Here is a 54,295-nt window from a genome sequence, read left to right as displayed (position 1 = left end):
CTCGGTACGCGGATCGACACACGCGGCCTTGCAGGTGATATCGTGCTGCGCGATCTGGCCGCCGCTGCCGGCCTGACTTTCGCCTTTCGCTACGGCGTCGCGGTCACCTTCTGCACGTCGGCCGAGCGCATACCCGCGCTCGACATGGCCCTCCTCGCCCACGTGCAGGAAGGCGCCGCGCAGCAGGAGATCGAGACCGCGAGCGTGCTCTTCACCGATGGCGGCAAGGAGCGCGTCGATGACGACGGCGTGATCCACCTGGCGGATGACGAAGAGCCGCGCCTCCTCCTCGTCGCCACGGTCCTTGCGCACTCGGTCATGCTCTCGCGCGACGAAATGCTCGTCTCCGAAGTGTTCGATTCGAGCGTGCCACTGGTCGCCGACCTCCAGATCAACGGCAAGGCGCGCCTTTCGATCCCGGCGGTCATGCGCATGGTCGGCCAGGTCCTCGCCGCGCGCCACCGCGTGATGGGCACCGCGCAGGCTGGCGAGCGCCCCGATCTCCTCTGGGACCACCCCGACCTCGACCGGCTCTACACCCGGCTCGAGGCCGAATACGAACTCGGCGAGCGCGCCGAAGTGCTCGAACGCAAGTTCGGCGCGCTGGGCGATTTCACCGACGTCCTCCTCGAGATCGCGCAGGACAAACGCGCGGTGCGTCTGGAAGTCGCGGTGATTGTGCTGATCGCGTTCGAAGTGCTACTTTCGGTCGGGAAGGCGGTGATGGGGTAGGGTGGCGTAAAGACGCGGGATGGGTCCAGCGGCAGCTATCCGCTGTTTGGCTTGAAAACCTGCCGTTCCGGATATGGCAACATTTCAGACATTGGCGTTGGCGCAATGGATACCTACGCTCAAACCGATAATAGGGCGGAGGTTCAACATGCCTGAGTTCATGGGCATCAAGATTACAAGGGCGCAAGAGTCTGCTCGCCATGCCTATCGCCGCGCGTTGGAGAAGGCCGTGCGGGCAGCAAGTAAAGGCAGTGGATGGCGATCGATTGAGGGATGCTTATTCCGCGAACAGGCCGGTTGGTTTGTAAGCGTCTGCCCCTCGGTGTTCATCAATGTGGAGGCCACGAAGGCCACAGTTTCGGCGAAGCCCATGGCTATCGACCCGATTTTTTGGGACATCGTCGGCCTGCCTGAAAACGCCAATACTCCGTTATCATTTCGCTTGAACGGAGCATGGACCTGCCAGCCGCCACCGTTCGACGAGGTTTCGATTGAGGAGAATACCGATGCGAACTTTGTCGCCGCCCGCTTGTTGGATACGGCGAACGAGCACCTTGCTGCTGTCGAGCGTTGGTCAGTCGAGGACTTTCTTCAACTGTGTCGCAACAGTGGCGCAACGGAAGATAGCTACCTGCCGTGCGTCGTTACGACGCTCCATGCGCTCAATCGGGACAGCGAAGCCTTGGACACCTGTAAGTCTGCCATAGCCAGAGGCGATAGCGGCGGCTTCCTTTCGCCGGACGGCTCGTTCAGCGAGATGGCGACGCGGTGGATAACAGCGTCATTGACGAAGGCCACGCGGCATTAATTATTTCCGCTTCCCACTGTTCTCTCGCCATAGCGAAGCTGAGGCGCCGGGATCGAAAACCGCCCTTGGTTCAGGTCCAGCCGAAGTGCCCACGTTCCACCACTTGCACTCATCCGGGCAAAGCGCGATGCTCATGCAATGAGCGGAGACCAACCGACTGATCCCGATCATCGGGAAATGCGGTCTTTTGCATGATTTGCGGATTGGCGAACAAGTCGTGGTTCCGCGAGATTCGCCGCCAGATCGACCAGGATTTTTGGGCCGCGACCGATGCCTGGGAGCTTGCTGCTGCCAAAGAAAACGCGCTGTGGTCAGCGGAAAGCGATGAGAATTGCGCGCTGATAGAACGTGCAGCTCTGATGGATCATGGCGATCCAGCTGCGTTTGACCTTCATTTGGAAGGCGCAAAAGCTGGATCGGTCTGGTGCCAACAGATGGTTGGATGGCATTACTCGACCGGGATTGGAGTCGCCGCCGACAAGTATCTGGCTCTGACGTATTACCACTCGGCGATTTGCGGTGGGTCGTGGATAGCCACGTTGCGCTATGCCCGGCTGCTTTTTGAAGTCGGCCGATACGACGAGTGCGAGCGTGTTCTCAAGGACGGGGTAAGCTGCGAGTTCGCGCCATCCTATTACTGGTTGGCCTGGTATCGCCACAAGCGCCACACCACCCGAGCCGTCAGGCAAGAAGTCCGCCCCTTGATCGAGCATGCAGCCAAAGAAGGTCATCCTGCTGCGAAAGAACTGCTGGCAAACTGGATGCGAGCCGGAAAGTTGAGGCTATGTGACATACCGCGTGGGTGGTGGATGGCGGCCAGAATTGCGATTGCCTACGCAAATCGTGAGGCAAAGCAGTAGACCGGTCATTCCCGCCTCAGCGCCCCTTGCGCTCTGACGCCCCGGACACGCATCACGAACCTGCCTGACCGGAAAGCCGGGCTCGAGATCACCCACACTCTCGCACGAGATAGGTCACCGTCTTCCCGCGCCCCGCAAGCACCGCGCTGCCCACTTCGGCAAAGCCCAGCGCCTTGTGAAATGCGTCGGACGCCGGATTGGGCGGCTCCGAATTGACCTCGCAGGCCACCACCGTGTGCCCGGCTTCCACCGCTGCCTCGAACAGCGCGGCATAGAACCGCCGCCCCCAGCCTTTCTGGCGCTGCGAGGGCGCCACGATCACCCGGTCGATATAGACGAAACGCGGATAGCGCGCGCGGAACCACAGGAAATTGGGGCTGTCGTACTCCGCGTCCTGATCCACCGCGAGGAGGAAGGCCTCCGCCCCGCCCGCCTCGCAGGTGCCGAGATAGAACGCCTGATCGATCAGCGCCTGCATACCCGCCAGATCGAGCGAGGACGTTTCCAGCACATGCGCCTGGTTGAGCGCCAGCATGGCCCCACAATCGACAGGCGCATCGACCGGCATCACTCCACCGTCACCGACTTCGCCAGATTGCGCGGCTGGTCCACGTCCGTGCCCTTGGCCACCGCCACGTGATAGGCCAGCAGCTGCACCGGCACGGCATAGACCAGCGGCGCGATCAGCGGGTGGACCTTGGGCATTTCGATGGTCGCAAGGCAGCCCTCGCCCGCTTCGGCAATGCCGGCCGCGTCCGAAATCAGCACGACCTTGCCGCCGCGCGCGCGCACTTCCTGCATGTTGCTCACGGTCTTTTCGAACAGCGGACCCGACGGTGCGAGTACGATCACCGGCACCGCCTCGTCGATCAGCGCGATGGGGCCGTGCTTCATCTCGCCGCTGGCATAGCCTTCGGCGTGGATATAACTGATTTCCTTGAGCTTCAGCGCCCCTTCCAGGGCCAGCGGATAGTCCGGCCCGCGCCCCAGATAGAGCACGTCGCGCGCCGGGGCGATGAGGTGCGCCATGGCCGCGATTTCGTCGTCATGCGCCAGCGCCGCGTTCAGGGCAGCGGGCGTTTCGGCGAGCTGGTTGACGATATCGGCCTCTTCCTCTCGGCTCAGCCGTCCGCGCTTCACTGCCAGATGCGCAGCCAGCGCGGCCAGCACGGCCAGCTGGCAGGTAAACGCCTTGGTCGAGGCGACGCCGATTTCCGGCCCGGCGTGGGTCGGCAGCAGCAAGTCAGCCTCGCGCGCCATCGAGCTGGTCGGCACGTTGACCACGACCGCGATGGTTTGGCCTGCCGCCTTGCAGTGGCGCAGCGCGGCGAGCGTGTCCGCCGTCTCGCCGCTCTGCGAGATGAAGAGCGCGAGGCCGCCGGGCTCGAGCACGGGATCGCGGTAGCGGAACTCGCTCGCCACATCGATATCGACCGGCAAGCGCGCGAACTGCTCGAACCAGTATTTGGCAACCATGCCCGCATAGAAGCTGGTGCCGCAGGCCACGATGGTCACACGGCTGATGCTGGTGAGGTCGAAGTCGATCTGCGGCAGCGCCACGGTCTGGTCGATCCGGCGCAGGTAGCTGCGCAAGGTCTGCGCCACCACGGTCGGCTGCTCGAAGATTTCCTTCTGCATGAAGTGGCGAAACTCGCCCTTCTCGATCGCCGCCGCCGTCGCGCCCGAGGCGACGATGGGGCGCTTCACGGGGTTGTTCTCGAAGTCGAAGATCTCGGCGCCCTCGCGGGTGATCACCACCCAGTCGCCTTCTTCAAGGTATGTGATGCGCTGCGTCAGCGGCGCAAGGGCCAGCGCGTCGGAGCCGAGGTAGGTCTCCCCATCGCCGTAGCCCACCACCAGCGGCGAGCCGAGGCGCGCGCCGATCAGCATGTCATCATGCTGGCGGAACGCGATGGCGAGAGCGAAGGCGCCGCGCAGCTGCGGCAGCACCGCCTGAACCGCGTCCTGCGGCGGGAAGCCCGCCTCGACGAGTTCGGACACAAGGTGCGCGACGACCTCGGTATCGGTCTCGCTTTCAAAAGTGCGGCCCCGGCCGATCAGCGCATCGCGCAGCGGCTTGAAGTTCTCGATGATTCCGTTGTGCACCAACGCCACTTCGCCGGTGGCGTGCGGGTGCGCGTTGGCAGTGTTGGGCGCGCCGTGCGTTGCCCAGCGGGTGTGAGCAATACCGATCAGCCCGGCGGCGGGGCTGCGCGCCAGTTCGAGCACGAGGTTGTTGAACTTGCCCTCAGCCCGGCGCCGCACCAGCTGCCCGTCCTCGACCAGACAGATGCCCGCGCTGTCGTAGCCGCGATATTCCATCCGCCTGAGGCCGTCCACCAGCCGATCCGCGACCTGTTCCTTGCCGACAATTCCGATGATTCCGCACATGGGGAGAGGGGCTTTCGTTCAGAGGGTATATGGGACGCGGATGCCCGGTATTTCGGCCGGGAAATCCTTGGTGTTGCGGGTTACTAGAATGCCGCCGTTGATCTGAGCCGTGGCGAGAATATAGGCGTCCATCAGCTTCATGCGGCCACGATAGCGGATGTCAGCGGCAGCCATGGCAATGCGCGCATCGATCTCTACGGTCTCGAAATGGCTGAGCGCCTCGCGCACCAGATCGCGCCGTTCGAGCGCTTCCCCAGCCAGCACTTCGGTCCACACGATCCGACTGATCCGCTGCCGCCGATAGCGGGAAAGCTCCGCCGTCGCCTGCGGCAGGCGCTTGAGCCAATCGATGACGATGTTTGTGTCGAAGAACGGGTCTGACACTAGATGTCTTCGTAAGGTCGGCGGTCTTCGCGGATGGCGCGCTGGTATTCCACGCCGTCGGGAATGTCGTCGCGATCCGCCCACAGGCCGGCATAGCGCTCGATCCAGTCGTTGCTGCGGTCACCCTGCACAAGGAACAGGCGCACCGCCTCGCGCACCAGCGATGCGCGCGACTTGCCCTGCTCGGCCGCGCGGGCATCGAGCTTGGCGATGTCTTCATCAGGCAAGTCGGCGAGGATACGTGTCATGATGATATCGTGATATCATATCATGATATCGTGTCAAGTGATTCGGCAGAGACTTGCCAAGCGCCTGACCGGCGATAGTCTCAAGGCGTAAACAAGTCCGCACCAGCGCTGCGGCAAAAGGGGATCCCGCTATGGCCACGACATCCGCGCTCAAGGTCTATCATCTGCCCGGCGCATGGGGTCTGCCTACCGTCAGCCCGTTCTGCCTCAAGCTCGATGCCTGGCTGCGCATGACAGGGATCGAACACGAAAGCCTGACCGCTGCCACGCCATTCGCCGGACCCAAGGGCAAGGCCCCGTGGATCGAGCTCGACGGGCTGAAACTGGGCGATTCGACCTTTATCGCGGCCCACCTTGCCGAGCGCTACGGCGTCGACCCAGATGCCCACCTCACCCCGGCCCAGCGCGGCACGGGTGTGGCGATCCAGCGCCTGATCGACGAGAACCTCTACTGGACGATGGTCCATGATCGCTGGATGAATGAAGGCAACTGGAAGCAATTCCGCGATGTCGTGCTCGGCGGGCTTGCGGTGCCGCTGCGCCGCGTGCTCGGCCCGATTGCCCGGCGCGGCGTGAAAAAGCAGCTGGAAGGCCACGGCATGGGCATCCACAGCGCCGAGGAAATCGCCGCAATCGGCCGCCGCGACGTGAATGCGCTCTCCGCGATCCTCGGCGATCAGCCGTGGTTCTTCGGCGCCGAGCCCAGCTCGACCGACGCGGTGGTCTACGCCCAGCTCGTCAACATCTGGCGCGCGCCGTTCACCAGCGAAGTCAAACGGGCGATCGGCCAGACGCCCAACCTCGTCGCCTTCATCGACCGGTTTGCCGCGCGCTACTACTAGCGGTTCTCGCGCCACCATTTGAAGGTGAACACCGCCGCGCTCGGCCCGTCGCGGCCCAGCTCTGCCAGCTTGCCGAGCGCTTCAGCCACGCTCGGGATATGGCCCTCGGGCACTTCCCAAAGCGCCAGCGCGGGCTCCATCGGCTCGAACCATTCCGCCCGCCGCGCCAGCACCGCACGGTGGTCAGCCTGGCGATAGGCGAAGGCCTCGAGCGAGGGCACATCACGCCAGACCGAGAGGTTGACGATGAAATCGGCGTCGCCCGCCACTGCCTCGATTGCGGTGGCATCGTTGGCATCACCATCGCCCACCAGGCGCCAGATGAACCCGTCTGCCACGTCGGCCTGCGCATTCACGTGATCGAGTGCGTCCATGAAGGCCTGGTTGGCAGGGTCCGCCTTGGGGCGGCGGAAGCGGGCGACGTTGAGCTGGGCAATCGGCATCTTCAAAGCTCCTGCCGGAAATAGACCACCCGTTCGGTCTCGGCGAAACCGGCGGCAAGGTGAAAGGCATGGCTCTCAAGGTCGTCGTGCCATGTGTCCGATGCGAATTCGCGGCACCCCCGCACGCGGCCCCAGTCCGCCACTGCTGCCACGAGCCGCCGCGCCAGCCCCTGCCGCCGCAAGGCCTCGTCCACGAAAATGCCTTCTAGGAACAGCACGGGCGAGGTCTCGCACCCGTTCACATATTCATGCCGGATCGAAGCCTCGGCAAAGCCGACCACCGCCCCGCCGTCCAGTGCAACCAGATTGAGGAACCGCTCGGGCTCGGCCAGCTGCTCTTCCGCCTCGGCGCGGTGCTCGCTTGCCGGGGTCTCTTCCCACAGCGCATGCCGCAACGCTGCCCAGCCATCGAGGTGGTCGGGTCCGGCCGCGGCAATCGTGATCATTTCCGCTCCGCCTTCTTGCGCTTCATTGCGTCGTGGAAGCGGTCGGCCCAGCCGGGCTTGACCAGCTGTTCAGCGCGCACGAGGCGCAGTTCGCCATCGGCCACATCGCGGCTCACCGCGCTGCCCGCCGCCACGATCGCATCGGCGCCGATCTTCACCGGAGCGATCAACGCCGAGTTCGAGCCGATAAAGGCGCGCTCGCCGATCACGGTGCGATACTTGAAGTAGCCGTCATAGTTGCAGGTGATCGTGCCCGCGCCGATGTTCGCGCCAGCGCCTACATCGGCATCGCCCAGATAAGTCAGGTGATTGGCCTTGGCGCCCGCATGGAGCACCGCGTTCTTCACTTCGACGAAATTGCCGACGCGCGCCTTCTCCTCCAGCACCGCGCCCGGCCGCAGCCGCGCGAAGGGTCCGACCGAGACGCCGCTTTCCAGCCACGCGCCCTCGATATGGCAGAAGGCGTGGATCACCACGTTATCCGCCACCGTCACGCCGGGGCCGAAAATCACGTTCTGCTCCACCGTGACGTCACGCCCAAGCTTGGTGTCCCACGCGAACCACACCGTTTCGGGCGCGACCAGGCTTGCACCATCGGCCATCGCCTGAAGCCGCCGCTTCTTCTGCCAACGGCCTTCCGCCTCGGCGAGTTCGGCGCGGCTGTTGATGCCGGCGACTTCGTCGGGATCGCCTGTCACCACCACCGCACAGACGCGGCCATCGCCATTGGCCACATTGACGATATCGGTGAGGTAGTACTCGCCCTGCGCGTTGTCGTTCCCGACGCGCGCGAGGAGGTTGAACAACTCGCCCCCGCGCACCGCCATGAGGCCGGAGTTGCAAAGGCGGCAGGCGCGTTCCGCCTCGCTCGCATCCTTGTGCTCGACCATTTTTGTCACGACGCCCGCTTCCGCGATCACCCGGCCATATTGTAGCGCGTTCTCAGGCTCGAAAGCCAGCACGACCACCGCCGGATTGTCCGCGCCGTGCAGCCGCTCCAGCATCGCGCGCATCGTCGTGGAGGTCACGAATGGCACGTCTCCGTAGAGGATCAGCACATCGCCCGCGAAGCCCGCCAACGCGCCTTCCGCCTGCTGCACTGCGTGCCCGGTGCCGAGCTGTGGATCCTGAACGGCAAGCTCAGCGCTATCGCCCAGCGCGGCGGCGAGCTGTTCGCGCCCCGCGCCGACCACGACGACCTTGCGCGCAGGCTCCAGCGCATCGGCGCTGGCCAATAGGTGCATCAGCATGGGCCGCCCGGCGATCGGGTGCAGCACCTTGTGCAGGTCGCTTTTCATGCGGGTGCCCTTGCCGGCGGCAAGGACGACAAGCGCGAGGGGGGAAGAAGCTTCGGTCATGTGCGCTCCTTGCCAGCATTTGCTTGCAGTTTCTAGAACGCGCCGCCACGGATCGCGGCATGACGGATTTTCCCTTCCAGATCGTCGGTTTCGACCTCGATGGCACGCTGCTCGACACTGCCTACGACATCGGCCACGCGCTCAATCATGCGCTCGCCCATGTCGGCCGCCCGCTGGTGCCGCTGGACGAGGCGCGGCGCTACATCGGCGGCGGCAGCGCGCAACTCCTGCACAATGCGCTTGAGGCGAGCGGCGGAAAGGACGGCATCGATTTCGCCGCCTTGCAGGAGCGCCTGCTTGCCTTTTACGCGGACAACATCGCGCGCCACACCGCGCTGTTCCCCGGCGGCGAGGCCATGCTGGAGGCGCTCGCATCGCACGGCGTCCACCTGGCCATCGCCACCAACAAGCGCGAGGATCTCGCCCGCCGCCTGTTCGACGAGCTCGGCCTCACCTCGCGCTTCGCCACGATCATCGGCGGCGACACGCTAGGCCCCGGGCGCGCCAAGCCGGCGCCCGATATGCTCCACGAAATGGTGGCCCGCTGCGGCGGCGGTCCGGCGGCATTTGTGGGTGATACGACCTTCGATATCGGCGCGGCGCGTGCGGCGGGGCTTCCAGTCGTCGCCGTCCGCTTCGGCTTCTGCGACCTGCCGCCCGACGAGCTTGGCGCCGATGCCGTGATCGACCACTTCGACGAACTGGTGCCCACACTCCGCACGCTCGCCCCGCGATAGAAAAAGGTGGGGGCGCCCCACAAAATCTGCGCATGGCCTGCGCCTTGTCATTCGTCCCTCGCAGCGCCACTCTTGGGGCAATAAGCAGCTTCCCCAAGGAGACGATCCGATGTCCGAAGAATACGTGCCCCCCAAGGTCTGGACCTGGGACAAGGCCAATGGCGGCGCCTTCGCCGGTGTGAACCGCCCCACCGCCGGCGCGCAGAAGGAAGTGGAGCTGCCGGTGGGCGAGCATCCTTTCCAGCTCTATTCGCTGGGCACACCCAATGGCCAGAAAGTTACGATCCTGCTCGAGGAACTGCTCGAGCTCGGGATTACCGGCGCCGAATATGATGCCTGGCTGATCAAGATCTTCGAAGGCGACCAGTTCGGCAGCGGCTTCGTCGACATCAACCCCAACTCGAAGATCCCCGCGATGGTCGACCGGAGCGGCCCGGAGCCGTTCCGCATTTTCGAATCGGGCGCGATGCTGGTCCACCTCGCTGAAAAGTTCGGCCATTTCCTGCCGGCCAGCGGCCCTGCTCGCACCGAAGTGCTTTCATGGCTGTTCTGGCAGGTCGGCTCGGCGCCCTTCATGGGCGGCGGCTTCGGGCACTTCTACGCCTACGCGCCGTTCAAGATCGAATACGCGATCGATCGCTATTCGATGGAAACCAAGCGCCTGTTCGACGTTGCCAACAACCAGCTCAAGAAAACCCGCTTCCTCGCCGGCGATGAATACACGATCGCCGACATGGCGGCCTACCCATGGCTCGGTAACATCTACCGCGGCGAAGCCTACGGCGATGCGGCGACCTTCCTTTCGATGCACGAGTATGAAGCCGTCGGCCGCTGGGTCGCCGAAATCGACGCGCGCCCCGGCACGAAGCGCGGCCGCCTCGTCAACACCAACAAGGGCATCCTCGAACGCCACAGCGCCGCCGATTTCGCCGCGCTGCCGGAAGGGACGCTCTGAGAGCACGGCGGATGGGGCAAAATCCTGCCCCATCCGCCCCTTTTCATTCATGAACGCGCCGCTATAAGCCCGCCTTCCTGCTGGGGCGTCGCCAAGCGGTAAGGCACCGGTTTTTGGTACCGGCATTCGGAGGTTCGAATCCTCCCGCCCCAGCCAGCATTCAATTACCGCAGTTCTTCGCCAGCCGCGCCTGCATGAGGTCGATGTTGGCCTTCTGGTCGAGTGCGGTGAGCAGCCCGCGCGCCGCCAGTGCGGCATAGCGCTGCAAGGTCTCGCGGTCCGCCGCGCAGGCCTCGACCTTTCGGCCGGCCGCATCCAGCATTTCGCCGATCAGCGCATGGTCGAACACCACGTCGCGCGAATGGAGCGGGCTGGGCTCGGCCTTGAGCAGTGCCTCGTCCGCGGCGCGCACTTCTGCCAAAAGGGCAAGCGCCCGGTCGGACTCGCCCGCCAGCCCGAGCGCCTGGGCCCGCGCATTGCGCACCACGCGCAGGCGGCGGAGCGCCTCGCGATCGGCCGGGTCAAGCCGCAGCGCCTCGCGCGCCGCCGTCTCGGCCCCGTCCAGCACGGGCAGTGCCTCGCGCGGACGTTTCAGCTCGGTCAGGGTCACACCCAGATTCCACGCCGCCACTGATTCGGCCCCCGGCAGGAACGGGTGCCCCGGCCAGGCCCGGCGCAGCGCCTGCACTTCGCCCAGCGCCGCGCGGTAGAGCGGCAGAGCCTCGGCCGGCTTGCCTTCGAAATAGAGTGCCTCGGCCTTGCTCGCGAGCAGCCGGTTGCGATCGAGGTTGTCATCCCAGCGCGTACCCGGCGGGATCAGTGCCAGCCCCGCATCTGCGAACCGCGCCTCCTCGGCAAACCGCCCCTGCCAGCCCATGAGCTCGGCCATGGCAGCGGCGCGGGTGCGCGCAAGCATGGGGTCCGGCGGCAAAGCGGCGATCACCCGGTCAGCCTCCTTCGCCAGCGCTTCGGCTGCCTTGATGTCTGCCTGAAGGAACGAAGCAAGCCGCACCCGGTCCAGCAATACCCGCGCGCGCAGCGTCCGCGCGGCCGCTGCGGCCAAGGGCGCGAGCAGCGCATCGGCGCGCTTCAGATTGGCGTCGGCATGCTCGGGTTGGCCAAGGTTCGGCCGTCCCGCGCCCGCCTGGTGCCGCGCCAGCAGCAAAAGGCCCTCGGCCGCCTCGATCCGAACCGCGTCGGAGGTTTCCGGGCTCGCCGCCAGCCTGTCGAGATAGGCCTGCGCCGCCGCCGCGGTCTCGGCGCGCAAGGGCAGCGTGCCGGGGATCGCTTCCAACTGGGGCAGTACCTTGCGGATCATGGCATTGGCCGCTCCTCGCGCATCGGCAAAGCGCGCCTCGGCTTCGGCCCGCGCCGCCTCGGCCCGCCAGTACGACAGCGTCGTCACCACGCTCGTCGACGCCAGCAACGCGAACGCCGCGCCCGCCAGTGCCAGCCCGCGCCGATGCCGCCACGCGAACCGCCCGGCGACATAGCCCCAGGGCGCAGGCTGGCGCGCCCGCACCGGAAGGCTGGCGCGGTGGCGGCGCACATCTGATAGCAGCGCCGCGACATCCGGGTAGCGGTCCTCTGGCAGGGCGGCGAGCGCCTTGGCCGCAATCGCCTGCACATCACCCTCAAGCCAGCCCGCCGGCAGCAGTGATCCCGCCAAAGGGGTGCCAGACCCGTCCGGCAGCCGCCCGGTCAGCATTTCCACAAGAAGCATGCCGAGGCTGAACACATCGCTCGCCACGGTAGGCGCCGCCCCGCCGCTCCGCTCGGGCGCGGCATAGCCCCGCGTCAGCGGCGAGGGCGCGCCGCCGGCTTCCGCTGCCAGATCGCCCACCAGCCGGGCGATACCGAAATCGAGAAGGTGCACCTGCCCATCGGCGCTCATCAGGATATTGCTGGGCTTGAGATCGGCGTGAATCACGAGGTTGCGGTGCGCGTGGGCCACCGCCTCGCAGATCTGTTCAAAGGCATCGAGCCGCTCAGCAGGAGCAGCCCCTGCCTTCTGCAGCGCCTCGGTCACCGGCAGGCCTTCGATCAGGTCCATCGCCAGCCAGGGCCGCTCCTCGTATTCCCCGCCATCGAGAATGCGCACGATCCCGGGATGCCGCAGCCGCGCCAGAATGCGCCGCTCCTCGCCAAAGCGCGCAAGCCCTGCCGCGCTCGCGATATCCGTGCGGATCAGCTTGATCGCCACGACTTGCTGGAAGCGCCCGTCGTCGCGCTCGGCGCTGAGCACCTGGCCCATGCCGCCACGCGCGATCTCGCCGGTCACGCGGTAGGGGCCGATCCTTTCGGCGATCACGTCGGTCAGACCGAAGGTGCGGGCGAAGCTTGTCGTTTGCAGGAACGGGGCATCCCCGCCGTCCATGGCGAGCAGGTTCTCCACCCTTGCGCGCAAGGGCGCATCATCGCCGCAGGCCTTGTCCACAAACGCCGCGCGCGCTGCCGGATCGTCGATCCCCAGCGCCTCCTCGACCACAGCAAGCGCGCGGGCATCATCCGCGCTCATCGCATCAATCCCTGAGCTCGGCGGCGAGCCACAGCCGTGCAGCCTTCCACCGCCGCTTCACCGTGCTTTCCGATTCCTGCCACAGCTCGGCAATTTCCGGCACCGATAGCCCGGCAAAGAAGCGCAGTTCGACCAGCCGGGCAAGTTCCGGGGAAGCGGCCTCGAGCCGCACCAGCGCCGCATCGAGCGCCTCGACGTCGATTGCCGCCTCGCCTTGCGCCGTAACCGAAACCTCCGGCGCCTGCCGTTTCCTCGCTCGCCGCGCGCGGATGGCATCGATCATCGCCTGGCGCAGCACGCGCGCGCCGGTGGCGAAGAAGTGCTGCCGGTCGGCAAAGCTCATGCGATCGAGCTTCATCAGCCTGAGCGCGGCCTCGTTGACCAGTTCGGTCGGTTGCAGCGTGAGGTAGGGCGCATCGCGCCGCAGCAGCCGCGTCGCCGCCTGCCTGAGTTCGTCGTAGACGGCCGCCAGCATGGCATCGCGCGCAGCCGCGGTGGTCGGCTTGCTGTCCTGCCCCTCCCGTTGCCCGCGCTCCGCCGCTTCGTTCACACCTCGCCGCTCCTTCCGCCGCGAAGAAGTGAAGCGCAAGGGGCGCCATGGCAACCATGTTAACCGCCGATCCGGCTGCCAGCACGGTCAGATGATCACGAAATCGGACGCCGTGATCGTGACGGTGCCCTCGAACTTGGCGATGGCGATCTGATCCCCCGCGCCGCTGCCGTCGGCATCGTAATAAAGCACGTGGTTGGCCGGATTGTAGATGAGGTGCTCGCTCGCGGTCGCAGCCTTGGTGCCCACCACGAAGCTCGCCGGATTGAACGGGCCCGAACCGAGCGCGGCGTAATAGTAGTACTCCAGCTGGATATGGTCGGTCCCGTGCACGAAATCGGTGATCGTATCGACCCCCGCGTCGGCAGCATAGGCGCCGGCAAAGCGAAAGGCGTCCGAGCCCGCTCCGCCGGTCAGCACATCACTGTCCGTCCCGCCCGAGAGCACGTCGTCACCTTTGCCCCCGATCAGCGTGTCGCGCCCGGCCTTGCCTTCGAGCACATTGGCCCCGCTGTTGCCGATCAACGTATTGGCGAGCGCATTGCCCTTACCGTTGATCGCCGCCGCGCCGCCAAGATAGAGCCGCTCGACATTGGCCGCATTGCCATCCAGCGTGTAGCTCACCGTGGCGATGACCAGATCGTTGCCCTCGCCGGCATATTCGACCACCTGGTCCCCTGCCGCATTGACATGGAACACGTCGTTGCCCGTCCCGCCATACAGCGTGTCATTGCCCGCACCGCCATAAAGCTGGTCGTTGCCGCCCATGCCATAAAGCTCGTGATAGCCCGAGCCCGCGCCGCGCATCGAATTGGCAGCATCGTTGCCCTTGGCGTAATAGGCGCTTCCGGTCAGCACCAGCCGCTCGAGATTGGCCGCCATGATGTAGCTGTTGACCGAGACATAGGCGATGTCGTTGCCTTGGCCTGCACCGGCGTTCTCGATGATCTTGTCGGCCGGATCGTCCACCGAATAGATATCGGTGCCCGCCCCGCCGTTCATGGTGTCCACACCGCCGCGCCCGTCGATGCGGTCGTTGCCCGCGCCGCCGGTCAGTACATTGGCCCCGGCATCGCCTATCAACACATCGTTGAACGCTGAGCCCGTCACGTTTTCGATGCCGCTGAAGGTGTCGCCCACCGCATCGCTTCCCTTGGCCGAACGCACCGCCAGGCTGACGAAAACGCTCCCCCCGGCCCCGGCGTAGCTCGCCGTATCGCTGCCATTGCCGCCGATCAGCTTGTCGGCACCCGCGCCGCCGGTCAGTGTGTCGTCGCCTTCGCCGCCCGCCAGCAGGTCGATCCCTGCCCCGCCATCAAGCGTGTCGTTGCCCCAGCCGCCTTCAAGCCGGTCATTGCCGCCAAGGCCGTTGAGCGCATCGGACCCGCCCGCTCCGGCAATCAGGTCATTGCCCGCCCCGCCGCTGCGCGCGTCGTCGCTTTCGGTGCCGCCCTGCAGCTGCCCGGTCACACCTTTGCCGGTGGTGAAGTGTTCGACAACGGTGTGGTTCAGCGATGCGGCTCCGCCATGGAGCGAGGCATCGTAATAGACCACGTCGATGCTGTCGTCAGACCGCACCGCCAGATCGGAGACAGTGTTGTTGCGCCCGGCAACCGTATCGTCGGTATTGATCCGCTGCAGTTCGACCGACTGCCCATTCGCCGCGACGAGCCCCAGCCAGGCATCGGCCTGTGCGGTGCCGTTGACCCCGTAGATTCCGTCGTTGTAGGCAATCGCGATCCGCCCGTCTGACAGCGCCTCGGCGTAGACATACTTGCTCAGATTGCCCATGTCCGTGCCGCGGAACATGAGCTGGATCGCATCGGACGTGGCATTCCCGGCGGCATCGAAATAGCGGATTTTCGTGTCCCAGCCGTCGAAAGCATTGCCTGCCCCGCCATAGCTCTGTTCGGACCAGATGACCGCAAACCCGCCGCCCGGCAGTGCGACGATGTTGGCCGGCGTGCCGGTATCCAGCGTGTTCGCGCCCGGCGTGCCGCCGCCATTGCCGGTGTAGTAGGGAATCTGCTCGACCCGTACCGGCGTACCCGCCGCGCCCGATCCGCCCGAAACCTGCACACTGATCGTGGCCTGCCCGTGGAAGCCGCCACCCACCGACTGGTCCTGCCCAACCTGCACCATGTCGTAGTAGAGAAATGCGACCTGCCCGCCCTTCAGCACCTCGCTGTCCCAGGTGTACTGGTTGTCCGCCTGCCGCGTGGTGCTGGCCCCGTTGATGGAAATGCTCGCGGTCGAGGCGATCTGCGAGGGCGCGAGCGCATGGCCCGTCGCATCGAAGTAGCGGATGCGCACGTCGCTGCTTTCATGGAGCGGATAAGTCTGCGGCGTGCCGTTCTGGGTATAGCTGACCGTGATCTGCGTCGCGCTTGCCGCATCCGAGTTGTAGACCAGCGCAAAGCCGCCGCCTGGAGTCGGCGCCACGCTGTAGCCCGCCGTGCCCGAAAGCTGATCACCCTGCTCGTCCATCGGCGTGATCTGCGTGCCGACTGGGCGCCCGGCCGCGTTGTAGGTCTGCAGCATGACCCCGCGCCCCAGCCCGGCGTGGATCGTGCCGTAAACCACGAAACCCCCGCCGGTGAGTTGCTGAACACCGCCATAGACGTAGTTGCCGGAAGGATAGTTGGCCGAAACCGTGGTGCGCACGCCCTCGTCAGAAAGGCGCGTCATCCACTGCCCACCCTCGCTGGACCGCATCAGCTGGTCGGCATTCGTCCCGGCATCGATCTGCACGTCATAGCCGCCGCCCGTATCGAGGGCATTCATCCGGACGAGTGTCATCACCAAGGCTCCTTCGCTCGAGGGGCCAAGCCGGCCCGTTCACAAAGCAAAGGCGTCAGGCATGGGCAAACCGGTTCAGGTGCGCGTGAAAAAACTTCGTCTCAGCCCGGCCCACCCCTGACCCTTCCCACCTGCGGGAGGGGTCGGGGGTGGGCACGCGCCAAACACCGCGCTAGCGTGCGACCCGATGACCCACACTCGCCTCAATCCGATCTACACCGGGATGCCCGTCACGGTGTTCGAGCACATGTCCGGCCTTGCCCGCAGCCTCGGCGCGATCAACCTCGGTCAGGGCTTTCCCGATACACCGCCTCCGCCCACGCTCACGGCCGCCGCCATCCGCGCGATGGCCGAGCGCTCGCAGCAATATCCTCCCAGCGCGGGCCTGCCCGAACTGCGCGAAGCCGTCGCCGGGTACTACGCCCGCACGCAAGGCCTCGCGCTCGCGCGCGAACAGGTCATCGTCACTTCGGGCGCGACCGAGGCGATTGCCGCCGCGATCCTCGCCGTGGTCGGCAACGGTGACGAGGTCTTGCTCTTCGCCCCCGCCTACGATGCCTATGCCCCGCTGGTGCGCCGCGCGGGCGGCGTGCCGGTGTTCGTGCCGCTGAACCCTCCGGATTGGCTCTACGACGAAGGCGCGATCCGCGCCGCGATCACCCCGCGCACCCGCGCGATGATCGTCAACGATCCGCTGAACCCCACCGGCTCAGTCGCCAGTTCGGACGAACTCGCCCTCCTCGCGCGCATTTGTGCAGAGCACGATCTCATCGCCATCTGCGACGAGGTGTGGGAGGCCGTCCGCTTTGACGGCCGCCCCCACCGCTCGCTGCTGGCCGAACCCGGCATGGCAGCGCGCGCGATCAAGATCGGTTCGGCAGGCAAGATTTTCGGCGCGACGGGCTGGAAAGTCGGCTGGATGGCGGCGGATGCGGCGCTGGCGGGCGTGCTCGCCAAGGCGCACCAGTTCCTGACCTTTACCACCCCGCCCATGCTGCAATGGGCCGCCGCTGAAGGCCTTGCGGACCCGTCGATCACCGCCGCGCTCCACGAAGACTGGTCCGCCTCGCGCAGTGTCCTGATCGAAGGCCTTGCCCATGCCGGCTTCGCCGTGCTGGAGAGCAGCGCCACCTGGTTCGCCTGCATCGATCTTGCCGCCAGCGGCGTGGTACTCGACGATCGCACCTTCAGCGAACGCGCCGTGCGCGAAGCCGGTGTCGCCTCGATCCCGCTCTCGGCCCTCTGGGAAGGAGACGACGGCCCTAACACGATCGTGCGCCTCTGCCACTGCAAGCCGCCTGCGATGCTGGAGGATGCAGTCGTACGGCTAAGCCATTGGCGCGGAGGACTTTAAGGCCCGCTACCCATTAGGGGAGAGGGTTGGGAGAGGCGCAAGCGCTACACCAGCCCCGTCAGCCACTCTGCAATCATCGCACGCCCCGCCGCCACCGCGCGGGGCCCATGCACTTCATGCGCCGCGCGCAATTCGTCCGGGCACTGCCCTGCGGCGGTCAGATAGTCCATGTCCTGCGCGATCCAGTCCACGAAGCGCTCGTCCTCGCCCATCTCGGCGTGGAACTGCAAAGCGAGCACATTGCGCCCCTTGCGGAAGGCCTGATGCTGATAGGCCGGGCTCGAAGCCAGCAGCTCCGCGCCTTCGGGGAGGGTAAAGGTATCGCCATGCCAATGCAGCACCGGCACGTCCGACAGATGGCGCAGCGGCCCATCGCGGTCATGGATCGTCACCGGCGCAAAGCCGATTTCCTTGGTTGGCCCTGGATAGACGTCTGCACCCAGCGCCGCCGCGATCATCTGCGAACCGAAGCACACGCCGAGCATCGGCCGGTCCGCCGCAAGCCTCCGCGCCAGCAGCTTCAGCTGACAGGAAATCCACGGATGCGCCTCGCGCTCGTAGACGCCCATCGGCCCGCCCATCATCACCACCAGATCGGGCGCGACGAGATCCAGCGCATGGAAATCCTGATTATCCACGTCGACCCGGTCGATCACATAGCCCGCCGCCTCGATCGGCTCGCGGAAACCCGCAACGCCTTCGCGCGGCACGTGGCGGATGATCAGGGCGGTCTTCATGAAGGGGTGGGCTCCCGAGTCGGCCCAGTATTTCTACCAAAACGATAGACTATGGCCAGCGAGAGGATTTTGGGCCTATGATAGCCGGGCTTTGTGGCTGCTAGGCCGCCCGCGCCCGGTGGCGGATTGCCAGGTAGATCGGCGCCACCAGCATGCCCAGCCCGGCAAAGCCAATGCCTGCCGTCACCGGATCCTCATACACGAACGCGGCCAGCAGCGCTGCGTTCACGCCAAACGCAAACAGCGCGGGCAGCGGAAACAGCGGCATCCGCCAGGGCCGCACCAGCCCCGGTTCACTGAGCCGCATCCGGATGACCGCGAGATTGATGACCACGCTCACCGCCGAAACCAGCGAAACGCTGAGCGACAGCAGGGTATCATAGACACCCACGGTCGCGAGCACTGCGGACAGGATCACCGTCACCATCAGCGCCGTCCACGGCGTGCCGTTCGCGGTCACGCGCGTCAGCCCCAGCACGCCGCCGGCATCGCGTCCGATGGCATAGAGCACGCGCGGAAACATCATCACGACGGTGTTCTGGGTCGTTGCCAGTGAAATCAGCGAGATCACCGTGATAAGCGCGTCCGCCCGCGGCCCAAACACCACCCCCGCCGCATCGGCCAGCACAAGGTTCGATTTCGCCATATCCGCCACAGGAAGCACATGGAGGCAGGCAGCCACGATCAGCGTGTAGATCACGGTGATCAGCACAATGCCCGAAAAGGTCGCGCGCACGACCGAATGCCCGGGATCGTTCACCTCCTCGCTGAAATAGACCGCGCCGTTCCAGCCCGCATAGGTGCCATAAATGGCGCGGATCGCGACGATCACCCCCAGAATGGTGAATGTCGGCGAGATGATGCCCGGCGTCACCACCGGTGCCCCGCGCGGCGCGAGCAGCAGTGCCGCGATCAATCCCAGAAAGATCACTGCCTTGACCGCGCTGCCGATTTCCTGCGACCGGCCCGCCACGCGCGTGCCGAACCACTGGATCGCGCCGGTCAGGACCGGCATCGCCGCTGCGATCAACCCCAGCGGAATGGCCGTCAGCAGCCCCAGCCGGTGCAGATATTCGGCAAAGACCACCGCGAGATAGGAAATCCCGGCCACTTTGCCGAGCCAGTCCGTGACGCCCACAGCGAGCCCCGTCACCGGCCCGAAGGCGCGCCGGGCAAAGGCATAAGGCCCACCGACCAGCGGGATCGAGGCCGCGAGCTCCACCGTCGACATCGCATCGATCAGCGCCAGCACCCCGCCAAGCACCCACAGTCAGAGCATGACCGCCGGATCGGGCACGCCCTGCGCCACAAGCCCAGGCGTGCGCACAATCCCCTGGCCGATCGTCCCGCCGACAACCACCGCAATACCGAAGGCCAGCCCCAGCACGCGCCGGAGGGAGTTGGAGCCGGTACTCTGCAAGTTGATCCCCCAAGGCTGCTGCCAGCGGCAGGATCATGCCTGAGGACAGCGGATGCGCAAACAAAAAGGCCCGCCGCGCGAACAAGCGCACGGCGGGCCAGCTTTCCTCCCCAGGAAAGTATCGTGAGGGGTGCGCGGGGCCTCAGCGGCCCATCGCGCTCCCAAGCCTGTGGTAGAGGTGCGAGAACTTCACCGATTCCGGCTGGTCCTCGATCACCTTGAGGTAGTGAAGCACAGCCTCGCGGATGAGCTTGAAGTCTTCGGTCGAAAGGACCGCACGGGCCCGCGTCGGTTCAGCCATTGTCCTTGCTCCTCTCAAGAATTGTTACTTGTCCCTTCGCCCCTCCCGCTCATCCTGAGCCTGTCGAAGGGGGAGGGGTCGGGGGTGGGCCTGCCGTCAGGCCGCGAACTGGTTCATCGTGTTGTGCGCGCCGCCGGCCTTCAGCGCCGCTTCACCCGCAAAGTATTCCTTGTGATCGTCGCCGAGGTCCGAACCGGCCATGTTCTGGTGCTTGACGCAGGCGATGCCCTGGCGGATTTCCTCGCGCTGGACGTTCTTGACGTAGCCCAGCATGCCGGCATCGCCGAAGTATTCCTTCGCCAGATTGTCGGTGCTGAGAGCTGCGGTGTGATAGGTCGGCAGGGTGATCAGGTGGTGGAATATCCCCGCTTCACGAGCCGAATCGCGCTGGAAGGTGCGGATACGCTCGTCGGCTTCGTCCGCCAGCGCGGTGCCATCGTAGTCCACGCTCATCAGCTTCGCCCGGTCATAGGCGCTGGTGTCCCTGCCTTCCGCGTTCCAGGCATCGAACACCTGCTGGCGGAAGTTCAGCGTCCAGTTGAAGCTGGGCGAGTTGTTGTAGACCAGCTTGGCGTTCGGGATCACCTCGCGGATGCGGCGCACCATGCCGCCGATCTGGCCGATGTGGGGCTTCTCGGTCTCGATCCACAGCAGGTCCGCGCCGTTCTGCAGGCTGTTGATCCCGTCGAGCACGCAGCGGTCCTCACCAGTGCCGGAGCGGAACTGGAACAGGTTCGAAGGCAGGCGCTTGGGGCGCATCAGCTTGCCATCGCGGCTGATCAGCACATCGCCGTGGCCGAGCGTTGCGGCATCGACTTCCTCGCAATCGAGGTAGCTGTTGTACTGGTCGGCAATGTCGCCCGGCTCCTTCACGAAAGCGATCTGCTTCGTGAGGCCTGCACCGAGGCTGTCGGTGCGCGCGACGATAACGCCGTCATCCACGCCAAGTTCGAGGAAGGCGTAACGCACCGCGCGGATCTTCGCGAGGAAGTCCTCGTGCGGCACAGTGACCTTGCCGTCCTGGTGGCCGCACTGCTTTTCGTCGGAAACCTGGTTCTCGATCTGGATGCAGCAGGCGCCCGCTTCGATGAACTTCTTGGCGAGGAGGTAGGTCGCCTCGGCATTGCCGAAGCCGGCATCGATGTCTGCGATGATCGGCACCACGTGCGTCTGGTAGTCGTCGATCTTGTGGAGCAGGCGGTGCGTGTTGACCGCGTCCCCGGCAGCCTTGGCGGCATCGAGCTCGCGGAACAGGCCGCCAAGCTCGCGCGCATCGGCCTGGCGCAGGAAGGTGTAGAGCTCCTCGATCAGCGCCGGGACGCTGGTCTTCTCGTGCATCGACTGGTCAGGCAGCGGGCCGAACTCGCTCCGCAGCGCGGCGACCATCCAGCCCGAAAGGTAGAGGTAGCGGCCCTTGGTGGTGCCGAAGTGCTTCTTGATGGAGATCATCTTCTGCTGGCCGATGAACCCGTGCCAGCAGCCAAGCGACTGCGTGTACTTCGCCGGATCGGCATCGTAGGCGGCCATGTCGGCGCGCATGATCTTGGCAGTGTACTTTGCGATGTCGAGCCCGGTCTGGAAGCGGTTCTGCAGACGCATGCGCGCCACCGAGGCGGCATCGATCCCATCCCAGGGCTTGCCATAGGGCGTGATCGCCTTGGCGGCTTCGTTGATGGTCTGCGAATAGGTCATGGGTCTCGCTTCCTGTTGGGGTAGTCTCGATGCACCCCGGCTAGACCCGCCGACGCAGCCGCGAAACCCGCAGCGCGGTCATGTTGTCAAACTTTACAGAATATGCTTGTAAAGTTGTACAGCCTTCACAGAACGAGTTAACCATATGGAATCGCGCCCGCTCTACCTCGGCCCCCGCCTGAAGCGACTGCGCCGCGAGCTCGGCCTGACGCAGGCTGTCATGGCCGACGATCTCGCGATCTCGCCCAGCTATATCGCCCTCCTCGAACGCAACCAGCGCCCCCTCACCGCCGATCTGCTCCTGCGACTCGCCAAGGCCTACAAGCTCGATATGAGCGACCTCGCAGCCGAAGAACGCGACGACTACGCCCGTCGTCTTTCCGATGTGCTGCGCGATCCGATCTTCGCCGAGATCGACTTGCCCGCGCTCGAAGTGGCCGATGTCGCCACCAGCTACCCCGGCATTACCGAGGCCATGCTGCGCCTCCACACAGCCTACATGCGCGAGCAGCAGGCGCTTGCCGGCCTGCGCGGCGGCGCAGGCGGACCCGATTCGGCCGATCCCCTCGCCGAGGCCCGCCGCTTCGTCACCGAGCGCCGCAACTACTTCCCCGCGCTCGACAGCAAGGCCGAGGCGCTCGCCGAAGAGATCGAACGCCTCGGCGGCCTGCAGGAAGCCGGCCTCGCCGAATACCTGCGCGGGCAGGGCCTGCGCGTGCGCCTCCTGCCAGCCGAGATCATGATGGACGCGCTCCGCCGCTACGATCGCCACGCCGAACAACTGCTGATCGACGACACGCTCAGCCCCCAGGCCCGCCGCTGGCAGATGGCGCTGCACATCGCCTATACCGCGCTGCGCAGCGAGATCGCGACCCTCCTGCGCGGCGCCAGCTTCTCGAGCGAGACCGCAGCCCAGCTCGTCCGCCGCGCGCTTGCCGCCTATGGTGCGGCCGCGCTCATCATGCCCTATGACCGCTTTGCCCGCGCGGCCGAGACGCGCGCCTACGATATCGAGGCGCTTTCCGGCCAGTTCGGCGCCAGCTTCGAGCAAGTCGCCCACCGCCTCACCACCCTGAACCGCCCCGGGCAGGAACGCGTACCGTTCTTCTTCATTCGCGTCGATGCGGCAGGCAATGTCTCGAAGCGGCTCGACGGCGCGGGCTTCCCCTTTGCCGCACATGGTGGCGGCTGCCCGCTTTGGACCCTCCACGATTGCTTCCGCCGCCCCGGCGAAGTGCTGACCCAGTGGCTGGAGCTCCCCGGCGGCGAACGCTTCTTCAGCGTGGCGCGCAGCGTCACATCGGGCGGCGGCGGCCACGGCAAACCAACCATCCTTCGCGCGATCGCGCTGGGCTGCGCCGCCGAACATGCGCCAAAGCTCATCTACTCGCGCGGCGAACAGCCAGCAGCGACCCCCATCGGGGTCACCTGCCGCCTCTGCAACAGAGCCACCTGCACCGCCCGCGCCGAACCGCCATTGGGGCGCGAGATCCTGCCGGACGACTACCGCAAGACGGCCGAACCGTTTACCTTTGCGGAAAGCTGAAGAACCCCTCCGACCCGCTTCGCGGGCCACCTCCCCATTTGTGCTGCGCAAAAATGGGGAGGAAAGTGGTCCTCCCCATTTTCACGAAGTGCAAACGGGCAGGTGCCCGAGCATCGCGAGGGCGGAGGGGCCTATTGCCTCTCCCGATCCAGCCTCCGCGCCACCGGCAGCGCTGCCGCAATCGCCATGAAACACACCGCCCCGCCCAGCGGCCCGATCAGCGTATAGGCCCCGAACCCTTGCGCCATTGCCCCCGCTGCCAGCGAGCCCAGGCTTTGCGATAGCAGCCATGTGCCCGTCGTCATCACCGCCAGCCGCTCCCCCTCCGGCTGCGCATAGGCAAGCCGCAGCAACAGCGGATAGGTGAGGAACCAGCTCACCATGAAGGCCACGAAGGCCGCCGCAAAAGCCGCCTCGCTACCCACCGTGGTGAGCAGACCGCAAGCCAGACTGCACGCCCCCAGCGCTGCCGCCAGTGGCCAAGCGCGGGGCAGGCGCTGGATCACCATGGCGAGCCCGGCATTGCCCAGCGCGCTCATGAACACGGCAAGGCTTTGGTAAAGCCCGAACTGCGTCGCCGGAATGCCGATCACGTGCGCGGTGCGTTCGATGAACGGCCAGATCGCCAGCGAGCCGAACGCGAACAGCGCCATGGCGGCGAGCACGCGCAGGCCCTCCGGACCAATCGCCCCCCCTTTCGCCGCCGATGTTTCTACACTGCCCTTGCCTCCCGGCAGCAGCAGCGCGCAGAGCCCGAAGACCACCGACAGCCCCGCAAGGCCGAAAAACATGCCGCCCGCACCGTAGTCCCGCCCGATCACCGGCAGGCCTATCGCAATCGCGCTGTAAAGCAGCGTCTGCACCGCGATCCCCAGTGAAATCCACCGCGCCGGGCTGCCTGTGCGCCCCGCCGCCAGATTGAGCGCGCTGTTCATCAGGCCAAAGCCCAGCCCCGTCCCCACGCGCCCCAGCACCAGCAGCGGAAAGACCCCCGTCAGCGCCGAACCCGCCTGCGCCGCGATCACCACCACGCTCGCCAGCATCGCCAGCGCCCGGGCATCGAGCCCGCGCGCACGCGGTGCCACGAGAAACATTGCCGCTGCATAGCTCAAGGTCTCGGCCATGTTCCACGCGCCCATGGCAAACGGCGAGAAGCCGAAACGGTCCATCAGCGCGCCGACCAGATAGGTCGTGAAATTGTTGCCGATATGCGCCGCCGCCGTGGCCGCGCCGATGCCGATCAGCGTTGCGGCAAAAGGCGCGTTCCTGTTGGCGGCCGTCGGGGCGCTGCCGGCTGAGCCGCTGTTGTCGATCATCGGTGCAAGGGGTGGCATGCGAGCGCCCGCGTTGCAATCGGTGCCCGGCATTTCAGCTTGTCGTGCCAGGCGATCCGCCATACCCTTTGCGCATGCTTTCCCCGCGCAAGACCTTTGCCCTCGGCCCGCGCCCCCGCGCCGTGCCCTATGGCAAAGTGCAGGACTGGCGCCCGCCGCCGCAGGGCTGATCCGCCAATCAGCGATCAACATTCTGGCACGACGGGAATTCCCATGACTCTATCGACCTTCGAGGTGCGGGCGGACGCCCTCCTCGTCACCTGGGCGGATGGCGGTTCGGCCACCTACCCCACCATCTGGCTGCGCGACAATTGCCCCAGCGCCTTCCACCCCCAGACCCACGAACGCGTGCTCGATCTGCTCTCACTGAACCCGAATCCGGTGCTGCTGAGCGCCGAGCCCGCAGGCGAAACCATCACTCTGCGCTACGCCGACGGCCACGCGAGCGCCATGCCCACCGCGCTGCTTGACGCCCATCGCCCCGGCCAGCCCGCCGCCGACCCGGCGGATATCCCGCCCCGGCTGTGGCGCGCCGATCTCACCGCTGCCGGCATTCCCCGCTTCGCAGCTGCGCAGCTTCTGGCCGATGACGCCCAGCTGAACACCTGGATGCGCGAGACTGCCCGCTACGGCCTCTCGATTGTCGACGGCCTAGCCGATCATATCGATGCCGGCGTCGAAGTGGCCCGCCGCATCGGCTTTCTGCGTGAGACCAATTTCGGCACGACCTTCGAAGTGGTGAACCGCCCCGATCCCAACAACCTCGCCTACACGGCCGTCACGCTGCCGCTGCACACCGATCTGCCCAATCAGGAAGTGCCCCCAGGCTACCAGTTCCTCCACTGCCTCGCCAACGAGGCCACCGGCGGTGGCTCGCTCTTCGCCGATGGTTTCGCGATCGCCGAAGACTTGCGCGCCGACGACCCCGAAGCCTTCCGCCTGCTAAGCGAAATCGTGATCCCGTTCCGCTTCCACGATGAGGAGGCCGACATCCGCGTCCACGCCCCCGTGATCCAGTTGGACCGGCATGGAGCCGTCACCGAAATCCGCTACAACGCCCACATCGCCGCCATGTTCGACATGCCAGCGGACGTGATGCCCGCCTTTTACAGCGCCTATCGCGCCATGATGACCAAGACCCGCGACCCGGCCTACCAGCTCACCTTCAAGCTCGACGCTTGCGAAATGGTCGTCTTCGACAACCGCCGCGTCCTCCACGGGCGCGAGAGCTTCGATCCTGCATCGGGCTTCCGGCACTTGCACGGCTGCTATGTCGATCGCGGCGAATTCGCCTCGCGCCTAAGGCTGCTGGCGCGCTCTAGGCTCTGAGCCAGCCGCGCAGCACCATTGCCACAGCGCCGAGCGTTCCCACGCTCAGTGCCCAGATCGCGGCCATCCATGCGAGGCGGCGCCACAGCGGCGTCGCCTCCGCACGTTCGGCGCCACCAAGGCGCGGGTCAATGATAGCCATGTTCACCGACCTTTCCGCGGAACACCCAGTAGGTCCAGCCGGTGTAGGCAAGGATCAGCGGCATGATCAGCAGCACACCGACGAGCATGAATTCCTGGCTGCGAACCGGCGCGGCGGCCTGCCAGATCGTGATCGAAGGCGGAACCACATGCGGCCACATCGAAACGCCCAGCCCGATCATGCCGAGTAGAAACAGCACCAGCGCCAGCGCAAAGGCCTGCCCGCTGCGCCGCTGCGCCAGCCCGCGCAGCAGGAACAGCGCAGCGAGGCCTGTCACCACCGGCACCGGGCTGAGGTACAGCAAGGTCGGCATCGCGAACCAGCGCTGGTAATAGGGCGCGGCAAGGAACGGCGTCGCAAGGCTCACCGCCCCCATCGCCGCAAAAGTCGCCCAGGCCGCCAGCCGCGCATGGCCAAAGGCCCGCTCCGCCCCGCTCCCCTCGATCTTGCCCGCGAGCCAGCACGCGCCCAGCAGCGCATAGCCGCAGACCACGCCAAGCCCCGTCAGCAGCGAATAAGGCGAAAGCCAGTCGAGCCATCCGCCCGCATAGGCGCGCCCCTCGACATGCACACCCTGCAGCAGCGCGCCGAGAATGACCCCCTGTGAAAGCGCCGCCACCAGCGAACCACCCGTGAACGCCAGATCCCAGAACGCCCGGTGCGCCGGATCGCGCCAGCGGAATTCAAACGCCACGCCCCGGAACACGAGGCCGAGCAGCATGGCCATGATCAAGGGATAGGTCGCGGGCAGGATGATCGCATAGGCGAGAGGGAAGGCCGCCAGCAGCCCGCCGCCGCCCAGGACCAACCATGTCTCGTTGCCGTCCCAGACAGGCGCGATCGCGTTCATCGCCTGATCGCGCTCCGCGCCGGGCGTATAGAAGGGAAAGAGGATGCCGATGCCAAGATCGAACCCGTCCATCACAACATACATGAGGACGGCGAAGGCCAGGATCAGCGCCCAGACCGTGGTGAGGTCGAACAGCGCGCTCATTCCGCCGGCTCCGGCAACGGGCCGGCGGTGCGGATCGGCGCATGGTCATCGGCCTCGAGCGGTTCCTCGTGCTCATGCGGCGCGGCGTGCATCATCTTGAGGAGGTACCAGATGCCCACCCCGAACACCGCCGTGTAAACCAGCACGAAGGCCACCAGCGAGGCTCCCACCGCTGGCGCGGCAATCGGGCTGCGGCTTTCCGCCGTCGTGAGCAGGCCATAGACGGTGTAGGGCTGGCGCCCCACTTCGGTCGTCGTCCAGCCCGCGATCACCGCAATGAAGCCCGAAGGCCCCATCAGCACCGCAGCCCGGTGCAGCCACGGCGAGGCGTAGAGCTGCCCCTGGCCCCGCGCGATCAGGCTCCACACGCCCAGCCCCAACATGGCGAACCCCAGCCCCACCATGATCCGGAACGACCAGAACAGGATGGCCACTGGCGGCCGTTTGTCCGGCGCGATGGTGTCTAGGCCAGCCAGCGGTGCATCGGCATCGTGCTTGAGTATGAGACTGGACATCTTCGGGATGCCGATGGCGTAGTCCAGCCGCTGCGCCTTGTCGTCGGGTATGCCGAAAAGATAAAGCGGCGCACCTTCGGGATGGCTCTGGAAGTGCCCCTCCATCGCCATGACCTTGGCCGGCTGGTGCGCCAGCGTGTTGAGCCCGTGCTCGTCCCCCGCCACGATCTGCACCGGGGCGACGAGCGCTGCCATCCACATCGCCATCGAGAACATCACGCGTGCATGCCCGTTCTCGCGGTCGCGCAACAGGTGCCAAGCCCCCACCGCGCCGACCACCAGCGCTGTCGTGAGGTAGGCCCCGATCACGGTATGGACGAAGCGATAGGGAAAGCTCGGGTTGAAGATGATCGTCAGCCAGCTCGGCCCCGGCAGAAAGCGCCCGTCCGGGCCGATCTCGTAGCCCACCGGGGTCTGCATCCACGAATTGACCGCGATGATCCAGAACGCGGAAATCGAAGTCCCGATTGCCACCATCAAGGTCGCGGCAAAGTGCAGCTTTCGTCCCACCTTCTCCATACCGAACAGCATGACGCCGAGGAACCCCGCCTCGAGGAAGAAGGCAGTCAGCACTTCATAGGCCATCAGCGGCCCGATCACGCTCCCCGCCTTGTCCGAAAAGACCGACCAGTTGGTGCCGAACTGGTAGGACATGACGAGGCCCGAGACGACGCCCATGGCAAAGGCCACTGCGAAGATCTTCAGCCAGTAGCGGAACAGGTCGAGATAGACCGTCTGACCCGTGCGCAGCCACAGCGCCTCCAGCACCGCCAGATAGCTCGCAAGGCCGATCGAGAACGAGGGGAAGATGAAATGGAAGCTGATCGTGAACGCGAACTGCATCCGCGCGAGCGTGAGAGCGTCGAAGACCGTGTGCACCGGCTTCTCCTCATCCTGAGCGGCGCCGCGTCCGCAAAATACGGAGGGCGCGGAAGGTCCCCTAGCCGCTCGCCGCGCAACATACTAATGACAAGGAGGGCAATACGCTTGCAGTTTTCGCAAAGTCCTCCCCTCCGCTTGCCCCCTGCCCCCCGGCCCGCTATCGGCGCGCTTCCGCAGCCGCCCACGAAAGCCCGCCCCGCCTTGGCCAACCTGATCCCGCTTGCCGATATCGATCCCGCGCTGATTGAGGAAGTGCTCGACGCCGCCTTCGGGCCGGACCGCTTCGCGCGCACGGCCTACAAGGTGCGTGAAGGTACCGAGTGGCTTCCGGGCCTTTCCTTTGCCGCGCTTGATGAAGGCGATCATCTGGCGGGCACGATCCAGTGCTGGCCGGTCGCGCTCACCGATGCGTCGGGGCGCCGTCATCCCATGATCATGGTCGGCCCCGTCGCTGTGCTGCCGGGCCTGCAGGGCACCGGCTATGGCAAGGCGCTCGTCACCGCCAGCCTCACCGCCATCGACCCGCGCGCGCCGCTGCCGCAGGTGATGATCGGCGATGCGGACTACTACGGCCGCTTCTTCGGCTTCTCCGCTGCAAACACCGGCGGCTGGAAGCTGCCGGGTGCGTGGGACCCGGCGCGTCTCCTCTGCCGCACCGCCAATCCGGCCGTCCTTCCGGGCGAAGGCATGCTCGGCCCTTGGCGCGGCTGACCTGATCTGGCATCGGCGGTCCCGTGCCATACGAACCGCCCGCAGACCTTGCCGCGATGTCCCTTGCCGATCTGGCCGAGGCAGTCGCCGCGCGCCGTCTGCCTGCGGTCGAAACCTGGAACCCAGCCCACATCGGCGAGAGCCACATGCGCATCGCGGCGGACGGCACCTGGTTCCATGAAGGCGGCAGAATCACTCGCCCCGCCATGGTCCGCGCCTTCGCAAGCCTCCTTACGCGCGATGCCGAAGGTCGGCACTGGCTCGTCACCCCTGCCGAAAAGCTCGCCATCGCGGTAGACGACGCCGCCTTCATCGCCACCGACATGGAGGTGCGGCGGGACGCCGATGGCAGCCCCGTCATCGCCTTCCGCCTCAACACCGACGATCTCGTTCTCGCCGGAACCGATCACCCCCTGCGCGCCGCCGGCACCGCCGAGACGCCCGCCTTCTATCTCGCCGTCCGCCACGGCACCGAAGCCCGGCTCAATCGCAGCACCTACGGCCAGCTCATCGACCACGCGCTCACCATGTCCAAGCCCGAGGCGCTGGCGGTCGAAAGCCTTGGCTCGCGCTTCGGCTTGCTGCCCGCATGAACCTGCGCGATCATCTCGCCCGCCTGTTCGATATCGGCCATGCCGAACTGGTACCGCCGGCCTATGAGGACTGGCGGCCGCTCCCTGATACGCCCTTGCGCCCCGCCGCTGTGCTGATCGCCGTCACCGACCGGCCCGATCACCCCGAAGGCCCCGGCGTGCTCCTTATCCACCGCCCCTCGCACATGCGCGCGCATCCCGGGCAGGCCGCCTTCCCGGGCGGCAAGCTCGATCCGGGCGAGACGCCGATCGAGGCCGCCCTGCGTGAAGCAAATGAGGAACTCGGCATCGATCCGGCCCTCGTCGATGTGATTGGCGCGACCGACCAGTATCGCACCGGCACCGGCTACGACATCACACCGGTCCTCGCGATGGTCCCGCCCGACCTTGCCATCCAGCCCAATCCCGCTGAAGTCGCCGGCTGGTTCGAGCCGCCGCTCGCCTTCGTGCTCGATCCCGCCAACCATGTCCGGCGGGAAAGCGAATGGGCCGGGCGGCGCGGCAGCTACATCGATATCCTGTGGCACGAGCACCGGATCTGGGGCGTCACCGCCGGGATCATCGCCAATCTCGCGCAACGGATCCGCTGGCATGGCTAAGGCGCACCTCCCTGCAACCGACTGGACGCGGCGGCCCGACCTTGCCGCGCTCGTTGCCGCGCTCGATCCGGCGGGCGAGGGTCTTGTCCGCTATGTCGGCGGCGCGGTGCGTGACACCTTGATGGGCCTGCCGGTCAAGGACATCGACATGGCGACCCCGCTGGAGCCCGCCGAAGTTATCGCGCGGCTGACGGTGGGCGGTATCCGCAGCGTACCCACCGGCCTTGCCCACGGCACAGTCACCGCCCTCGCCGCAGGTAGCCCGGTCGAGATCACGACGCTGCGCCGCGATGTCTCGACAGACGGCCGACACGCGACCGTCGCCTTCTCGCAGCACTGGGAGGAAGACGCCGCACGCCGCGATTTCACGATCAACGCGCTTTATGCCGATCCGCAGAGCCTGACGGTCCACGATTTCTTCGGCGGCCTCGAAGACTTGGCTGCCCGCCGCCTGCGCTTCATCGGCGATGCCGAGGCGCGCATCCGCGAGGATTACCTGCGGATCCTGCGCTACTTCCGCTTCCAGGCCCGCTTCGGCTCGCTCCCCGCCGATGCGGAAGCAGAAGCGGCCTGCGCGGCGTTGGCGCAAGGCCTCAAAGGCCTTTCGCGCGAACGCATCGCCAGCGAGCTTCTCCTGCTCCTCGCGCTTCCCGACCCCGCTCCCACCATCACGCGCATGGCTGAACTGGGGGTACTCGCGGTGATCCTTCCGGAAGCCGATCCGGCAGCGCTCCCCCCGCTCCTTGCCGCCGAAGCCGCGCATGGCGTGGCCCCCGAAGCGCTTCGCCGCCTCGCCGCGCTGCTCCCTGCGGATTCCGCGCTTGCCGAGCAAGTCGCCGCGCGCCTGCGCCTCAGCATTGCCCAGCGCAAGCATCTCGCCCTCGTCGCCGCGCGCACCCGGCCCGAAGGCGATCCCCGCGCTCTTGCATACCGCGTTGGCCGCTCCGCCGCGCAAGACCGCCTGCTCCTTACCGGCGGCAGCATCGCTCCGCTCGATCACTGGGCAATCCCTCAGTTCCCGCTGAAGGGCGGCGCCGTGGTCGCACGCGGTGTAAGCGCGGGGCCAGAAGTCGCCCGCATCCTTCGTGCTGTCGAAACACGCTGGATCGCCGAAGGCTTCCCGGATGCCGCGCGGGTCGAGGAATTGCTGACCGAGGAACTGCGCTGACGCCCCCCGGCTAACCGCCCCCCTCGCTTCAAGGGACATGTGCGGGGGTGGGGCCTCTCAGGCAATTGCCGCAGGGATCAGCCTTCGTCCGAACCCTTCCACTCGCGCCGCTCTTCCGCCGCGCGCAGCACTTCATAGGCAGTCTGCAGCTTCAGGAACTCGGCTGCTGCATCCTTGTCGCCGGGGCGCAGGTCGGGGTGGACTTCCTTCGCGCGCGTCCGCCAGGCCTTGCGTACCGCCTCGAAGTCGGCGTCAGCCTCAAGCCCCAGCGCTTCCAGCGCGCGCATCTCGTCACGGCTGCGACTGCCGTCACCGGGGCCCGCCCAGGTATCATAGGCCGATTGGCGATAGCCCGAAGTCTCGCCGCGCTCGGCCTTCTCGCGCAGTTCGGCCTCTTCCTTGTCGAGCCCCTCGAAGTAGTTCCACCCGGCGTTGTATTCGGCCGCATGCCGCTCGCAGAAATACCAGCGGTCGGGGTTGTTGGGCGATTTGGGTGCTGGCCGGTCGCCCTTCTCCTCACAGCCGGCGCGGTCGCACAGACGCACGGGCGCGGCTTCGCGGGCGCCTTCATAGCCCCGCCAGCGGGGGAAGCCCCAATCAGCCGATCTGCCTTGCCGCGCCATCGAAGTGGCCCCTATCCCCGTTTCACCGGCGTTGCTTCACTGGACGGTGATCGTCACCGCGCGGCGGTTCTTGGCCCAGCTCAGCTCATCGGAACCCAAGGCGATCGGGCGCTCCTTGCCATAGCTTACCGTGCTGACGCGCGAGGGATCGATGCCGAGGCTGACGAGATAGTTCTTCGCCGCGTTGGCGCGGCGCTCGCCCAGCGCGAGGTTGTAATCGCGCGTGCCGCGCTCGTCGCAGTGGCCCTCGATCGTCACCCGCTTGCCCGGATAGCGCGCCAACCACTGGGCCTGGCTTTGGAGGATGCCCTGATCCTCGCTGTCGAGGTTGTAGCGGTCGGTGTCGAACAGGATCGTGTCACCCAGCACCGAGGCGATGAAATCAGCCTGGCTGCCCGGTGTCGGCCCCATCGGCTGGGTCGCGGGCGGATTGGTCGTGGTCGTGCCAGTGGCGCCGTTCGGCTGGGGCGGCAGTTCCTTTGGCGTGGTCGCGCAGCCTGCGAGCACGAGGCCGGACGTCAGCAACAGCGCTGTGAAGATCTTGCGGGTCACGGGTTCGGTCTCCTTGGTCAATCAGTGCTAGAGTGCATGGCACAGCCCGAATCGGCAATCAGTTTCGACACATCCTTAAGGCAGCAATGGCTTAAGGCAGCACCGGCTCAAGGCAGCACTGGCCCCCACGCCGGGTCCGAGCCATCCACCGGCGTGTTGAGCCGCCGCTCGTTGCGCCCGGTGAGATCCACCTGCCAGATCGAGGTGCGCCCGGTGGTCTTGGCGGTGCGGAAGAACTGCACGATGCGCCCGTTGGGAGACCAGGTCGGCGCCTCGTCCTGCCAGCTGTCGGTGAGGTACCGCATCTCCCCGCCTGCCGGGTTCATCACCGCGATGCGCAAGTCGCCGGCGATGTGCGTAAACGCGATCTGGTCGCCCCGAGGGCTCCATTCAGGGGTTGCCGCGCGGCCGCCGAAGAAGCTTACGCGCTTCTGGTTCGAACCATCCGCGTTCATCACATAGACTTGCTGGCTGCCCGAGCGGTCGCTTTCGAACACGATCCGGCTGCCATCGGGCGAATAGCTGCCGCCCACATCGATCCCAGGCGAATCAGTAAGCTTGATCGATTCGCCCCCGCCGGCGGAAACGCGGTAGATGTCGGTGTTGCCCGCAATCGCCATCGAATAGAGGATGAACTTGCCATCGGGCGACCAGCGCGGCGCGAAGGTCGGCCCCTTGCCCTCCGTCACCAGCCGCTGCTGCTTGCTTTCGATATCATAGATATAGATGCGCGGCGTGCCGTTCATGTAGCTCAGATAGACGAGCTTGCTGTAGTCCGGCGAATAACGCGGAGTGAGCGCGGTCGTCTGCCCATTGGTGATGAAGCGGTGGTTGGCGCCATCGGAATCCATGATCGCTAGCTGCTTGCGGCGGTGATCCTTGGGCCCCGTCTCGGCAATGTAGGCGATCTTGCTGTCGAAGAACGGACTTTCACCCGAAAGCCGCGAATAGACCATGTCCGCGCACTTGTGCGCCGCGCGCCGCCAGTCTTCGGGCTTCACCACATAACCCTGGCGCGCAAGCTCGCTGCCCAGTGCCACGTCGTAGAGGTAGCATCCCACCGTCAACCGCCCGTCTGGTCCCGCTTTCACGAAGCCATGCACCAGCATCTCGGCCGAGCGCGCGCGCCAGTTGGGGAAGGCGGGCGCCGCCACCTCGCCGAAGGTGACCGGCGGCAGCGCATCGGGGCCGACCGGCTTGAACAGACCGTTGTTCTTGAGGTCGCCATAGACAACACGCGCAAGATTGCGCCCCAGTGCCTCGGTGTTCCCACCGTCGGCCGGGGTGGGCAGCATCTCGTTGGTCGGGAAGCTGGGGATGGCGATCGCGGCGTCGTTGTTGATCGTGCCGACGACATCTTCCTCGGGCGAGGTTGCGGCATCGGTTGCCTGAGGCTGCGGGGCTTGCGGTGCGGACTGGCCAGTCTGCGCCGCGGCCTCGGCGGCCGGTGAGAGGGCAAGGAAGGCGCACAGCAAAGGTGCGCAAAGGCCGGCGACAAGGGGGCTACGCAAGGCTCTACTCTTTCCTGAAATTGAGCTTGTAGTTTTTCCAGAAATCATACGATTCGGCCGGAAGACTGAACGGCGCCGCAGTCTTGATCGCGCGAACCGCACACTCGGTGAATCGACTGACTTGCGCCGTGTTGGCCGGAGTCTGGCCTGAAAGAACCGGCGTTGCAATGCTCACGACGTTGCCGCCACGGTCCAGCTGAAATGTGACGCTGGCGCGCAGCTTCTCGATCTCCAGACCATTGACCGGGCAGCTGTTCCACGGCGGAAGAACCTTCCGGTTGATCGTCACCCGGATCGCGGCCTTGGCCTCGGCGCTCAGCGCATCCGCCGGATTGCCGGTCGCGCCCGGCTTGGTGCCGGTGTTGATACCCTTGAGGAAATCCGCCCCCAATTGGCTGGCACCGCCGGGCGCATTGGGCCGGGTGCGCTGCCGGGGATCGAGCGGGGCGGCGGCCGAGGGCTTGGCAACCGGCTTGACCGGCGGGGTTGGCACAGCGCGCGGCTGCGGGGCCGGCCTGGGCTGGGGCTGGGGCTGGGGTTTTGGGACGGGCTCAGGCCGCGCCGGCGCGAGCGGCGCTGGCTTCGGCTGCGGCTGGGGCGGCGCCACTTGCGGCGCGGGCTGGGGCGGAGCCGGCTGCGGCAAGGGCTCACCCAGATCTGGCGCCACGTCGGGCGCGGCCTGCGTATCGGGATCGGGCGATGTCGACTGGTCCGCGATCTCGTCGGCGAAGGTCACTGTCATCCGCTCGGGCGGCGACATGATCGTCTTGCCCGGCGGCGCCAGGGTGAGCGCCGCGATCAGCCCCGCATGCGCCAGAAGCGCAAGAACCAGCGCAAGGCCTTCTTCGCGCGTGAAGCCGCGTGAAGGACCAGCCAGATCGGTGGGGGCGCTCATCGCCATGGCGTTAGGGTGCCGTGACTGAACCGTTGGTGACCAGCGAGATCGACTTGAACCCCGCCGCATTGAGCGCGCCCATGACCGCGACCACGCGGCCATAGTCAAGGCCGCGGTCCGCACGCAGCGTGACGAGTGGGGCCTTTCCTCCCGGCCCATCCGCCGCCAGCCCCGCCAGCCGGTCGGAGAGCTCGCCCGGTGCAAGTTCCTGATCGTCGAGGAACACACGCCCTTCGCCGTCCATGCTCACCGTCACGGTCTTCTGCTCGGTCTTCAGCGCCTCGGCACGACTGTCGGGCAAGTCGATCGGCACGCCGGCCGTCAGCATCGGCGCGGTGACCATGAAGATGATGAGGAGCACGAGCATGACGTCGACCAGCGGCGTCACGTTGATCTCGCTCATCGCCGCGCCTCGCCCGCGGACCCGCCGCCCTCGCCGTCCGCCGCCGGAGGCCGTGTTCATCGCCATGACCTTACTGCTCCAGCTCGCGGCTCAAGGTCGAATGGAAGCGGTCGGCAAAGCGGAACAGCCGGGTCTCGAAGCGGTTCACCCGGTGCGAGAAGCGGTTGTAGGCAATCACGGCCGGGATCGCCGCGAACAGGCCAATGGCGGTGGCGAACAGCGCTTCGGAAATGCCCGGCGCCACCACCGCGAGCGAGGAATTCTGCTGCGCGCCGATGTTGAAGAAGCTGTCCATGATCCCCCAGACCGTTCCGAACAGGCCCACAAAGGGAGCAACCGAGCCCACCGTCGCAAGGAAATTGAGCCGCCCCGCCAGCCGGTCCGCCTCTGCCGTCACCGCGCTTTCCATTGCCGAATTGAGCCGCTGGCGCGTGCCCTCGCGGTCGATCGTGCGGCCCGATGTGGACCGCCGCCATTCGGCCAGCGCCACCGTCACGATCCGCGCGCTCGGCACATCCTTGGTGCCGTTCTCCTTGTGGAAGGCATCGACATCGCGCGCTTCCCAGAACGCGGTTTCATACTTGTCGCATTGGCGCTGCACCCGGCTCATGCGCAGCGAGAAGGCGATCACGATCATCCAGACCCAGATCGAGGCGAGCACCAGCGCGCCCATCACCACCTGCACAACGATATCGGCGTGGAGGAACAGCGCCACCGGATTCAGCCGGGTCGGCATGCCCGCGGTCGCCCCGGCAGCAACGGGCACGGCAGCAGCAAGAACGGAAAGCATCATGGGAGATCAGACCCTTCAGGGGGGAGCGCAAGAAGCGACGTGAAAGCGGCGGTAAACTGGGCAGGCTGCCGCCGCGCCCGCCCGCCGGGCGAAACGAAGGCAACCCGCACCCGCGCCTCGCAAAGCAGCCCGTTGCCAAGCAGCGCCTTCTGGACAAGCGTACAGGTGACGCGCGAAACCTCGGCGACAGTGCTTTCGATCAGCACATCGTCATCGAGCCGCGCCGGGCGTAGATACCGAAGCGCGAGGTCGGTCACCGCAAAGGCTCCCTCCCCCGCCTCCTGCGCGGCGCGCTGGTCGATGCCAAGGAGGCGCAGCATGTCGGACCGGGCGCGTTCGAACCAGCGCAGATAGTTGGCGTGATAGACCACACCCGAAAGATCGGTGTCCTCGAAATAGACGCGCACCGCATAGAGGTGACGCGCGCCGTCGAAGCAGCCGGAAGGGGGGGCGGGGTTCGGCATGGGCGCCGCTGTCCTAGCCTCCCGGCGAGTCGCAGGGCAAGATCAAAGGCGGGGAATTGTTAAGCATGCGCGCCGAAGGCCTGTGCCAGGCAGTCGCGGGGCCTACCCAAGCCCCTCACGCAAGTGGGAGAGGAGCTTAATGCTGTCTTCTTCTCCCCTCCCGCATGCGGGAGGGGTCGGGGGTAGGCTTCCCCTTCAATCCACCCGTGCCAGCAGCGGCCCCAGTTGCCGCCCCGCAAACACATGCACATGCAGATGCGGCACTTCCTGGTGGCTGTTGGTGCCGGTATTCGCGAGCAGCCGATACCCGGGCGCCACCAGCCCGGCAGCCCGAGCCACATGCCCTACCGCGCGCACGAACCCGGTGATCTCCGCATCCGAAGCCCGCGCTGAAAAGTCGTCCCAGCTTACGTAGGCGCCCTTGGGGATAACCAGAATATGCGTCGGCGACTGCGGGTTGATATCGTGGAAAGCGAGGGTCCACTCGTCCTCGAAGACCTTGCGGCAAGGAATCTCCCCGCGCAGAATCTTCGCGAAAACGTTCTGGTCGTCATAAGGCTGGGTGGCATCGACCGCCATGGTCACGAACTCCTGCTGGCTTTCTCGGCAATCCCGGACATGCCCTCGCGCCGCTCCAGTTCCGCGGTCACATCGGCAAGGCTGACCCCGCAATCGCCGAGCAGCACGAGGAGATGGAACAGTAGGTCCGCCGCCTCGCCTGTCAGCGCCTCGGGGGTCCCGGTCAGCGCCGCGATCACGACTTCGGTCGCTTCCTCGCCCACCTTCTGCGCCATCTTGCCGCGCCCTTTGGCGTGGAGCCTGGCGACATAGCTGGAGCCGGGATCGCCCGCACGCCGTGCCGCAATCGTGGCTTCCAGCCGGGCAAGAAGAGTGGTTTCGTCCATCCCGGCGGGCATGGCGCGCCGCCTCAGCAAGGTCAAGCTGGCAAGCTCAGTCCTTGCGCTTGGCCACCCGGCGCCCGATGATCAGGCCTGCCAGGCCGATGGCGAAGAGCGTGATATTGGTCGGTTCGGGGACGGCGGTCCCGCCACTTGTCGAGGAGACTTGCGCCAGCGCGGCGCCGGCAGGGGCAAGCATCAGAATCAGGGCAATCGGCACAGTGCGCAGCACGTTTTGGCTTCCCGGGTGACGCATCACAAAAAGTTAATGCAAACCCTGTGCCACGCCCCTCGAAACCAAGGAAACACCGTAATTCCAGTGGTTAACGCCTCACGCGCCAAACTGCCGATCGTAAAAAACCCGACAGTTCCGCTTCCGCTCCTCGCCAGCGGAGCCACCCCAGGGGGGCTCTCAAACAAGCGCAATCCCTTCAGGGCCTCACCCCCGCGCCGGAATCCCCGCCGCGCGCAAGGCGGCATGCGCCTCGGCAATCGAGTGTGTGCCGAAGTGGAAGATCGAAGCCGCCAGCACTGCGCTGGCGTGCCCCTCGGTCACCCCTGCGACGAGATGCTCCAGATTGCCGACTCCCCCGCTCGCGATCACCGGCACCGACACCGCATCGGCAATCCGCCGCGTCAATTCCAGATCATAGCCCGCCTGCGTTCCGTCGCCGTCCATCGAGGTCACCAGCAGTTCGCCAGCACCCAGCTTTGCGAGGTTCTCGGCATGCGACAACGCATCGATGCCCGTCGGCCGCCGCCCGCCGTGCGTGAATATCTCCCACTTGCCGGGGCCCGTGCGCCGCGCATCGACCGAGCCGACCACGCACTGCGCGCCAAACCGCTCGGCAATATCGCGCACCAGTTCGGGCCGCGCGACCGCCGCCGAATTGACCGCGACCTTGTCCGCACCTGCCAAGAGCAGCGCCCGTGCGTCCTCCGGGTCACGCACCCCGCCGCCCACGGTCAGCGGCATGAAGCACACCTCGGCCGTGCGCGCGACGACATCGAGCAGCGTCCCGCGCCCCTCGTGCGTCGCCGAGATATCAAGGAAACACAACTCGTCCGCGCCCGCCTTGTCATAGGCCCGCGCCTGCTCGACCGGATCGCCGGCATCGCGCAGATCGACAAAATTCACGCCCTTCACCACGCGCCCATCGCGCACATCAAGGCAGGGAATGACGCGGATACGGACGGTCATGGCACTCCTTCCAAAAGCCCTCTCCCCTTCAGGGGAGAGGGTTGGGAGAGGGGAACTTGCGCTGCGCCTGCCCCTCTCAACTCCGGCTAGGCGCTGTGCACCAAGCCTCCGTATCTCTCCCCTGAAGAGGAGAGAGCAAACAATTTACGCCTCGGCCATCGCAATCGCGGCAGCAAGATCGAGCCGCCCTTCAAACAGCGCCCGCCCGGTAATCACGCCCTCGATCCCGTCCGCCTCGTGGATCTTGAGCATCCGGATATCGTCGATGCCCTTCACCCCGCCGCTGGCGATCACCGGCAGCCGCGTCGCGCGCGCAAGGTCCAGCGTCGCGTCGATATTGCAGCCCTTGAGCAGCCCATCGCGCCCCACATCGGTAAACAGGATCGAGGCCACGCCCGCATCCTCGAACCGCCGCGCCATATCGACGATCGAAACGTCGGAAACCTCGGCCCACCCTTCCGTCGCGACCATCCCGTCGCGCGCATCGACCGCCACCACGATCCCGCCCGTATAGGCCTTGGCCATATCCTTCACGAACTCGGGGTCCTTCAAAGCCGCCGTCCCGATCACCACCCGGCTCACGCCGAGATCGAACCAGCCATCGACGGCAATCGGATTTCGAATGCCCCCACCCAGCTGCACGTGCCCGGGGAACACCTTGAGGATGCCCTCGACTGCCGCGCGGTTTACCGCCTCACCAGCGAACGCGCCGTCGAGGTCAACCACATGGAGATACTGCGACCCGGCCTCGGCAAACAGCATCGCCTGCGCCGCCGGATCATCGCCATAGACCGTCGCACGCGCCATATCGCCCTCGGCGAGACGCACGACTTGTCCGGCTTTGAGGTCAATCGCGGGAAAAACGATCAAGGCTTCCACTCCAGAAACCGCCCAAGCATCGCCAGCCCATAGTCCTGGCTCTTCTCGGGATGGAACTGCACCCCCAGCACATTGTCGCGCCCCACCGCTGCGACGAGCCCGCCGCCATGGTCGGTCATCGCCGCCACGCTCGCGCCTTCCTCGGGTACGAAGTGGTAGGAATGCAGGAAATAGGCCTCACCCGGCACGATCAGCGCATTGTGGTGCATCGGCTCCACATCGTTCCAGCCCATGTGCGGCACCTTGATCCGCGGATCAGTTCGCTCGATCGCGCGCACTTCGCCGCCGATCCAGCCGAGCCCCTCGGTCACGCCGAATTCGATGCCCCGGTCCGCCAGCAATTGCATGCCCACGCAAATGCCAAGGAACGGCGCGCCGCCCACCAGCACGCGCTCGGTCATTGCCTCGACCAGCCCCTGCACGCCCCTCAATGCCTCGATGCAGGCTTTGAACGCACCGACGCCCGGCAGCACGATCCGGTCCGCCGCGCGCACCACGCTGGGATCGGCTGTCACCGCCACCCCTTCCGCACCGGCTGCCTTCAGCGCGTTGGCGACCGAGCGCAGGTTTCCGGCGCCATAGTCCACCAAGGCAAGCACTTCAGCCACCGAGGATGCCCTTGGTGCTGGGCACCGCATCGCCCTTCCGGGGATCGATCTCGACCGCACCGCGCATCGCCCGGGCAAAGCCCTTGAAGATGCCCTCGATCACGTGATGATTGTTCGAGCCGTAGAGGCATTCGATATGCAGCGTGATCCCGGCGGCCTGCGCGATCGACTGGAACCAGTGCTCGAACAGCTCGGTATCCATCTCGCCAAGGCGCGGCTGGGTAAATTCCGCCTTCCACACCAGCACCGGCCGCCCCGAGATATCGAGCGCCACGCGCGCCAGGGCCTCGTCCATCGGCGAATAGGCCATGCCGTAGCGGGTGATGCCCTTCTTGTCGCCGAGCGCCTGGGAAATCGCCTGTCCCAGCGCAATCGCGCTGTCCTCGGTCGTGTGGTGCTGGTCGACGTGGAGGTCGCCCTTAACATGGCACGTGACGTCGATCAGCGAGTGGCGGCTGAACTGCTCGATCATGTGATCGAGAAAGCCGATTCCGGTGTTCACATCGTAGGTGCCGGTGCCATCGAGGTTCACCGCCACCCTGATGTCGGTCTCGTGCGTGGTGCGGGTGATCGATCCGGTGCGCATGGGGGTCGCCTATAGGCCACTTCCGGGCAGAATCAATCGCCTGCACGTCGCGCCCTCTTGACCCGCGCGCGGCTCCAAGCCACCCTAAGGGCCATGAGTGACGCGCCCGACAGCCTGATCCCCTATGACGAAATCGTGCAGGAGGCCCTGCGCGCCGTCGTCGGCCGTGTCCTGGGCCAGGTCGAAAGCTCGGGCGGCACGCTTCCGGGCAACCACCATTTCTATATCACCTTCAAGACCGGCGCACCCGGCGTCGCGATCCCGCAGCGCCTCAAGGAGCGCTTTCCGGACGAGATGACCATCGTCCTCCAGAACAAGTTCTGGGAACTCAAGGTTACCGACGAAGGCTTCAGCGTCGGCCTTTCATTCAACCAGATCCCCTCGACGCTCGTGATTCCCTTCAGCGCGATCACCGCTTTCGTCGATCCGGCAGTCGATTTCGGCCTCCAGTTCCAGACCGCCGGTGAGGAAGATGACGAGGACGAGCCGCCCTTCGATGCCGAGAACGATTCGCCCGAAGGCTCCGAACCGGCCGGGCCTGACGATGGCTCCAACGTCGTCACCGTGGATTTCGGCCGCAAGAAGTGAGCGCCCCCGGCGAGAAGGCCCCAGCGGCGCAAGCGACTCCCGATTCGCCGCCTGATCCCGTCACCCCGCTTACCCGCACGATCCTTGCCGGCATCGCCATGCGCGCCGGCTCCACCTTGCTGAAACGCAGCGTCGATCGCGGCATCCTCGGCGCCGCGCCCGAAGCGCTGAAAAGCGCGGCGCGTGCCGCCGGTGCCAAGGCCGCGGAAACGGCAGCAAAAGCGCCTAAAGCCAAGCGCGGCCTCGGCACCCGCCTGCTGACCGCCGCCGCCACCCGCATCGCCACGCGCTCGGTACCCGGTGCCATCATCGTCGGCGGCGCGCTGCTCGCCAAGACGCTTCACAACCACCGCAAAAACCGCAAGGCTTGACCGAAACGCCTGCCATGCGCCAACAGCGCGCATGACCCAGCATTCCGACGCGCTCCATCGCCGCGGCCTCATGTTCATCCTCTCCTCGCCCTCGGGCGCAGGCAAGACGACGATTTCGCGCATGCTCCTCGAGGCCGATTCCGCGATCCGCCTCTCGGTCTCGGCCACCACCCGCCCGATGCGCCCCGGCGAGGTCGACGGGAAAGACTACCACTTCGTCACCCAGGCCGAGTTCGACCGCATGGTCGAGGAAGATCTATTTCTCGAATGGGCGCACGTCTTCGGCCACAGCTACGGCACCCCCAAGGCCCAGGTGAAGGCGGGCCTGCGCGAGGGCCACGATTTCCTCTTCGATATCGACTGGCAGGGCACACAGCAGCTTTACCAGAAGCTTGAAACCGATGTCGTGCGCGTGTTCCTCCTGCCCCCCAGCATCGACGAACTGCGCCGCCGCCTGACGGGACGCGGGACTGACAGCGCAGATGTCATCGCCGCCCGCATGGAACGCGCCCGCGCTGAAATCAGCCACTGGGACGGCTACGACTACGTGGTCGTCAATGACGATATCGACCAGTGCTTCGACAAGGTGCGCGAGATCCTCCACGCCGAACGCATGAAGCGCGCCCGCCAGACCGACCTGATCGGCTTCGTACGCGAACTGATGCGGCCGTAGGGCGCACTGCCTGCGCCGCGCCAACACCCCAAGCCAGACCTGTCCCCCACCCCTCGTCATTGCGAGGAGCGAAGCGACGAAGCAATCCAGAGCGGTGGTGCACAAGCGCTCTGGATTGCTTCGCTACGATGATGACCAAGGAGGGCTCAGACCCCCAGCAGCGCCGCCAACTGCCCGAGTTGCTGCGGCAAGGCCAGCGCCGAGCCCACCAGCGCCTCGTCGCGCGCCTCTTTCGATGGATAGTGCTCGTGCAAGGTGAGCAGGGTTCCGCCGCCCTGATCAGCGAAGGTTACGGTCGTCAGCGCCCCGTCCGGGTCCTCGGCATTGGTCCAGACAATGTGGGCATCCGGCACGACCTCGGGATAGATCCCGTGAAACGCCATCTCGCCGGCATCACCGAAGGCATAGACCAACCGGTACGAGCCTCCAGTGCGCAGATCGATATCGCATTCCAGCATGGTGATGCCGAAGCCCTCCGGCACCCACCATTTCCGGAACAGGGCCGCATCTGACCATGCCTTGAACACCTGCGGTCGCGTCGCCGCGATCCAGCGCGTGATCGCAAGCTCGCGCTCGCCGATGCCCCACGCCGCTTCTGCTTCGCTCGCGCTCAAGGCAGCCCAGCCCGGGCCACATCAACTTCCGCCACCAGCACCACGCCCTTTGCCGCGCTCTTCGCCACCTCGGCATCGCTGCTCGGCGCGCAGAGCATGAACAGGTGCCGCCCCTCCGGCCCGCCCAGCATGCAGGCATAGCAGGGCATCTCGCCGGTCGAGACGACCTCCAGAACCGCCCCGCCCTCGCCGATCCGTGCGCATTCCGGCGCCAGCGGGTTGGCGATCCAGATCGCGCCTTCAGCATCGAGCGCGATGCCGTCCGGCACGCGCGGCGCGGTCTCGGCCCACACGCGCCGCCCCGAAAGCGCACCATCCGCACCGATATCAAACGCCGTCAGCCGCGCGCCCAGCGTCTCGCCCACGATCAGCGTCTTGCCGTCGGGCGTGATCACCGTGCCGTTGGGGAAGCTCAGGTCCGGCGCCCCCACCGAAACGCTGCCATCCGCTTGCACAAGCACCAGATTGGCCTTGGTATGGTCGGCCAGCACCGCGCCCACGCCCCGCATGCGCAGTTCATGGTCGAGATCGAACCCGAAGTTGCCGACGTAGGCGCGGCCCTCGCCGTCCACGACCATGTCGTTGCACAGATGCGCGGTCAGCTCCGCGATATCGGCATGCAGCGCCAGCCGTCCGTCCGGCCAGCGCCGCCAAACCTGCCGCTTGCGCATGGATACGAAAAGCAGCGAGCCATCCGGCATCCAGCCCAGCCCCGATGGCTGGTCGTCAAGCTCCAGTTCAATGCGATGATCCCCCGCCAGATCGACCGAGCGGATCGTATGGCTGTAGAAATCGCTGAACCACAACCGGCCCTCATGCCAGCGCGGCCCCTCGCCGAAGTGGAACCCATCGGCAAGCTGGTGAACCGCGCGAGCCATCGGCATTACTCCCCGAGTGGGTTGATATGGTTTTCCGGAATATAGGCGTTCACGATGCCGCCATCGATCGGCAGCGGCGTGCCGATCACATAGTCGCCCGCGCGGCTCGCGAGGAAGATCGCGCCGCCGGCCATGTCTTCCAGATTGCCGATGCGCTTCAGCGGAATGCCCCGCGCCGAGGCTTCCGGATTGTTCGCCGCCGCCTTGTTCATTTCAGAGGCAAACGCGCCCGGGCAGATCGCGTTGACGATGATGTTGTCCTTCACCAGCTTCGCCGCCATGCGCCGCGTCAGGTGCACCAGCGCTGCTTTCGAAGCCTGATAGCTGTAGGTCTCCCAGGGGTTGACGCGCAGGCCGTCGATCGAGGCGATGTTGATCACCTTCGCAGCGTGGTCCGTCGCCCCAGCCTTCAGCAGCCCGTGAAGCTTCTGCGTCAGGAAGAAGGGCGTCTTGACGTTGAGGTTCATCACCTTGTCCCAGCCCATTTCCGGGAAATCATCGAACTCCGCACCCCAGGCCACGCCGGCATTGTTGACCAGAATGTCGATATGGCTCTCGCGCTGCGCCAGATCCTCGGCCAGCGCCTCGATCCCGGCGTATGTCGAGATGTCGCCCGGCAGCGCGATGCAGTTTGGCCCCAACTCCGCTGCCGTCGCTTCCACCACTGCCGCCTTGCGCGCCGTGATATAAACGCGCGCGCAGCCCGCGGCGATGAAGCCTTCGGCAATCATCCGCCCGATCCCGCGCGAGCCGCCCGTCACCACCGCAACGCGGCCTTCAAGGCTGAAAAGCTTGGCAAAATCCATCTGTCCGTTCCTCAATAACCGCTGAGCTGCGCAACGCGCTCGGCATGGTAGTTGGCATCGCCCATGAACTCGGTCAGCGCGCGCTCGCGCTTCATGTAGAGCCCGATGTCGTATTCGTCGGTCATGCCCACGCCGCCGTGCATCTGCACGCCTTCGCGCACTGCCAGGTTGCACACCCGCGCGGCCTTGGCCTTGGCCACCGAGACCATCAGCTCGGCCCGCTCGGACCCGCCATCGAGCAGCTGCTGCGCCTTGATCACCACTGCCTCGGCGATCTCGAGCTCGGAATAGAGGTGCGCCGCGCGGTGCTGCAGCGCCTGGAACTCGCCGATCAGCTTGCCGAACTGCTTGCGCGTCTTGAGATAGGTCGTGGTCATCGCGAAGGCCCCGCTGCCGACGCCGGTCTGCTCCGCCGCCGCGCCGATGCGCCCTGCGCTCAGCACCTTGTTGAGCAAGGCGCGCCCGCCATCGACTTCGCCGATCACGGTCGAGCCGTCGAGCTCCACCCCGTCGAACCGCACATGGCTCGCCATCGCGCTATCGACCAGCCGCACCGCATTGTGGCCGATGCCTGCCGCATCCTTGGGCACGGCAAAGAGTGTCACGCCATCCGCATCGCTGTCGCTGCCCGAGGTGCGCGCGGCCACGATGATCGCGTCAGCCGAAGTCCCGTGGATCACGAAGTCCTTGGCCCCCGTCAGGCGGAAGCCGTTGCCCGCACGCTCGGCGCGGCAGGCAATCTTGTCCGGCTTGTGCTTGGCGCCTTCATCGATGGCGACCGCGAGCACCGTCTCGCCCGCAACGATGCCCGGCAGCCAGCGCCCGCGCAGGTCGTCCGAAGCTTCGGACAGCGCCGTCACGCCCATCACCGAGGTCGTCAGGAACGGCGAGGGCGTGAGGTTCCGGCCAATCTCGGCCAGCACGATCCCCGCCTCGACATGCCCCATGGCCAGCCCGCCATCGGCTTCCGCCGCGAGCATGCCGGTCAGGCCCATTTCGGCGAACTGCTTCCACAGGCCGTGCCCGAAGCCGTCCTTGCAATTGATGTCGCGCCAGTGGCGCAGCTGCTTCTTGATCCCGCCTTCATCGGCCATGAAGCCGGTGACGCTATCGGCCAGCATGGCCTGATCTTCGGTGTAGTACAGCGGCATGGGATCAGGCCCCCGGCAATTCGAGAATGCGCTTGGCGACGACGTTGAGCATGACCTCGCTCGTGCCGCCCTCGATCGAATTGGCCTTGGTCCGCAGCCAACTCCGCGCCGGTGCCCCGCCGCGCGTTGCCTCGCTGTCCCATTCCAGCGCCGTGCTGCCGCCCGCCGCCATCAGCAGTTCATGCCGCCGCTTGTTGAGCTCGGTCCCGGCGTATTTCATCATGTTGGGCTGCGCCGGATGCGCCTTGCCCACCTTGATTTCGTCGAGGAACTTCTCGCCCATCGCCGCAAAGGCCAGCGCATCGATATCGAATGCGGCAAGTTCCGCCCGCAGCATCGGATCATCCAGACCATTGCGCGTCAACACCTTGCCGACCGTGCTTGTCTGCTCGCCGCCACCCGCGCCCGAGATCATCTCGCGCTCGTGGCCGAGCAGATACTTTGCCACGTCCCAGCCGCGATTGAGCTGGCCGACGATCTGCGTCTTGGGCACCTTCACGTTGTCGAAAAACGTCTCGCAGAAGGGCGATGATCCGCTGATCAGCTTGATCGGCTTGGTCGTCACGCCCGGCGTTGTCATGTCGAACAGCAGGAAGCTGATGCCCTGATAGGTGTTCGCCTTGTCGGTGCGCACCAGGCAGAAGATCCAGTCGGCCTTGTCGGCGTAGCTCGTCCAGATCTTCTGGCCGTTCACGACCCAGTGATCGCCCTTATCCTCACCATAAGTCTGGAGCGAAACAAGGTCAGACCCCGAACCCGGCTCCGAATAGCCTTGGCACCAACGGATTTCCCCGCGCGCCACTTGCCCCAGATAATGGACCTTCTGTTCCTCGGTGCCGAATTTCAGCAGCGCCGGCCCCAGCATCCAGATGCCGAAGCTCGAAAGCGGCGGCCGCGCCCCGGCGCGCGCCATTTCCTCGCGCCAGACCTTGGCCTCGGCCGGGTTCATCCCTGCGCCGCCATAGGCCACCGGCCAGTCCGGCACGGTATAACCCTTGGCCGCGCAGACCTCCATCCAGGCCTTCTGCGCCGCGTTCTTGAACACGAAATTGCGCCCGCCCCAGCAGATGTCATCCTCGCTCTGAACGGGGGTGCGCATCTCCGCCGGGCAGTTCGCTTCGATCCACGCGCGGATTTCCGCGCGGAAGGCTTCCAGCTCTGACATGGCTTTTGCTCCTCTCTTAATCGAGAGGTTAAGGCGAGTCGGAGCGCGCTGGCAAGCGCCGATTTTGCCAAGGTTTTCCGCCAATCGCGCAGCCCTTGCATGCCGTAGCGTCAAGCCGATGAGCATTGACGAAGGGCCGCATCAGCCTAAGCTCCCGCCAAAATCATAAAACACGGAGAGGTTCCCATGCGATTCCACAACAAGACCGTTGTCGTCACCGGCGCGGCATCGGGCATCGGCCGCGCCACCGCGCTGCAGTTCGCGGCAGAGGGTGCCAAGGTCTACGCCGCCGACATCGACGAGGCAGGCCTTGCCGCAACCGCTGCCGAATCCAACGGCGAAGTCCACACTGTGCGCTGCGACGTTACCAAGTGCGAGGACATCAAGGCCCTGATGGACCGCGCCGCCGCCGAAACCGGCGGGATCGATGCCGTGTTCAACAACGCGGGCGCGGGCGGCGACATGGCCAAGATCGATGAAATCGAGCCCGCCGGCTGGGACCGCACGATGGACCTCCTGCTGCGCTCGGTCGCTTTCGGCATCCGCTATGCCGTGCCCCACATGATCGGCCGCAAGGGCGCCGCCATCGTCAACACCTCCTCGGTCGCCGCCGTCGGCCCCGGCTATTCGCCCAACGCCTATGCCGTGGCGAAAGCTGGCGTACTTCACCTCACCAAGACGAGCGCCGCCGATCTTGCCCGCCACCAGATCCGCGTCAACGCGGTCCAGCCCGGCTTCATCAACACCAACATCTTCACCACCTCATTGGATGTGCCCGCTGAACTCGAAGCACAGGCCAAGGGCGCCATCGCGATGATGAGCCAGGCCGCCCAGCCCGTCGCGCGCGGCGGCCAGCCGACAGACATTGCCGAGGCGGTGTTGTTCCTGTGCAGCGAGGCCGCCGGCTTCGTGAACGGCACCTCGCTCATCGTCGATGGCGGCCTTACCATCGGCCCGCGCCATTCGTGGGACCCCGAAATGCCTGACATGTTCGAAGCGCTGCGCCAGATGAAGGCGGCCGCGAAGGCGGCAGGCTGAAAAAACAGAGCGCGATCAATCTCCACGCTTGATCTGGCGCGAGGTTTAACCGACAGATTAAATCAACATCACAAGTGGTGCCACACGCCCGCACCGCAGGAGAGCAAACATGGATTTCGAACCCACCGAACGGCAGGTCTACTGGCGCGACCGCGTCCGCGATTTCATCGAGACCAACGTCCGCCCGCGTCACAAGGATTACAAGGCCGAGCAGGCCACCGGCGGCCGCTGGAAGGTGCTGCAGGTTGTCGAGGAAGAGAAGGCCCGGGCCAAGGCCGCCGGCATCTGGAACCTGTTCATGCCTCCGCGCAACGGCGGCCACCACCACGTCGATGAAACGTTCGAGTTCGAAGGCCCCGGCCTCACCAATCTCGAATACGCGCTCTGCGCCGAGGAAATGGGCCGCATCGGCTGGGCCAGCGAAGTGTTCAATTGTTCCGCGCCCGATACCGGCAACATGGAAGTGTTCCACCGCTACGGCACGGCTGAACAGAAGGAGCAGTGGCTGCGCCCGCTGATGAACGGTGAAATCCGCTCCGCCTTCCTGATGACCGAGCCGCTCGTCGCTTCTTCGGACGCCACCAACATCGAAACCCGCATGGTGCGCGAGGGCGACGAATACGTCATCAACGGCCGCAAGTGGTGGTCCTCAGGGTTAGGCGATCCGCGCTGCAAGATCGCCATCGTCATGGGCAAGACCGACACCTCGGCCAAGCGCCACGCGCAGCAGTCGCAGGTGCTCGTCCCCATGGACTCGCCCGGCGTCAATATCCTGCGCCACCTCCCCGTGTTCGGCTATGACGATGCGCCGCACGGCCACATGGAAGTGCTGCTCGAAAACGTCCGCGTCCCCGTCTCCAACGTCGTGCTCGGCGAAGGCCGCGGGTTCGAAATCGCACAAGGGCGCCTCGGGCCGGGCCGCATCCACCATTGCATGCGCACCATCGGCGTCGCCGAGGAAGCGCTGGGGAAGATGGCCCGCCGCCTCCAGTCGCGCGTCGCTTTCGGCAAGCGGATTTCCGAGCAGTCGGTGTGGGAAGAGCGCATCGCACGCGCCCGCATCGATATCGAGATGACCCGCCTGCTCTGCCTGAAAGCCGCAGACATGATGGACAAGGTCGGCAACAAGGCCGCCGCGCTCGAAATCGCGATGATCAAGGTGCAGGCGCCCAACATGGCGCTGCGCATCATCGACGATGCGATCCAGGCCCACGGCGGCGGCGGTGTCTCGGAGGACTTCGGCCTTGCCGAAGCCTATGCCCACCAGCGCACGCTGCGCCTCGCGGACGGTCCGGACGAAGTCCACGCCCGCGCCGTCGCCCGCATCGAGTATGCCCGCCACACCGATCTGCCGAGCGGCCCGGGCTTCACCTCGGGCGACATGGCCATCTCGCGCTGACCTAAATCCCCCCTCCCGCTTGCGGGAGGGGCCGGGGGTGGGCTGCTGCCAAGCGCACCCCCTCAAGTACCCACCCCTAACCCCTCCCGCAAGCGGGAGGGGAACTCCTCAAGGTAGCCCCCCATGAAAGCCGCCATCCTCGAAGCCGCCGGCACCCCGCTCGTCATCGACCAGCTCACCGTCGCCAAGCCTGGTCCGCACGAAGTCCTGATCCGCACCGCCGCCTGCGGCCTGTGCCATTCGGACCTGCACTTCATCGATGGCGCCTACCCGCACCCGATGCCCTGCGTCGCCGGGCACGAGGCCGCTGGCATCGTCGAGGAAGTCGGCAGCGAAGTCCGCACGGTCAAGAAGGGTGACGCCGTCGTCACCTGCCTTTCGGCCTTCTGTGGTCACTGCGAATTCTGCGTCACGGGGCGCATGTCGCTCTGCCTCGGCGGCGATACCCGCCGCCGCCCCGGTGAGGCGCCGCGCCTCACGCGTTCAAGCGACGGCAGCGTCGTCAACCAGATGCTCAATCTTTCGGCCTTCGCCGAAATGATGCTGATCCACGAACACGCCTGCGTCGCGATCGACCCAGAAATGCCGCTCGACCGCGCCGCCGTCATCGGCTGCGCCGTCACCACCGGCGCGGGCACGATCTTCAACGCGTGCAAGGTCACGCCCGGCGAAACCGTCGCGGTGATCGGCTGCGGCGGTGTCGGCCTCGCCACGATCAACGCCGCCAAGATTGCCGGCGCGGGCCGCATCATCGCCGCTGACCCGATGCCCGAAAAGCGCGAACTCGCGATCAAGCTCGGCGCGACCGACGTCATCGATGCACTCGATCCCGATGCCGCCAAGCAGATCCTGGAAATGACCAAGGGCGGCGTCCACCACGCCATCGAAGCCGTCGGCCGCCCCGCCTCGGGCGATCTCGCGGTTGCCTCGCTGCGCCGCGGCGGCACCGCCACGATCCTCGGCATGATGCCGCTCGCCCACAAGGTCGGCCTCTCGGCCATCGACCTGCTTTCGGGCAAGAAGCTGCAGGGCGCGATCATGGGCGGCAACCACTTCCCGGTCGATCTCCCCCGCCTCGTCGATTTCTACATGCGCGGTCTGCTCGATCTCGACAGCATCATTGCCGAGCGCATCCCGCTCGAAAGCATCAACGAAGGCTTCGAGAAGATGAAAGCGGGCCACTCCGCCCGCTCGGTCATCGTCTTCGATTCGTGAGGACGGCATGACCGACGCCCCCATCGACGCACAGGCCGCCTTCACCGGCACCGTCGCCCCCGAAGGCGCGGACAAGCTCGACGAGGCCAAGCTCTCCGCCTGGTTCGAGGCCAATGTCGCGGGCTTTCAAAGCCCGCTGACAGTATCGAAGTTCAAGGGCGGCCAGTCGAACCCCACCTACAAGATCGACGCGCCCTCCGGCCCTTACGTGCTGCGCCGCAAGCCCTTCGGCAAGCTCCTCCCCAGCGCCCACGCGGTGGACCGGGAATACAAGGTGCAGGCCGCGCTTGCCCCCACCGGTTTCCCCGTCGCCCCGCAATATGGCCTATGCACCGATGACGAGGTCGCCGGCAGCTGGTTCTACGTCATGGGCTGCGTCGATGGCCGCACCATCTGGGACGGCGCCATGCCCGGCGCTACGCCCGAGGACCGCCGCGCCACCTACTTCGCCATGGTCGATACGCTGGCACAGCTCCACGCGGTGGACGTAGATGCCGTCGGCCTCGGCGAATTCGGCAAGCCCGGCAACTACTTCGGCCGTCAGGTCGACCGCTGGACCAAGCAGTACCGCCTCTCCGAGACCGAGCACATGGAGACAATGGAGCGCCTGATCGAATGGCTCCCGCGCACCCTGCCGGAACAGACCCGCGTTAGCGTCGTCCACGGCGACTACCGCATCGACAACATGATCTTCGCCCACGGCGCACCCAAGCCCCTTGCGGTGCTAGACTGGGAACTCTCCACCCTCGGCGATCCCCTGGCCGATTTCACCTACTTCGCCATGGCCTGGTCCACCGAAAACGGCGGCCGCAGCGGCGTCATGGACCTCGACCGCAAGGCTCTCGGCATCCCTGAACTCGATGAAGTGATCGCCCGCTACTGCGAGAAGACCCAGCGCGACGGCATCGCCGGCATGGAGTGGTACCTCGCCTACAACTACTTCCGCCTCGCCGGCATCATCCAGGGCATCAAGAAGCGCTACCTCGACGGCACCGCCAGCAGCGCCCACGCCAAGACGATGTCCGACCGCGTGGGGCCGCTGGCGGATATGGCCTGGGAGTATGCGGTGAAGGCGGGGGCGTGAAGGTCCTCCCCATTTTTGCGAAGCACAAATGGGGAGGTGGCAGCCCGAAGGGCTGACGGAGGGGTAATACCGGGCACAAGTCCGTGAAAGGAAGAGGATGAAAGAACCGGCAGTGCCCGCCTCAAAACCCCAATCGCTGCGCCTAGTCCTCGCGGTCCTGCTCGTCGTCTACATATTCAATTTCCTCGATCGCCAGATCGTCAACATCCTCGCCGAACCGATCCGCCGCGATCTTGGCCTCAGCGACACCCAGATCGGCCTGATGACCGGCATCGCGTTTGCCGCGTTCTACACCTGCCTCGGCATTCCCATCGCGCGCTATGCGGATCGGCCGACGACCAACCGCGTCGGGCTGATTGCCGGCGCGCTGGTCATCTGGTCCGGGATGACGGCGCTGTGCGGGCAGGCGCAGAGCTTTGTCCAGTTGCTCCTCGCCCGCATCGGGGTCGGCGTGGGCGAGGCGGGGTGCACGCCCGCCGCTCATTCGCTGATTGCCGATCTGGCGCCGCCCGAAAAGCGCGCGTCCGCGATGGCCTTCTATGCGCTGGGCATACCGGTCGGCACGCTGCTCGGCATGCTGATCGGCGGGCTGCTGGCCGATGCTTATGGCTGGCGGACGGCGTTTCTGGTGGTTGGCTTGCCCGGCATCGTTCTGGCAGGCGCGGTCGTCCTCTTGCTGCGCGATCCGCGCCGCGCGGGCGAGGCCCTGCGCGCCGCAAGCGCCGCCGCGCCGCGCCAGGCCCTCTCGAACCGCGAGGCGCTGGCGGAAATCCTGACCTCGCGGGCCTACGTGTTGCTGCTCGCCGCGGGATCCTCGGCGGCCTTCCTCAGCTATGGCAAGGCGACATGGACGACGATCTTCTTCCAGCGCACGCACGGCCTCACGGCAGGCGAGACCGGGTTCTGGTTCGGCCTCTGGGGCGGCCTCGCCGCGATTGCCGGCACGCTGGCGGGCGGCTGGCTCGCCGACCGTTTCGGCAAGATCAACCGGCGCCACGTGATGACCGCACCTGCGGTCGGTTTTGCCCTGGCGGCGCCCTTGTCCATCGCGGCCTATTTCATGACCGACTGGCGCTGGGCTCTGGCGCTCCTGATGATCCCGACAATGCTCAATTCGCTCTACTACGGCCCCTGCTTTTCCAGCGCGCAGGGCCTCGTCAAGCCCGAGGCGCGGGCGATGGCGAGCGCGGTCCTGCTGTTCAGCCAGAACCTGATCGGGCTGGGCCTGGGGCCCTTGTTCTTCGGAATGCTGTCCGACTGGATCAAGCCGGTCGCGGCCGGCGAGAGCGTGCGCTGGGTGCTCTACGGCGCCGCACTGATCGGATTCGTGCCCGCCTACTTCTTCTGGCGCACGTCCCTGCGGCTGAATGACGAGCTCGACCAGAAGGGTGCGTGAGAGCGCCGCGTGTCAGCACCGAGGCGTCGACCGTATCGATGTTGGTGCCGCCCGCCGTCACGCCGCTGCGGCGCTGCACGCTGGCACGGCTGAAAACGCCAGCGTAGGTCTGCGCCTGCGCTGATTAAAATGCCAAAATGAAGGAAATATTTGAATTAAAGTATAAATTTATCTGACCTATTAAGCAATATTTTCTCTCATTCTAGCGCCATTAAAATATAAATTTTGCGATAATATCGATTTTTAAATTGATATATACGCGGCAATAGGTGGATAATCTCGGCATAGTTACCGAAGATGAGTGGCTCTGACCGGTAAGCGCGGATTGTCCTCTCGGGCGGGATGGATAATTTTTCATCGCATTGAACGCACTGTTCACCGTCCCCGGCACCCTCTGCTGCTGTCCGGAAGCACCCGCTGCGCCACGATGGCTTTGACAATCCCGCGCCGAGTCCCCAAGTGCCGGAGCATGACCCAGCTCACCGTTGCCGCCCTGCAATTGGCGCTGCACGCGCCCGATGCGCAGACCAATATCGCCGCCGTCAGCGCGCTTGTCGAAGAGGCCGCGCGTGCGGGGGCGCAAGTCGTGCTGCCGCCCGAGCTGTTCGCCGGCCCCTATTTCTGCACGGTCGAGGACGAGGCCCAGTTCGCGCTGGCACACCCGCTTGGCGAGGATCCCTCGGTCAAGGCGATGCAGGCGCTGGCCCGCGGCCTAAAGATCGCCATCCCCACCAGCTTCTTCGAACGCGACGGGCATCACTACTACAACACGCTGGCGATGATCGGCCCCGATGGCGCAATCTTGGGCACCTACCGCAAGAGCCATATCCCCGACGGCCCGGGCTATGAGGAGAAGTACTATTTCCGGCCCGGCAACACCGGCTTCAGGGTTTGGGATGTCTTCGGCACCCGAATCGGCGTCGGCGTATGCTGGGATCAGTGGTACCCGGAATGCGCACGCGCCATGGCGCTGATGGGTGCCGAGGTGCTGTTTTATCCCACCGCGATTGGCAGCGAGCCCTATGATCCCACCCTCGATACCAGCCGCGTCTGGCGCCGCGCGATGGTGGGCCACGCGGTATCAAACTGCGTGCCGGTGATCGCGGCCAACCGGA

The 54,295-nt window shown here is 66.0% G+C and carries 59 protein-coding genes and 1 tRNA gene (2 of these 60 only partly in view); 23 read left to right on the top strand and 37 right to left on the bottom strand.

The window, feature by feature from the left end; genetic code table 11:
• From WCL10_RS11085 to WCL10_RS11075, 3 genes are all read left to right on the top strand, one after another.
• Positions 1-732: the 3' portion of an RMD1 family protein gene (locus tag WCL10_RS11085; RefSeq protein ID WP_336895701.1), read on the top strand. 117 nt of this gene lie to the left of the window's left edge; the window shows 732 of its 849 coding nt (coding positions 118-849); its start codon lies off the left edge, out of view; its stop codon occupies positions 730-732.
• Between the two features lie 148 nt (positions 733-880).
• Positions 881-1,540, top strand: coding sequence for a hypothetical protein (locus WCL10_RS11080; protein ID WP_336895700.1), 660 nt, complete (start codon positions 881-883; stop codon positions 1,538-1,540).
• Positions 1,541-1,743: 203 nt separating this feature from the next.
• Complete coding sequence (locus tag WCL10_RS11075; protein WP_336895699.1) at positions 1,744-2,400, top strand: hypothetical protein; 657 nt, start codon at positions 1,744-1,746, stop codon at positions 2,398-2,400.
• Between the two features lie 88 nt (positions 2,401-2,488).
• On the opposite strand, the gene WCL10_RS11070 is transcribed toward WCL10_RS11075, so the two are convergent.
• From WCL10_RS11070 to WCL10_RS11055, 4 genes are read right to left on the bottom strand one after another with little or no spacing between them, the layout of a single operon-like run.
• Positions 2,489-2,968, bottom strand: coding sequence for a GNAT family N-acetyltransferase (locus tag WCL10_RS11070; RefSeq protein ID WP_336895698.1), 480 nt, complete (start codon positions 2,966-2,968; stop codon positions 2,489-2,491).
• Positions 2,968-4,791, bottom strand: a complete 1,824-nt coding sequence (gene glmS / locus WCL10_RS11065) for a glutamine--fructose-6-phosphate transaminase (isomerizing) (protein WP_336895697.1) — start codon at positions 4,789-4,791, stop codon at positions 2,968-2,970. Before glmS ends, WCL10_RS11070 begins: the two co-directional genes overlap by 1 nt.
• Before the next feature lie 18 nt (positions 4,792-4,809).
• Positions 4,810-5,175 (bottom strand): type II toxin-antitoxin system VapC family toxin, encoded by a 366-nt coding sequence (locus WCL10_RS11060; RefSeq protein WP_336895696.1) that lies wholly within the window; start codon positions 5,173-5,175, stop codon positions 4,810-4,812.
• A complete protein-coding gene (locus tag WCL10_RS11055) occupies positions 5,175-5,423 on the bottom strand; it encodes a ribbon-helix-helix protein, CopG family (protein WP_336895695.1) in 249 nt (82 codons plus the stop codon). Before WCL10_RS11055 ends, WCL10_RS11060 begins: the two co-directional genes overlap by 1 nt.
• 131 nt (positions 5,424-5,554) lie before the next feature.
• Between WCL10_RS11055 and WCL10_RS11050 the strand changes: the two genes are divergently transcribed.
• On the top strand, positions 5,555-6,265 hold the full coding sequence (locus WCL10_RS11050; protein WP_336895694.1) for a glutathione S-transferase family protein: 711 nt from the start codon (positions 5,555-5,557) through the stop codon (positions 6,263-6,265).
• Here WCL10_RS11050 and WCL10_RS11045 read toward each other — a convergent pair.
• The 3 genes from WCL10_RS11045 to glmU are packed head-to-tail and all read right to left on the bottom strand — an operon-like array spanning position 6,262 to position 8,512.
• Positions 6,262-6,708, bottom strand: coding sequence for a DUF3291 domain-containing protein (locus WCL10_RS11045; protein ID WP_336895693.1), 447 nt, complete (start codon positions 6,706-6,708; stop codon positions 6,262-6,264). The genes WCL10_RS11050 and WCL10_RS11045 overlap by 4 nt on opposite strands.
• A 2-nt stretch (positions 6,709-6,710) precedes the next feature.
• The gene (aac(6'), locus tag WCL10_RS11040) at positions 6,711-7,154 is read right to left on the bottom strand and encodes an aminoglycoside 6'-N-acetyltransferase (RefSeq protein WP_336895692.1); all 444 of its coding nucleotides are present in this window, start codon (positions 7,152-7,154) and stop codon (positions 6,711-6,713) included.
• On the bottom strand, positions 7,151-8,512 hold the full coding sequence (gene glmU / locus WCL10_RS11035) for a bifunctional UDP-N-acetylglucosamine diphosphorylase/glucosamine-1-phosphate N-acetyltransferase GlmU (RefSeq protein WP_336895691.1): 1,362 nt from the start codon (positions 8,510-8,512) through the stop codon (positions 7,151-7,153). Before glmU ends, aac(6') begins: the two co-directional genes overlap by 4 nt.
• A 59-nt stretch (positions 8,513-8,571) precedes the next feature.
• Here glmU and WCL10_RS11030 point away from each other — a divergent pair, with 59 nt between their 5' ends.
• From WCL10_RS11030 to WCL10_RS11020, 3 genes are all read left to right on the top strand, one after another.
• Entirely contained in the window at positions 8,572-9,249 is a 678-nt protein-coding gene (locus tag WCL10_RS11030) for an HAD-IA family hydrolase (RefSeq protein WP_336895690.1), read from the top strand.
• 109 nt (positions 9,250-9,358) lie between these two features.
• A complete protein-coding gene (yghU, locus tag WCL10_RS11025) occupies positions 9,359-10,204 on the top strand; it encodes a glutathione-dependent disulfide-bond oxidoreductase (protein ID WP_336895689.1) in 846 nt (281 codons plus the stop codon).
• Between the two features lie 81 nt (positions 10,205-10,285).
• A tRNA-Gln gene (locus WCL10_RS11020) sits at positions 10,286-10,360 on the top strand.
• Positions 10,361-10,364: 4 nt separating this feature from the next.
• Here WCL10_RS11020 and WCL10_RS11015 read toward each other — a convergent pair.
• The 3 genes from WCL10_RS11015 to WCL10_RS11005 form a co-directional block, all read right to left on the bottom strand.
• Positions 10,365-12,722, bottom strand: coding sequence for a serine/threonine-protein kinase (locus WCL10_RS11015; protein ID WP_336895688.1), 2,358 nt, complete (start codon positions 12,720-12,722; stop codon positions 10,365-10,367).
• A gap of 4 nt (positions 12,723-12,726) precedes the next feature.
• Positions 12,727-13,272, bottom strand: a complete 546-nt coding sequence (locus WCL10_RS11010; protein WP_336895687.1) for an ECF-type sigma factor — start codon at positions 13,270-13,272, stop codon at positions 12,727-12,729.
• An 87-nt stretch (positions 13,273-13,359) separates the two neighbouring features.
• Positions 13,360-16,071 carry a calcium-binding protein gene (locus WCL10_RS11005; RefSeq protein ID WP_336895686.1) on the bottom strand — a complete coding sequence of 904 codons (2,712 nt, stop codon included), beginning with the start codon at positions 16,069-16,071 and terminating at the stop codon, positions 13,360-13,362.
• Between the two features lie 187 nt (positions 16,072-16,258).
• Here WCL10_RS11005 and WCL10_RS11000 point away from each other — a divergent pair, with 187 nt between their 5' ends.
• On the top strand, positions 16,259-17,425 hold the full coding sequence (locus tag WCL10_RS11000; protein WP_336895685.1) for an aminotransferase: 1,167 nt from the start codon (positions 16,259-16,261) through the stop codon (positions 17,423-17,425).
• A 44-nt stretch (positions 17,426-17,469) separates the two neighbouring features.
• On the opposite strand, the gene WCL10_RS10995 is transcribed toward WCL10_RS11000, so the two are convergent.
• From WCL10_RS10995 to WCL10_RS10980, 4 genes are all read right to left on the bottom strand, one after another.
• Positions 17,470-18,162 (bottom strand): glutamine amidotransferase, encoded by a 693-nt coding sequence (locus WCL10_RS10995; protein ID WP_336895684.1) that lies wholly within the window; start codon positions 18,160-18,162, stop codon positions 17,470-17,472.
• A 100-nt stretch (positions 18,163-18,262) separates the two neighbouring features.
• On the bottom strand, positions 18,263-19,426 hold the full coding sequence (locus tag WCL10_RS10990) for an APC family permease (RefSeq protein WP_336895683.1): 1,164 nt from the start codon (positions 19,424-19,426) through the stop codon (positions 18,263-18,265).
• Between the two features lie 298 nt (positions 19,427-19,724).
• Entirely contained in the window at positions 19,725-19,883 is a 159-nt protein-coding gene (locus tag WCL10_RS10985; protein WP_169793754.1) for a hypothetical protein, read from the bottom strand.
• A 96-nt stretch (positions 19,884-19,979) separates the two neighbouring features.
• A complete protein-coding gene (locus tag WCL10_RS10980; protein ID WP_336895682.1) occupies positions 19,980-21,575 on the bottom strand; it encodes an isocitrate lyase in 1,596 nt (531 codons plus the stop codon).
• Between the two features lie 145 nt (positions 21,576-21,720).
• Between WCL10_RS10980 and WCL10_RS10975 the strand changes: the two genes are divergently transcribed.
• Complete coding sequence (locus WCL10_RS10975; RefSeq protein WP_336895681.1) at positions 21,721-23,121, top strand: short-chain fatty acyl-CoA regulator family protein; 1,401 nt, start codon at positions 21,721-21,723, stop codon at positions 23,119-23,121.
• A gap of 131 nt (positions 23,122-23,252) precedes the next feature.
• On the opposite strand, the gene WCL10_RS10970 is transcribed toward WCL10_RS10975, so the two are convergent.
• On the bottom strand, positions 23,253-24,455 hold the full coding sequence (locus WCL10_RS10970; RefSeq protein ID WP_336895680.1) for an MFS transporter: 1,203 nt from the start codon (positions 24,453-24,455) through the stop codon (positions 23,253-23,255).
• 213 nt (positions 24,456-24,668) lie between these two features.
• Here WCL10_RS10970 and WCL10_RS10965 point away from each other — a divergent pair, with 213 nt between their 5' ends.
• Positions 24,669-25,784, top strand: coding sequence for a TauD/TfdA family dioxygenase (locus WCL10_RS10965; RefSeq protein WP_336895679.1), 1,116 nt, complete (start codon positions 24,669-24,671; stop codon positions 25,782-25,784).
• On the opposite strand, the gene WCL10_RS10960 is transcribed toward WCL10_RS10965, so the two are convergent.
• From WCL10_RS10960 to WCL10_RS10950, 3 genes are read right to left on the bottom strand one after another with little or no spacing between them, the layout of a single operon-like run.
• Positions 25,774-25,926 (bottom strand): DUF2474 domain-containing protein, encoded by a 153-nt coding sequence (locus WCL10_RS10960; RefSeq protein WP_336895678.1) that lies wholly within the window; start codon positions 25,924-25,926, stop codon positions 25,774-25,776. The genes WCL10_RS10965 and WCL10_RS10960 overlap by 11 nt on opposite strands.
• On the bottom strand, positions 25,913-26,920 hold the full coding sequence (gene cydB / locus WCL10_RS10955; protein ID WP_336895677.1) for a cytochrome d ubiquinol oxidase subunit II: 1,008 nt from the start codon (positions 26,918-26,920) through the stop codon (positions 25,913-25,915). Before cydB ends, WCL10_RS10960 begins: the two co-directional genes overlap by 14 nt.
• Positions 26,917-28,278, bottom strand: coding sequence for a cytochrome ubiquinol oxidase subunit I (locus WCL10_RS10950; protein WP_336895759.1), 1,362 nt, complete (start codon positions 28,276-28,278; stop codon positions 26,917-26,919). The genes cydB and WCL10_RS10950 overlap by 4 nt, the downstream gene beginning before the upstream one ends.
• Before the next feature lie 240 nt (positions 28,279-28,518).
• Here WCL10_RS10950 and WCL10_RS10945 point away from each other — a divergent pair, with 240 nt between their 5' ends.
• Genes WCL10_RS10945 through WCL10_RS10930 form a run of 4 tightly spaced genes read left to right on the top strand, consistent with a single transcriptional unit; the run spans position 28,519 to position 31,388 of the window.
• A complete protein-coding gene (locus WCL10_RS10945) occupies positions 28,519-29,028 on the top strand; it encodes an N-acetyltransferase (protein ID WP_336895676.1) in 510 nt (169 codons plus the stop codon).
• A gap of 23 nt (positions 29,029-29,051) precedes the next feature.
• Positions 29,052-29,621 carry a DUF1285 domain-containing protein gene (locus tag WCL10_RS10940; protein WP_336895675.1) on the top strand — a complete coding sequence of 190 codons (570 nt, stop codon included), beginning with the start codon at positions 29,052-29,054 and terminating at the stop codon, positions 29,619-29,621.
• On the top strand, positions 29,618-30,220 hold the full coding sequence (locus WCL10_RS10935) for a CoA pyrophosphatase (protein WP_336895674.1): 603 nt from the start codon (positions 29,618-29,620) through the stop codon (positions 30,218-30,220). The genes WCL10_RS10940 and WCL10_RS10935 overlap by 4 nt, the downstream gene beginning before the upstream one ends.
• Complete coding sequence (locus WCL10_RS10930) at positions 30,213-31,388, top strand: CCA tRNA nucleotidyltransferase (protein ID WP_336895673.1); 1,176 nt, start codon at positions 30,213-30,215, stop codon at positions 31,386-31,388. The genes WCL10_RS10935 and WCL10_RS10930 overlap by 8 nt, the downstream gene beginning before the upstream one ends.
• Positions 31,389-31,465: 77 nt before the next feature.
• On the opposite strand, the gene WCL10_RS10925 is transcribed toward WCL10_RS10930, so the two are convergent.
• The 14 genes from WCL10_RS10925 to hisB all read right to left on the bottom strand — a co-directional run bounded on the left by WCL10_RS10925 (position 31,466) and on the right by hisB (position 40,802).
• Positions 31,466-32,011: a J domain-containing protein gene (locus WCL10_RS10925; protein WP_336895672.1), complete on the bottom strand. Its 546-nt coding sequence runs from the start codon at positions 32,009-32,011 to the stop codon at positions 31,466-31,468.
• Between the two features lie 36 nt (positions 32,012-32,047).
• The gene (pal, locus tag WCL10_RS10920; protein WP_336895671.1) at positions 32,048-32,563 is read right to left on the bottom strand and encodes a peptidoglycan-associated lipoprotein Pal; all 516 of its coding nucleotides are present in this window, start codon (positions 32,561-32,563) and stop codon (positions 32,048-32,050) included.
• Positions 32,564-32,670: 107 nt separating this feature from the next.
• Positions 32,671-34,074 (bottom strand): Tol-Pal system beta propeller repeat protein TolB, encoded by a 1,404-nt coding sequence (tolB, locus tag WCL10_RS10915; RefSeq protein WP_336895670.1) that lies wholly within the window; start codon positions 34,072-34,074, stop codon positions 32,671-32,673.
• A gap of 4 nt (positions 34,075-34,078) precedes the next feature.
• Positions 34,079-34,975 carry a hypothetical protein gene (locus tag WCL10_RS10910; protein WP_336895669.1) on the bottom strand — a complete coding sequence of 299 codons (897 nt, stop codon included), beginning with the start codon at positions 34,973-34,975 and terminating at the stop codon, positions 34,079-34,081.
• A 4-nt stretch (positions 34,976-34,979) separates the two neighbouring features.
• Entirely contained in the window at positions 34,980-35,438 is a 459-nt protein-coding gene (locus tag WCL10_RS10905) for an ExbD/TolR family protein (RefSeq protein WP_336895668.1), read from the bottom strand.
• Positions 35,439-35,442: 4 nt separating this feature from the next.
• A complete protein-coding gene (tolQ, locus tag WCL10_RS10900; protein ID WP_336895667.1) occupies positions 35,443-36,165 on the bottom strand; it encodes a protein TolQ in 723 nt (240 codons plus the stop codon).
• Positions 36,162-36,629 (bottom strand): YbgC/FadM family acyl-CoA thioesterase, encoded by a 468-nt coding sequence (locus WCL10_RS10895; protein WP_336895666.1) that lies wholly within the window; start codon positions 36,627-36,629, stop codon positions 36,162-36,164. The genes tolQ and WCL10_RS10895 overlap by 4 nt, the downstream gene beginning before the upstream one ends.
• A 195-nt stretch (positions 36,630-36,824) precedes the next feature.
• The gene (locus WCL10_RS10890) at positions 36,825-37,208 is read right to left on the bottom strand and encodes a histidine triad nucleotide-binding protein (protein ID WP_336895665.1); all 384 of its coding nucleotides are present in this window, start codon (positions 37,206-37,208) and stop codon (positions 36,825-36,827) included.
• Between the two features lie 2 nt (positions 37,209-37,210).
• On the bottom strand, positions 37,211-37,534 hold the full coding sequence (locus tag WCL10_RS10885) for a phosphoribosyl-ATP diphosphatase (protein ID WP_336895664.1): 324 nt from the start codon (positions 37,532-37,534) through the stop codon (positions 37,211-37,213).
• A 46-nt stretch (positions 37,535-37,580) separates the two neighbouring features.
• Positions 37,581-37,760: a PEP-CTERM sorting domain-containing protein gene (locus WCL10_RS10880; RefSeq protein ID WP_336895663.1), complete on the bottom strand. Its 180-nt coding sequence runs from the start codon at positions 37,758-37,760 to the stop codon at positions 37,581-37,583.
• 207 nt (positions 37,761-37,967) lie between these two features.
• The gene (gene hisF / locus WCL10_RS10875; RefSeq protein ID WP_336895662.1) at positions 37,968-38,729 is read right to left on the bottom strand and encodes an imidazole glycerol phosphate synthase subunit HisF; all 762 of its coding nucleotides are present in this window, start codon (positions 38,727-38,729) and stop codon (positions 37,968-37,970) included.
• Between the two features lie 144 nt (positions 38,730-38,873).
• A complete protein-coding gene (gene hisA, locus WCL10_RS10870) occupies positions 38,874-39,599 on the bottom strand; it encodes a 1-(5-phosphoribosyl)-5-[(5-phosphoribosylamino)methylideneamino]imidazole-4-carboxamide isomerase (protein WP_336895661.1) in 726 nt (241 codons plus the stop codon).
• Positions 39,596-40,216 (bottom strand): imidazole glycerol phosphate synthase subunit HisH, encoded by a 621-nt coding sequence (gene hisH / locus WCL10_RS10865; protein WP_336895660.1) that lies wholly within the window; start codon positions 40,214-40,216, stop codon positions 39,596-39,598. Before hisH ends, hisA begins: the two co-directional genes overlap by 4 nt.
• The gene (gene hisB / locus WCL10_RS10860) at positions 40,209-40,802 is read right to left on the bottom strand and encodes an imidazoleglycerol-phosphate dehydratase HisB (protein WP_336895659.1); all 594 of its coding nucleotides are present in this window, start codon (positions 40,800-40,802) and stop codon (positions 40,209-40,211) included. Before hisB ends, hisH begins: the two co-directional genes overlap by 8 nt.
• A gap of 93 nt (positions 40,803-40,895) precedes the next feature.
• On the opposite strand from hisB, the gene WCL10_RS10855 reads away from it, so the two are divergent.
• From WCL10_RS10855 to gmk, 3 genes are read left to right on the top strand one after another with little or no spacing between them, the layout of a single operon-like run.
• On the top strand, positions 40,896-41,390 hold the full coding sequence (locus WCL10_RS10855; protein ID WP_336895658.1) for a ClpXP protease specificity-enhancing factor SspB: 495 nt from the start codon (positions 40,896-40,898) through the stop codon (positions 41,388-41,390).
• Complete coding sequence (locus WCL10_RS10850; RefSeq protein WP_336895657.1) at positions 41,387-41,761, top strand: hypothetical protein; 375 nt, start codon at positions 41,387-41,389, stop codon at positions 41,759-41,761. Before WCL10_RS10855 ends, WCL10_RS10850 begins: the two co-directional genes overlap by 4 nt.
• Before the next feature lie 31 nt (positions 41,762-41,792).
• Positions 41,793-42,434 carry a guanylate kinase gene (gene gmk, locus WCL10_RS10845; RefSeq protein WP_336895656.1) on the top strand — a complete coding sequence of 214 codons (642 nt, stop codon included), beginning with the start codon at positions 41,793-41,795 and terminating at the stop codon, positions 42,432-42,434.
• A 146-nt stretch (positions 42,435-42,580) separates the two neighbouring features.
• On the opposite strand, the gene WCL10_RS10840 is transcribed toward gmk, so the two are convergent.
• The 5 genes from WCL10_RS10840 to WCL10_RS10820 are packed head-to-tail and all read right to left on the bottom strand — an operon-like array spanning position 42,581 to position 47,048.
• Complete coding sequence (locus WCL10_RS10840) at positions 42,581-43,048, bottom strand: SRPBCC domain-containing protein (protein WP_336895655.1); 468 nt, start codon at positions 43,046-43,048, stop codon at positions 42,581-42,583.
• Positions 43,045-43,926 (bottom strand): SMP-30/gluconolactonase/LRE family protein, encoded by an 882-nt coding sequence (locus WCL10_RS10835; RefSeq protein ID WP_336895654.1) that lies wholly within the window; start codon positions 43,924-43,926, stop codon positions 43,045-43,047. The genes WCL10_RS10840 and WCL10_RS10835 overlap by 4 nt, the downstream gene beginning before the upstream one ends.
• A 5-nt stretch (positions 43,927-43,931) precedes the next feature.
• Positions 43,932-44,732 (bottom strand): SDR family oxidoreductase, encoded by an 801-nt coding sequence (locus tag WCL10_RS10830; RefSeq protein WP_336895653.1) that lies wholly within the window; start codon positions 44,730-44,732, stop codon positions 43,932-43,934.
• 11 nt (positions 44,733-44,743) lie between these two features.
• Positions 44,744-45,883: an acyl-CoA dehydrogenase family protein gene (locus WCL10_RS10825; protein WP_336895652.1), complete on the bottom strand. Its 1,140-nt coding sequence runs from the start codon at positions 45,881-45,883 to the stop codon at positions 44,744-44,746.
• Positions 45,884-45,887: 4 nt separating this feature from the next.
• Positions 45,888-47,048, bottom strand: a complete 1,161-nt coding sequence (locus WCL10_RS10820; protein WP_336895651.1) for an acyl-CoA dehydrogenase family protein — start codon at positions 47,046-47,048, stop codon at positions 45,888-45,890.
• 186 nt (positions 47,049-47,234) lie between these two features.
• Between WCL10_RS10820 and WCL10_RS10815 the strand changes: the two genes are divergently transcribed.
• From WCL10_RS10815 to aguB, 6 genes are all read left to right on the top strand, one after another.
• Positions 47,235-48,086: an SDR family NAD(P)-dependent oxidoreductase gene (locus WCL10_RS10815; protein WP_336895650.1), complete on the top strand. Its 852-nt coding sequence runs from the start codon at positions 47,235-47,237 to the stop codon at positions 48,084-48,086.
• Between the two features lie 109 nt (positions 48,087-48,195).
• Positions 48,196-49,485: an acyl-CoA dehydrogenase family protein gene (locus WCL10_RS10810; protein ID WP_336895649.1), complete on the top strand. Its 1,290-nt coding sequence runs from the start codon at positions 48,196-48,198 to the stop codon at positions 49,483-49,485.
• A gap of 123 nt (positions 49,486-49,608) precedes the next feature.
• Entirely contained in the window at positions 49,609-50,700 is a 1,092-nt protein-coding gene (locus WCL10_RS10805) for a Zn-dependent alcohol dehydrogenase (RefSeq protein WP_336895648.1), read from the top strand.
• Between the two features lie 7 nt (positions 50,701-50,707).
• The gene (locus WCL10_RS10800) at positions 50,708-51,784 is read left to right on the top strand and encodes a phosphotransferase family protein (RefSeq protein WP_336895647.1); all 1,077 of its coding nucleotides are present in this window, start codon (positions 50,708-50,710) and stop codon (positions 51,782-51,784) included.
• Positions 51,785-51,881: 97 nt separating this feature from the next.
• Positions 51,882-53,180, top strand: a complete 1,299-nt coding sequence (locus tag WCL10_RS10795; protein WP_336895646.1) for an MFS transporter — start codon at positions 51,882-51,884, stop codon at positions 53,178-53,180.
• A 469-nt stretch (positions 53,181-53,649) separates the two neighbouring features.
• Positions 53,650-54,295 carry the 5' portion of an N-carbamoylputrescine amidase gene (aguB, locus tag WCL10_RS10790; RefSeq protein WP_336895645.1) on the top strand. It continues 221 nt past the right edge of the window, so 646 of the gene's 867 nt are visible here — the first part of the coding sequence; the start codon lies at positions 53,650-53,652; the stop codon falls past the right edge of the window.

Source organism: Novosphingobium sp. (assembly GCF_037133355.1).
In the GTDB taxonomy this organism is placed as follows: Bacteria; Pseudomonadota; Alphaproteobacteria; order Sphingomonadales; family Sphingomonadaceae; genus Novosphingobium.
Note: the sequence above shows the minus strand (reverse complement) of the source record. Positions and strands in the feature narration are given on the sequence as shown.

Excerpts from the sequence above, each read along its gene's own strand:
- WCL10_RS10835 (WP_336895654.1), bottom strand. The coding sequence starts at position 43,926 with ATGGCTCGCGCGGTTCACCAGCTTGCCGATGGGTTCCACTTCGGCGAG.
- glmU (WP_336895691.1), bottom strand. The coding sequence starts at position 8,512 with ATGACCGAAGCTTCTTCCCCCCTCGCGCTTGTCGTCCTTGCCGCCGGC.
- WCL10_RS11000 (WP_336895685.1), top strand. The coding sequence starts at position 16,259 with ATGACCCACACTCGCCTCAATCCGATCTACACCGGGATGCCCGTCACG.
- WCL10_RS10795 (WP_336895646.1), top strand. The coding sequence starts at position 51,882 with ATGAAAGAACCGGCAGTGCCCGCCTCAAAACCCCAATCGCTGCGCCTA.
- WCL10_RS10985 (WP_169793754.1), bottom strand. The coding sequence starts at position 19,883 with ATGGCTGAACCGACGCGGGCCCGTGCGGTCCTTTCGACCGAAGACTTC.
- WCL10_RS11050 (WP_336895694.1), top strand. The coding sequence starts at position 5,555 with ATGGCCACGACATCCGCGCTCAAGGTCTATCATCTGCCCGGCGCATGG.
- WCL10_RS10800 (WP_336895647.1), top strand. The coding sequence starts at position 50,708 with ATGACCGACGCCCCCATCGACGCACAGGCCGCCTTCACCGGCACCGTC.
- WCL10_RS10905 (WP_336895668.1), bottom strand. The coding sequence starts at position 35,438 with ATGGCGATGAACACGGCCTCCGGCGGCGGACGGCGAGGGCGGCGGGTC.
- WCL10_RS11005 (WP_336895686.1), bottom strand. The coding sequence starts at position 16,071 with ATGACACTCGTCCGGATGAATGCCCTCGATACGGGCGGCGGCTATGAC.
- WCL10_RS10805 (WP_336895648.1), top strand. The coding sequence starts at position 49,609 with ATGAAAGCCGCCATCCTCGAAGCCGCCGGCACCCCGCTCGTCATCGAC.
- WCL10_RS10980 (WP_336895682.1), bottom strand. The coding sequence starts at position 21,575 with ATGACCTATTCGCAGACCATCAACGAAGCCGCCAAGGCGATCACGCCC.
- cydB (WP_336895677.1), bottom strand. The coding sequence starts at position 26,920 with ATGAGCGCGCTGTTCGACCTCACCACGGTCTGGGCGCTGATCCTGGCC.
- hisF (WP_336895662.1), bottom strand. The coding sequence starts at position 38,729 with ATGACCGTCCGTATCCGCGTCATTCCCTGCCTTGATGTGCGCGATGGG.
- WCL10_RS11055 (WP_336895695.1), bottom strand. The coding sequence starts at position 5,423 with ATGACACGTATCCTCGCCGACTTGCCTGATGAAGACATCGCCAAGCTC.
- WCL10_RS10855 (WP_336895658.1), top strand. The coding sequence starts at position 40,896 with ATGAGTGACGCGCCCGACAGCCTGATCCCCTATGACGAAATCGTGCAG.
- WCL10_RS10925 (WP_336895672.1), bottom strand. The coding sequence starts at position 32,011 with ATGGCGCGGCAAGGCAGATCGGCTGATTGGGGCTTCCCCCGCTGGCGG.
- WCL10_RS11015 (WP_336895688.1), bottom strand. The coding sequence starts at position 12,722 with ATGAGCGCGGATGATGCCCGCGCGCTTGCTGTGGTCGAGGAGGCGCTG.
- WCL10_RS10810 (WP_336895649.1), top strand. The coding sequence starts at position 48,196 with ATGGATTTCGAACCCACCGAACGGCAGGTCTACTGGCGCGACCGCGTC.
- WCL10_RS10935 (WP_336895674.1), top strand. The coding sequence starts at position 29,618 with ATGAACCTGCGCGATCATCTCGCCCGCCTGTTCGATATCGGCCATGCC.
- WCL10_RS10970 (WP_336895680.1), bottom strand. The coding sequence starts at position 24,455 with ATGCCACCCCTTGCACCGATGATCGACAACAGCGGCTCAGCCGGCAGC.
- WCL10_RS10815 (WP_336895650.1), top strand. The coding sequence starts at position 47,235 with ATGCGATTCCACAACAAGACCGTTGTCGTCACCGGCGCGGCATCGGGC.
- WCL10_RS10960 (WP_336895678.1), bottom strand. The coding sequence starts at position 25,926 with ATGGCTATCATTGACCCGCGCCTTGGTGGCGCCGAACGTGCGGAGGCG.
- yghU (WP_336895689.1), top strand. The coding sequence starts at position 9,359 with ATGTCCGAAGAATACGTGCCCCCCAAGGTCTGGACCTGGGACAAGGCC.
- glmS (WP_336895697.1), bottom strand. The coding sequence starts at position 4,791 with ATGTGCGGAATCATCGGAATTGTCGGCAAGGAACAGGTCGCGGATCGG.
- WCL10_RS10820 (WP_336895651.1), bottom strand. The coding sequence starts at position 47,048 with ATGTCAGAGCTGGAAGCCTTCCGCGCGGAAATCCGCGCGTGGATCGAA.
- WCL10_RS10830 (WP_336895653.1), bottom strand. The coding sequence starts at position 44,732 with ATGGATTTTGCCAAGCTTTTCAGCCTTGAAGGCCGCGTTGCGGTGGTG.
- WCL10_RS11080 (WP_336895700.1), top strand. The coding sequence starts at position 881 with ATGCCTGAGTTCATGGGCATCAAGATTACAAGGGCGCAAGAGTCTGCT.
- WCL10_RS10825 (WP_336895652.1), bottom strand. The coding sequence starts at position 45,883 with ATGCCGCTGTACTACACCGAAGATCAGGCCATGCTGGCCGATAGCGTC.
- WCL10_RS10995 (WP_336895684.1), bottom strand. The coding sequence starts at position 18,162 with ATGAAGACCGCCCTGATCATCCGCCACGTGCCGCGCGAAGGCGTTGCG.
- WCL10_RS11070 (WP_336895698.1), bottom strand. The coding sequence starts at position 2,968 with ATGCCGGTCGATGCGCCTGTCGATTGTGGGGCCATGCTGGCGCTCAAC.
- gmk (WP_336895656.1), top strand. The coding sequence starts at position 41,793 with ATGACCCAGCATTCCGACGCGCTCCATCGCCGCGGCCTCATGTTCATC.
- hisB (WP_336895659.1), bottom strand. The coding sequence starts at position 40,802 with ATGCGCACCGGATCGATCACCCGCACCACGCACGAGACCGACATCAGG.
- WCL10_RS10930 (WP_336895673.1), top strand. The coding sequence starts at position 30,213 with ATGGCTAAGGCGCACCTCCCTGCAACCGACTGGACGCGGCGGCCCGAC.
- WCL10_RS10890 (WP_336895665.1), bottom strand. The coding sequence starts at position 37,208 with ATGGCGGTCGATGCCACCCAGCCTTATGACGACCAGAACGTTTTCGCG.
- WCL10_RS10885 (WP_336895664.1), bottom strand. The coding sequence starts at position 37,534 with ATGGACGAAACCACTCTTCTTGCCCGGCTGGAAGCCACGATTGCGGCA.
- tolQ (WP_336895667.1), bottom strand. The coding sequence starts at position 36,165 with ATGATGCTTTCCGTTCTTGCTGCTGCCGTGCCCGTTGCTGCCGGGGCG.
- WCL10_RS11030 (WP_336895690.1), top strand. The coding sequence starts at position 8,572 with ATGACGGATTTTCCCTTCCAGATCGTCGGTTTCGACCTCGATGGCACG.
- WCL10_RS10895 (WP_336895666.1), bottom strand. The coding sequence starts at position 36,629 with ATGCCGAACCCCGCCCCCCCTTCCGGCTGCTTCGACGGCGCGCGTCAC.
- WCL10_RS10950 (WP_336895759.1), bottom strand. The coding sequence starts at position 28,278 with ATGCAGTTCGCGTTCACGATCAGCTTCCATTTCATCTTCCCCTCGTTC.
- WCL10_RS10910 (WP_336895669.1), bottom strand. The coding sequence starts at position 34,975 with ATGGCGATGAGCGCCCCCACCGATCTGGCTGGTCCTTCACGCGGCTTC.
- WCL10_RS11045 (WP_336895693.1), bottom strand. The coding sequence starts at position 6,708 with ATGCCGATTGCCCAGCTCAACGTCGCCCGCTTCCGCCGCCCCAAGGCG.
- WCL10_RS10975 (WP_336895681.1), top strand. The coding sequence starts at position 21,721 with ATGGAATCGCGCCCGCTCTACCTCGGCCCCCGCCTGAAGCGACTGCGC.
- WCL10_RS10965 (WP_336895679.1), top strand. The coding sequence starts at position 24,669 with ATGACTCTATCGACCTTCGAGGTGCGGGCGGACGCCCTCCTCGTCACC.